This window comes from Flavobacterium sp. SP2, from assembly GCF_057626655.1.
In genome coordinates, this window is sequence record NZ_JBVHBT010000001.1 from 805,622 (window position 1) to 863,292 (window position 57,671).

A 57,671-nucleotide genomic window follows, 5' to 3' on the forward strand; every position below is an offset into this window, starting at 1 on the left:
TTTACGTTCATTCTATAATTGATTACGCCTATTTTCAAGACAAAACGTCGAATCTCCAAGACAACTTACTCGGTCTTGGATTTGGATTTGGATTGCTAACTAAAAACGGACTTTTTAATATTGTTTACGCCAACGGAAGCACCAACGATCAAGCTATTAAGTTATCCAATTCTATTGTTCATATCAGCTTGAAAGCAACCTTTTAAATAATTAAAAATTACGAATTAAAATTTAAGATGCTTTTCTCAATTTTTAATTTTCAATTTTTAATTCCTAATTGATTACCTTTGCGCCATGGAAAAAGAAAACCAAATTTTCGGAATTAGAGCGATTATTGAAGCAATCAACGCAGGAAAAGAAATCGATAAAGTCTTTGTTCAAAGCGATGCGCAAAGCGAATTGATGCAGGAATTGATGAAAGCGATGAAAAAAAATAGCATCAATTTCTCGTACGTGCCAGTAGAAAAATTAAACCGATTAACTCCAAATAACCATCAAGGTGCAGTGGCAACCATTGCTCCTATTTCGTTTGTTAAACTAGAAACTTTAGTTGACAGCGTTGTAGAAAGCGGAAAAATGCCGTTGTTCTTAATCCTTGATCAATTGAGTGATGCTAGAAACTTTGGCGCCATCATTAGAACTGCCGAATGTACAGGCGTTGACGGAATTATAGTTCAAAAAACAGGTTCAGCACCAGTCAATGGCGATACAGTAAAAACTTCGGCTGGAGCCGTATTTAATGTGCCAATTTGCAAAGTAGATCACATCAAAGACGCTATTTTCTACCTTCAAGGAAGCGGAATCAAAACTGTTGCTGCAACTGAAAAAACCGAAGATAACATTTATGATATTGCGCTAAACGAACCAATTGCCATCATCATGGGAAGCGAAGACCGCGGAATCAATCCATCAGTTTTGAAGATTGTTGATGCAAAAGCCAAGTTACCAATGTTTGGAACTATCGGTTCGCTCAATGTTTCTGTGGCTTGCGGAGCGTTTTTGTATGAAACCGTTAGACAACGACAATAAATGTAAATATTAAAAATGAAAAAAATCGTCTTTATTGTCATATTATTGAGTTTCAAAATGTATTCACAAAATTTTTCAGGTACTTGGAATGTGATATCTTATGAAGATGAAATCACGTATTACAATAAAATTAAAGATTCCATTTCTTATAAAGATCTTTCTAGACAAAATGAAGCTAATAACTTCCGAAAAAAATCAGATCTATTGATATTTCCAATTACATACAAATTTGACAATAACAATAACTTTTCTATGAATCATTCAATAATGGGTGAAATTGGAAAAGGAAAATTTGAATTAGACAAATTAAATAAGAAAATTGTTCTTCTAGATAAAGATGGAAAAAAAGATGAAATTTTATATAATTACGAAAATGGAATTTTATTCATAGAAATTGAATTAGAAAATAGTACAATTAAAATTGGATTAATTAAAAGTACTTCATAATTTATTCCTCTTCCTTATTTTCCCTAAAAACATAAACATATTTTATTGGTTCACTTTGTATTTGTTCTTCTAAAACTTCCAAAATTTCTTCAGGTTTTGGTGGATTAACGAAGTTGCCGTTCTCATCAAATCGTTTCATAAAAGCATCTTCTTCTGGATTGAAATCGGGTTTTTCCCAATCGTATTGAATGTCTTTCACATAATCTGGTGTTTTAAATTGCATCGCAAATACAAATCCTGTTACCAAACCAGCCAAATGCCCTTCCCACGAAATAGAACTTTCACCTACAATTTCAGGTTGTGGGAAAACATACCAAAGCATGCCGCCGTACAATAAAACTACTGCAAATGACAATGCCATCAATCGGTAATATTGTGTTCGCAACCCTTTGAAGAAAATAAATGAAACCAAAACATAAATCAAACTGCTCGCGCCAATATGATAGGATGCTCTTCCAATTATCCATGTAATAATTCCTGAAAGTACTATTCCATAAACCAAAACTTTTAAGGAAACATCTCGATAAAAATAAATTAATGCGGTGGTCAAAATGAATAATGGCAATGTGTTACTTGCAATGTGATTCAAATCACCATGTAAAAATGGACTGAACAAAACACCTTGTAATCCTGAAAAAGTTCTTGGAAGAATTCCGTGATTGTTTAGATTCAGGTTGAACGAATTGTCTATGTAAAATACAAACCAAATCACAATCAACAAAAACGTTGGAATAATCCAAGTTGCTGGTGAAAATTTAAAATGGTTTAATTCGTTATTGTGTCTCATAGTGACAATTGATTTATCAAAAATACAACCAATAATTATTTAGTGCTATTTTGTCATATCAATTTGAAAATTTGAAAATTAGATAATTTGAAAATTACTTTAAAAATGATTTATAATAATTAAATTTGTAAAGTGCCTGTTTGAATTGAAATACCTTATCCAAATTCATTGTGCATTTTCAAATCTACAAATTATTACATTTTCAAATTAAAATGGAAGCACCTTTAGCCGAACGCATTCGTCCTCAAAAACTAGAAGATTACATCAGTCAGCTGCATTTGGTTGGACCAAATGGTTCGTTGACGCAACAGATTGCTCGTGGCGTAATTCCATCGATGATTTTTTGGGGTTCGCCTGGAACTGGCAAAACGACTTTGGCGCAAATTATTGCCAAGCAAAGTAATCGTCCGTTTTATGAATTGAGTGCGATAAACAGCGGTGTAAAAGACATTCGCGATGTAATTGAAAAAGCGAAACAAAGTGGCGGATTGTTCACAGCAAAAAACCCGATTTTGTTTATTGATGAAATTCATCGTTTTAGTAAATCGCAGCAAGATTCGCTTTTGGCAGCGGTTGAAAAAGGTTGGGTAACCTTGATTGGAGCCACGACTGAAAATCCGAGTTTTGAGGTCATTCCAGCGTTATTGTCACGTTGTCAGGTTTATGTTTTGAATCCGTTTTCGAAAGAAGATTTGTTGGCACTTTTGGAACGAGCGATGAAATTAGACACAACAATTTCATCTAAAAAAATAAAAATTAAAGAATCGGAAGCGTTGTTGCGACTTTCTGGAGGCGATGGACGCAAACTATTAAATATTTTTGAATTGGTTGTAAACGCAAGCCCTGAAGGTCAAATTACTATCACCAATGAAAAAGTTTTAGAATTAGTACAACAAAACACCGTTCTTTATGACAAAACTGGCGAGCAACATTATGATATTGTTTCGGCTTTTATAAAATCCATCCGTGGAAGCGATCCAAATGGTGCAGTTTACTGGTTAGCGAGAATGATTGAAGGTGGCGAAGATGTAAAATTTATTGCTCGAAGAATGCTGATTTTATCTAGTGAAGATATTGGAAATGCAAATCCTACGGCTTTTATCATGGCAAATAATACGTTTCAAGCGGTTGCAACTATTGGCTATCCTGAAAGCAGAATTATCTTAAGTCAATGTGCGGTTTATTTAGCAACCTCTCCAAAAAGTAATGCAAGTTATATGGCAATTGGCGAAGCGCAAGCGGTTGTAAAACAAACAGGCGATTTACCTGTTCCGATTCATTTGCGCAATGCACCAACCAAATTGATGAAAGAATTGGGTTATGGTGACGACTATCAATATTCTCACAACTACGCCAATAATTTTAGCGAACAAGAATATTTACCTGATGCCATTAAGGAAACAAAATTCTACGATCCAGGAAGTAATTCTAGAGAAAATGGAACAAGAGAATTTTTGAAAAATCGCTGGAAAGATAAGTATGGTTATTAGTTCTTAGTCCTTAGTTTTTTAGTCCTTAGTATACAATTTAAAACTTCACTTCTACTTTTTCCGAAACTAATTTATCGTTTTGATAGTATTCAAAAAACCATTCGTTGTTTCTTAAAAAGAAAACACCTTGAGTTGTTCCTTTGGTAGCGATAAAAAAATCTTTTGTAGTAGTTTTAAAGATTTTATAAATCACTTTTGGCTCGGTATTGATTAATTGAAAACCATTCGCAATAGGTTGAGCAAATAACGCTGCAATAGTTTCATTAGAATTAGCAACCTTAACATCCTCTTTAATCACAGCTACTTTTTCTTCCGTACGACTTTCTTTCGCTGGTTCACCTACCATTTCTAAACTTTTTTCGGAAGGTTGGTAGCTATAATTCAATTTGTCAAATGAAGCGAAAGCCTGTCTTAGCGCTTGCGTATAAGCCACTTTGTATTCCTTTTCTTTACTTCTTCCCTCTTCTGAGACAAATAACACCGTGTTTTTACAATCTTTTAAAACAACTTTTAATTTAGTTAAGAATAAAGAACTATTGTTTTCGATACTTACGAACACTTTATTACAATTAGTACTCGCAAAATCTGCAGGTAAAATTTCAGAATCTAAATAGGTTTCGAAACCATATTTTTGCATAAACATTTTAGTCAAAGTATTAAGTCCATACAAATCTTTGGATTTCAGAAAATCGTATTTTGCTGGAACTAATGCGTATTTGTAATCATTTATATTTTGTGAAAAAGAAACGGTTGTAATAAATAGTATGAGAATAAATCTTTTCATTTTAAAGATATTTTTTTAATTCTAGTAAATAATTAATTTGTTTAATATGATTCGGAATTTCAACTTTTTGTTCGTTAAAATGAATGGCATCCATTCCGAAATCTAATGCGCCTTTTACGTCTGCATCAATGCAATCGCCAATCATAATACAATTTTCCTTCGAAACGTTGGACAAAGATAACGCAAATTCGAATATTTTAGGATGCGGTTTTTTTACACCTGCCATTTCAGAATTGGTTACCGATGAAAAATAGGAAGAAATGCCTGAGTTTTCGAGTTTTTTATACTGAACAGCGGCGAAACCATTGGTAATAATATGCAGCTTGTAATTGGGTTTCAAATAATCTAAAATTTCTATAGCTCCATCAAACAACAAATTACTTTCTGGTAAATAACGGATATAATCGTCCGACATTTTATCTATATTGTCATCTGATATCGTAATTTTTAAAGCATCAAAAGAATATTTTAATCGCTTGTACCGAAGTTCTTCATGTGTAATTTTATCTACTTGATACAATTTCCAACATGCTTGATTTATCGGAGCATAAACTTCTATAAAAGAGGTCGTATCAATATGTGGAAAATCGTTTTTAAAAATTTTATCAAATGCTTGTTCTGAATTTTTATCAAAATCCCATAAGGTATGATCTAAATCAAAATAAACATGGGTTACTTCTTTAATTTTCATAGTTATAATTTACTTTCGTCGGCAAAACTGTAGTATCCAGCTTCAGTTACAATAAGATGATCTAAAACGCGTATATCTAAATTTTCGCCGGCTGCTTTTAATTTTTTAGTGATTAAAACATCTGCTTCACTAGGACTTAAAACACCCGACGGATGATGGTGTGCCAAAATGATAGCGGTTGCATTGTGCTCTAAAGCAATTTTAAAAACAATTCTGGTATCAACAACTGTTCCAGTAATTCCACCTTTGGATAGTTGGTTTTTATATACTACTTTGTTAGAATTATTTAAATAAAGAACCCAAAATTCTTCATGAGGCAAATCGCCAATTATAGGATGCATAATTTCAAAAGAGTTTTTACTAGAGGTAATTTTAACTAGTTCAACACGTTCTTCTTCCCGTCGTCTTTTCCCCAATTCAAGTGCAGCAATAATTGTAATCGCCTTGGCATCACCAATTCCTTTAAACTCCATCAATTGTTTTATTGAAAGTTTACCCAAAGCATTTAAATTATGATCAACACTTGATAAAATTCGTTTGCTCAATTCAACTGCAGTTTCGTTTCTACTTCCAGAACCAATTAAAATAGCCATCAATTCGGCATCCGTTAAAACTGATTTTCCTTTATTCATCAGTTTTTCTCTTGGCTTATCGTCTTCAGCCCAATTTTTGATTGAAAAATTAGTTTGTTCCATTGGCTTATAAAAAATTAAACTACAAATAACAATTTGATAAATAGTTCGTTATATCTTTAAAAGCTATAAAAGTATGAAACCAATTTATTTATTACTAATTGCTTTGTCATTTTTTACGTGTGCACAAAAGGAAAAGACAAAAAACACGGTACAAACATTTCAAGAAAAACTGTCTGATGAAGCAATTTCTATAATTGATTCGACTGTAGAATATGATCCTAATTACTACGCCATCCGATACCCAAACGGTGATGTACCAAAAAATAAAGGTGTTTGCACCGATGTGGTCATCCGTTCCTACAGAAAACTTAGAATTGATTTACAAAAAGAAGTTCACGAAGATTTAAAAGCTAATTTCTCTAAATATCCCAACCTTAAAAAATGGGGTTTAAAAAAACCTGATACTAATATTGACCATAGACGCGTTCCCAATTTGGAAGTATTTTTTGAACGAAAAGGAACCAAACTGCCTGTTTCAAAAAATCCAAATGATTATAAAACGGGTGAAATTGTAACTTGGATGATCAACGGAAAATTACCTCATATCGGAATCGTTACTAATCAAAAATCAAATGACGCCAAACGGCCATTAGTAGTTCATAATGTTGGAGGCGGACAAGTACTTGAGGATTGCCTATTTAGTTATGAAATTGTTGGTCATTACAGGTATGAAAAGTAATTTAAAATTAATTTACTAACTCCTTCACCTCATCAAAATTCAATCCTCCATAATTCCCGGAACTCATTAATAACAAAGCAGTATTAGCAAAATTTTGACTAAAAAGGAAATCTTTAAAATCGGCTGGATTGGTATAAATGATTAAATCTTCTCGTTCAAAAGATTGCGCAATTTGCTCATAAGTTACTTCTTCTAGTTGCTTAATTTTTACTGCATCTGGCGAATAGAAAACTACTGCAACGTCGGCTGCATCGAGTGCGCCTTGATATTCTTTTAGAAATTCAGCATTTAAACTACTGTAGGTATGCAATTCCAAACACGCAATTAACTTTCTATCTGGATACTGACTTTTTACTGCTGTAGTAGTTGCCGAAACTTTACTAGGTGAATGAGCAAAATCTTTATAAGCCACTTTTCCTATTCCTTCTGCAATTTTTTCTAAACGTTTGCTTGCGCCTTTAAAACTTGAAATAGCTTCATAAAAATCAGCTTCATCTACACCCATATTTTGGCAAATCCATTTAGCACCAGCCAAATTATTCAAATTGTGCGCACCAAAAACTTCAATTGGCATAGCACCTTCGGGTGTTTCTAACAATGTTATTCCGTTTTCTACAACATAGTCAGGTGTTGCATAAGGCATTTTTCTAATGGTGTTCGTAGTTGTTTCAGCTACTTTTTTTACCGTTGCGTCTTCTTCGTTGTACACAAGAATTCCGCCTTTTGTAATTTGATTTACGAAGATTTCGAATTGCTCGACATAGTTTTCAAAGGTTGGAAAAACATTAATGTGATCCCAAGCAATTCCAGAAAGCAATGCGATATTGGGTTGATACAAATGAAATTTTGGTCTTCTATCGATTGGTGACGAAAGATATTCATCGCCTTCAAGAACGATAAAATCATTATTTTCTGTAAGATGAACCATCGTGTCAAAACCCTCTAATTGAGCGCCAACCATATAATCGACTTCGATATTATGGTACTGCATTACGTGCAAAATCATCGAAGTTATGGTTGTTTTTCCATGAGAACCACCAATTACAACTCGAGTTTTATTTTTAGATTGCTCGTATAAAAATTCAGGATACGAATAAATTTTCAACCCCAATTCTTTAGCTTTTAATAATTCAGGATTGTCTGCTTTGGCATGCATTCCAAGAATTATTGCTTCAATGTCTTGCGATATTTTTTCAGGAAACCAACCAAATTCTTCAGGTAACAAACCCTTTTTTTCTAATCTTGATTTTGATGGTTCGAATATGGCATCATCGCTACCAGTAACTTTATATCCTTTATTGTGCAATGCTAAAGCTAGGTTGTGCATTGCCGCACCACCAATGGCTATAAAATGTGTTCTCATGTTTTTGGACTATTTGAAGCTCAATTTTAAATTTCTTGTTTATAAATCTCAGCTTTTTCAGGTTGATTTAATTTATTTTTATATAAATCATATAATTTTTGATACGTAACTTTTGATTTACCAACTTCATTGGCTTTCAAATATTGCTTTTCGGCTATTTTGTATCGCTTAAAATATTCTGCTATGTATCCGTTTGCCAAATAACCGTCTACGGCAGAAATAGCAATTAGCTCATTGGCATACTTTTGTGATTTGGTTTCACTACCACCAAGAATACCTGGAATTTCTAAATAATATACCACCAAAGCCCAACGCGCATCAATGTGTTTAGCATCTAATTTGGCAGCTGTGAGAAATGAATTTTCAATTTCGTCCAACATTCCCATTGCCTTAAACTTATTAACAGATTTGGCTTTCATGCCCATTGCACCACCATATTTATAATGATAATCGGCATTTTTAGGAAAAGCATTTTTTAGTATGCGGTACTGAGTAATAGCTTCGGACCATTTTTTTTGCTGACCAGCAATATCGCCGAGCATTTCTATCGTTTTATAGTCTTTAGGATGCATTTTTAAATACGATTCACACAGTTCTTTGGCTTCGTTGTATCTTTTTTGATTGTACAATTTTTCTGCTTTCTCATAATCGGATTGTGCCGAAACGGATAGCGTACAAAAAAACAGTAAAATATAAAGTAATTTCATTGTGATTTTAAAGTCCAAAAATAATAAAATGAATATTGGTAAAGCTAATAAAAAATGTAAATTGTGAAAAAAATTAACTTGCTTCCAACCTTTTAGTTCAAAAACTACTCTATAATAGAAATTCCAATTTATGAAAAAAATTATATTCTTACTATTCGTTAGTTTTTGCAGTAAAATAGCAGCTCAAAATTTTGATTCGGAGTGGAAAAAAGTAATTCAATTTGAGATTGATGGAAAAACTACATCGGCAAATAACGAAGTTTTAGAGATATATAAAAAGGCAAAAAAGAAAAACAACGAACCTCAGTTACTAAAATGTTTCTTCTATTTGTCAAAATTCGAACAAGTATTTAATGAAAATGCACAGTCAAAAATACTATTGGATTTAAGAAAAAAAATCACAGTTGGTTCACAAGAAAATAAGGCATTGTTAAATAGTGTCTATGCCAATTTACTTCAAAACTATTTAAACATAAATTCAAATTCTATCAATGCACGAACCAATTTGAAAAATCAAAAAAGTGACGATTTTTTAACTTGGACGTATGCAGATTTCACAAAAGAAATAGATAATGCGTACAGCAATTCGTTGAGAAATTCGGATGTACTACACAAAGTTTCTTTAGAAAAATACGAAGCGCTTTTTACCAACTCCTACAACGGCTATTCGAAAAAAACTACTTTGTTTGATTATCTATTTCAGATCAACATCGACTATTTACAAAATAAAATAAAAAATTGGAAACTACCGAATTTAAACCCTAACGAACTTTTTTATTTAAATACAAAAGAATTCAGCAAAACCGAGAGCAAACTAATTCAGGATAACTATTTGAAAAAAATCGTTGAATTATTTAAACAAAATGAAGCGTATTATTCGAACAATAAAAAAGAGGAATTAAATAAGCAAATTTTATATCGATATGAATTTATAAGAAAAATAAATGGTTATTCACAATCCTATTATAGTGCAATTAAAAATCTAGAAAACAATTCAAGCAATTCAGAATTACTACAACAATTGAAAGCGAATAGAGTTTCATATTGGTATGCAGTTTCCGAAAACAATGCAGCAAAATTCTATAAAAATGCGTTGGCACTAACCGATACCATTTTAAAAACCAACGTTAATTTGGATGCAATGGCACAAGCTAGTGCTGTTAAAATAGCTATTTTAAGTAAAAACTTAGTAGTCAATTTAAAAAATACCTATTATCCAAAAGAAAATATTAGGGCATTTGTAACCTATAAAAATGTAGATTCTATTGTAGTTAAATACTATAAAATCCCAGCTCATCACGAGTTTGAAAAATTTTACAATCAGTATGTTGAAGACACGTTGTTGAAATCATTCATGACTAAAAATCAGATTTTAAAAACAGTGATCAAAAAACTTCCCAATGCCAATGACCTGAATTCCCACACTACCGAAATACTATTAGAACCTGTAGAGGAAGGAAACTATTTGGTGTTTTTTGAGGCGTTAAATTCGAATAAATCGGTAGTTAAAACGTATCAAAAAATTACAGTAACATCACTTTTTCCGGTTGTGGATTCGGATAAAGAAAATGATTTGATTTATGTTTTAAACAGGAAAACTGGTGTACCAATTGACAACGTAACGCTTACACGAGACTCCAAAAACTATAAAAGTGACCGTGAAGGAAAAATTAAAATCCCAAAAGAAAAATATACTAAAGAGACGTCTAAAAACTATTTTTCAGAAAAAATAATTTTCTCAAAAGACAACGACACCTTAATTGATGTTTACCACAAAACCTATTTAGAAACTGAAAACGACCGTGATGAATACGACGATTACGAAGCTGAAACTATGGTCTTCTTTGATAGAGCAATTTACAGACCAGGTCAAAAAGTATTTTACAAAGCGGTTATGGTTCAACAAAAAGATGGTGTAAAAAGTGTAGTACCCAACTTAACTGTAGCCGTAGAAGTTGTCGATAATTTTTCGAAAACTATATTCGAAACAACCTTAAAAACCAATGAATTTGGATCGATAAATGGCGAATTTGATTTGCCCAAAAATGTACTCACAGGAACGTTACGACTCAATATTTCAGAACCTGAAACAAATGAAAATGACACCCAATATTATGATGCAAAAGAAAAAGTACATCAGTTTTGGGATCATGTTGAATACAATAAAATTGAATTCCCTTTTATGGTTGAAGAATACAAGCGACCAACTTTTCAAATAACTATGAATCCAATTCGAGAAAATTATTCTGTTGGAGATGTTGTTACGATTTCTGGAAATGCAAAAACCCTTGCAGGAAGCAATCTAAGCAATGCTACAGTAGCCTATGATGTTTTCAAACATATTACTATGAAGGGCAACACGTATTCAGAAAATGAAAACTACATTCAAAATGAAATGGTAACCGATGAAAATGGCAATTTTAAAATTCAGTTTACAACCGAACATCCTACAATTGCCAATGATTCGATTAAAAGTATTTACTTTAATACTATTATTAAAATAACTGATACTAATGGCGAGACCAAAACTACATCTCAGCAAATGTATGTAAGCCAAGAAACACTAAAGCTCAATTTAAGATATGGTCACGAAATTAATATTGATGAGAAAAATAACAAACTTAAAATCATCAGTACAACGCTGAATAATTTTCCAATAAATTCTAAAGGAACTATTGAATTTACATACACCAAAACTAAGAAATACATTAAACAACGAACTTTTTATGCTCCAGAAATCAATACCTTAACCCGAGAAGAATTTGAAAAATTATTTCCTCATGAACCTTATGATCAAACCGATTATGAGGCTAAAGATACTCTTGTTAAAATAGTAAATTTTGATACTGAAATAACAGATGAAGTAAATTTGGATTTTCTTCAAAACTACGAGCCAGGAACATTTAAAGTTAAAATAAAAGCACTAGACTCTAGAAAAAATGAAATAATTCATAACAATTATTTGAGTACCCTATCTAAAAAGAACCCCAATTATGATCAACAACTCTTCACCGTTTATAAAAAAGAAGAACGTAACTCGAGCCATTTCGAATTTGAATTACAATCAAAAATAAAAGATTTATTGATTATTGTAAGAACCTATTGTAACAACGAAATGATTCAATATTCTAAAGTTCAACTTGTTGATGGCAAAGGAAAACTTAGCGTTCAGAAAAATAGCACAACCGAAAAAACATTAACACACCACTTTTTTACAGTTTGGGATAACACGCCGTTTACTCATGAGATATTTTCAGAAAAAGAAGAGTTAGAACGAATTCTAAATATCGAATCCAGCTCGTATCGCAACAAAATTGAACCCGGTAGCAATGAGACTTGGTCTTTTAAAATACGTGACAACCAATTGGAAGCAGAAGTATTAGCGAGCATGTACGACATGTCTTTAGACCAGTTTAAAATAAAAAACTGGGAGAATGTATATTTTTATAATTATTCTAATCGTGTAAATTTTCCTGATTACAAAAATACCGAGATCACAACTGCAAAGATTAATACCTTTTACCAATTTAATCGTTACCAAATTCCTCTAAAACAAAAACCTAGACTGAATTGGTTTGGATTCAGTTTTGATAAACGTTATAGCAAAAACTACCAGACGAATTATTTGAATGAGATGAAAATCTTTTTAGAAGATACCACCGATGCTAAAATGATTTCTGGTTGTGTAATTGATAGTTCTGGTCCATTGCCTGGTGCAACAATACTAATTGTTGATTCAAATAGAAATACTTCGACCGATGTTGATGGAAATTTTAGTATTTTAATAAATAAAAATGAAACCTTAAAAATTACACTGTTAGGTTATCTAGATGAAGTAATTACAATTACTGATTTTAAATCATTAAATATTATATTAGAAGAAGCTTCTCCATTCCTAGACGAGGTGATTGTTGGCGCCATTGGAATGCGCAAAAAAAATTCCGCAATAACCTATGCATCACAGCAAGTGGTTGAAGAAATAACACAAGCAGGAAATCCTAATGTAGTGCAAGCGTTGATTGGAAAGGTTTCAGGTTTACAAATAAATACAACAAACAATTCTGTAAATCCAACTTCTAAAATTGTACTTAGAGGAAGTTCATCACTAAACGGAAGTAGTAGTGCTTTAATCATAATCGATGGCGTTATAAGTGATGAAAATAAACTTGCCACTATTCCGCTAGACGAAATCACAGATGTCAACACAATTGATGCAACGCAAGGATTAGCTCTTTATGGAACGCAAGCTGCCAATGGTGTACTAATTATTACTACCAAAAAGTTGCTACAAGAAATTAAGAACGTAAAAACTAGAACTAATTTTAATGAAACTGCTTTCTTTTATCCCAATATAAAAACAGATCAAGATGGAAAAATTGTGTTTAGTTTTACTACTCCAGAATCATTAACTAAATGGAAGTTGCGCTTGTTTGCTCATAATAAAAAAGCAGAAGTTGGTTATTTCCAATCGGAAATTGTTTCGCAAAAAGACGTCATGATTATGCCAAACATGCCACGATTTGTAAGAGAAAAAGATACCATTACAATTAGTGCCAAAGTGGTCAATATGACTACCGAAGGAAAATCGGGTACAGCTGTTTTATATTTGTTTGATGCCAGTACGATGAAATCTATCGATGCAATTGTATTGAATACCAACAACACCAAAAACTTTCTTTGTAAGCCAAAAGAAAGCGTTCCAGTAAGCTGGACAATTACGATTCCCGAAGGAATTCAAGGTTTACAATATAAAATTATAGCCAAAAGTGGGAATTTTACCGATGGTGAAGAAAATATTTTGCCTGTGTTAACCAACAAAATACTAATAACCGAAAGTATTCCGCTTTGGGTTCGAGAAAAAACTAAAAAAGAAGTGGTTTTTGAAAACTTGAAAAATGCATCGAGCACAGTAAAAAATCATCTATTTACTTTAGAGTATACATCCAATCCGGTTTGGATTGCCCTACAATCGTTGCCGTATTTAATGGAATACGAACACGAATGTTCTGAACAAACCTTTGCGAGATATTATGCGAATTGTATTGCTAAAGAAATAATTACTAGTAATCCTAAAGTTGCCGAAGTATTTGAAAAATGGAAAAAGCAAGGTGTCAAGTCGAAGTTGGAAATGAACGAAGAGCTGAAATCTGTTCTTATGGCAGAAACGCCTTGGCTTTTAGATGCTGATGAAACTTTTAGAAATAAACAACTTGCAACACTAATGGATTTGAAAACATTAGATGAATCTACCGATTTAACGTTCAGAAAATTAGAAAAGAAATTATTGCCCAGCGGTGGCTTTCCATGGTTTGATGGTGGAAAAGAGAACAGTTACATCAGTCAGCACGTTCTTTCTGGAATTGGTCATTTAATCAAAATGTTTCCCAATTCGGAGGCGAAATATGAAAACATAGTTGCAAAAGGAATTCCAAATTTAGACACACGTTTTTTAGAAAGAAACGACAGCAAGAATAAAAAAAGTTTTTATTACAATCCAATTGATTTACACTATTTGTATGCACGAAGTTTTTATTTGAAAAAATATCCGCTAGCACACAATTTGGATTCTATAGTATCAATACAACTTACGGAAGTTAAGAAAAATTGGTTGCAGTATTCGCTATATGAAAAAGGTATGTTAGCCTTGGTACTGCATCGATTTAAAGAAAATGAATTTGCAAAAAAAATTCTAACTAGTTTGAAAGAAACTGCTGCACATAATTCGGAAAGCGGAATGTATTGGATAGAAAACACTAACGGTTATTATTGGTATCAATCGGCAGTTGAAACACAAGCGCTACTTATCGAAGCTTTTTCTGAAATTGATAAGGATACAAAAACCATAAACGAATTGAAGGTTTGGCTGATCAAAAACAAACAGTCCAGCAGATGGTCTACGACAAAATCGACAACAGAAGCTATTTATGCCTTACTACTCGAAGGAAGTGATTGGACATCTATAAAAGACAACACCAAATTTGTAATTGGAAACGAGAAAATTTTATCTAAAAAACTTTCTGAAAAAGACAAAGAAGCAAGCACTGGATACATCAAAATGAATTGGAAGGCTGAAGAAATCACTAAAGAAATGGCGAGTGTAAAAATTACTAACAACTCGGAAATTCCTGGATATGGTGGCGTTTACTGGCAGTACTTTGAAGAGTTGGAAAATGTAAAAAGCAGCTCCAAATCGGGCTTATTGATTACAAAAGAGTTGTATAAAAAGGTTAAAACAAACGAAGGAAATAAGTTGGTTTCTTTAACTGATGAAAAACTAAAATTAGGCGATTTGATAACTATTCGACTTATACTAAAAACAGATACCGACTTAGAATTTGTACATTTAAAAGATTTACGAGCATCTTGTTTTGAACCAATAGATGTATTTTCTGGTTACAAATGGTCGACTTTAAATTATTATATGAGTACTAAAGATGTGGCAACTCACTTCTTTTTTGATACTGTAAACAAAGGGACCTATGTTCTAGAATATGATGTTCGGGTTACCAATTTAGGTACTTTTAATAACGGCATTGCTACGTTGCAAAGTATGTATGCACCTGAATTTACGGCTCATTCTGTTTCTAGCAAGGTGAAAGTTGGTGAGTAAAATCCACTGAGAACGTGTTTAGGTCTACCCTATCTGCTGCCTTTGCGATAGTAGAATGTTTGTAACTTCAACTAAATGTGATAGAAATGCAGTTAAACTTCTTTAATCTTACCTAGTCAATAATTCTGCAAGGTCGGGATACATGGCGAGCCCATACACAAAAAATTTTAGCGCCGTGAGGAACACTAGTCAGAGCTGGATTGGTGGAGCTTTCAGTACGTTGCAAGAACCAATCGGTCGCGGAGCGGACTTCAACATTTTCTCGTCAAGGCGTCAACATTTTCTCAACGTAGCCTCGACAGTTTGTTTTCTAAGTACGTGAACATTTTGTCCATAAGGCTTGAACATTTTGTCCACAAGGCTTGAACATTTTGTCCACAAGGCTTGAACATTTTGTTTATAAGGCTTGAACATTTTGTCTATAAGGCTTGAACATTTTGTCCACAAGGCTTGAACATTTTGTCCACAAGGCTTGAACATTTTGTCCATAAGGCTTGAACATTTTGTCCACAAGGCTTGAACATTTTGTCCACAAGGCTTGAACATTTTGTCCATAAGGCTTGAACATTTTGTCCACAAGGCTTGAACATTTTGTCCACAGTATTAGAAACAAATATGCCCGATCCTATAAGTTGGGATTTTCATCAACACAACTTTTTTTTAAAGGGATATCTGATTTATAATATGCCCGGCTCCGCTTCTACTTCAGCATGTGCAAAGCGCTGCAAATGTCTACTTATTGTGCGGACAGAAAAATGTTTGTAACTTCATAACTGACTGGAATGAAAACTTTGCTAAACTTATTTAATCTTATACCATGAAAAATTCCGCAAAGTTGGGAGATTTTGCGTAATACTACATAAAAGAGATTTTAGTATAGTGCGGGTATTTTTTAGGTGGATTGGTAGCGTTTTTAGGGCGTTGTAAGAATGAACGTGTTGTGGAGTTGTTAGCCATTTTTTTATGAGAAATATTTGTAACTAGGGAAAATTTGCAATTGAGAGAGATGGGTGTTAGTGGAGGTTTCCTCATTCCAACTTGCCGAAAAGCATTGGAAATCTTTTTCTTTAATGTAACCATATCCATCTACATAATAAACTTCATCATTACAGATTGCAACTCCAAATTTTGGAGAAGTTTCTATTTTTAAAATGTAAGTTCTTTTTAATTCATAGCTTGTTGCGCGACAAAGTTCTGAGATATGAAGCATTTGATTCTGATATTTACCATCTAATATTTTGACTAAACTTGTTGAGGCAAAGGGTATATTTCCACACCAATCTGGATTTGTTGAACAAGTTTCCAAGACTTCAACATGCGCAACTACAGTTTTTAAATCATTTTCCATATCATTTATCTGCTCCGCTGTTTTCAAAGAAAAACTATTACTTACATTTTTTTGGCAGTAACTAATATTGAAAAATGAAATAAAAAGTAAGACGTTAAGTATTCGCATAATTTAGATTTATATGAGGGTTTGAAAATCTTCGCTAACGTTTTGCAGATTTTCGATGGGCGGGCTTTTCTGCACAAATGTTCATTCGAAGAACTGAACTTTCGGCAACTACAAAACTATCTACGGAGCACGAAACCCCGACTATTGCAAAAATGATGTTATGCGTGGTTTTCATTGTCCGAATAGTTTGGCGAATTCTTGTCCATTAAGATAATCTGAGTCATTTGTCAACCTATACTTACTGTCATGTCCGTTTGATATTTCCCGTATTTGAAGAGTTTTGTTTTTTATATGTTCATTATACGAGTTTAGAAAATCCTTAAAACTGGCAGCCAACACAACAAAGTCGCACTCATTGATTAAAAATAGTACTTGACCTATTGTCCCGTTTGGTCCGGGATCAAAGTCAAGGAACAAATAATAACCATCTCTTCCAGCAATGGGAACTCTGGATTCACTCCAAACAGTGCCCCTTATCTTATCATTATATTGATATTTGTTATAAAACTCAATAGAGTCTTCAAAATAGTCAGCCAGTCCTTTGTATTCAGTAATTATCTCTTCACAAGAAAAAAGCAATGCTTCGTCAGGAAGAAGATATAATTTATCTGAGTGTTGCCCATTTATATTTTTAAGAAACAATGTGAAATCGTCAGGAAGTGTCCGTTTAATCAACTTTTCAACTTCATCAATTTGTTCGTCTGAAGCACCTTCTGAAAAATCAAAATCTGAAAGAGAGTGTCCAAAGCCTTCAATATTCTTTATAAACAGTTCTGTGTTTGTCATTACGTTTCGTCTGTTTTTATATTACGCATAACGTTCGCTCACTTCTCGTCAGTTGCGATGTTAGGAACCAATCATTTTCTGTTAAAGATAAAAATTCTTGCGAAACGCAAACGTGAACTTACGACAAAATTCTCAATTGCGAGAAACGGCTATTAGCGGCAAGCTTTACTTTGACCACAATTGTTTTAATTTTGAGAAAACATTTTCGGTTTTCTTGATGTCTAGTGTAGCTTTCCAATTCACGTCAAATTTTCCACTTTGATTTTCCCCAAACTTAGTTTCCACTACAGCTTTGAACGGACCAGTTCCTCTATCTAAATAATAAATTTCTTCATCATGCTTAAACTGTCGACTGAAATAAATTTTCACAACTGTTTTGTCTGAAGTTGATAAATAAATACTGCAGTCTGCCCATTTCGGAGTTTTTCCATTTTTATAAAGCAACTCAATGACTCTTTCAAAAGATAGTTCATTATCTTCTAATTCATTCCATGTTTTTAGATATTCATTTTCTTCCTCGCTTAGATGTTCGCTGCCATTTCTTTCACTTGGTTCTAAAATAAATATGTAATTTTCCGAAATTTCATTAATGCATAATTTTTCAGTTACTTCTCGAAGATGAATTAATAACAGCTTGAAGTTTTCGGTAAATTTTTCTTTTGTCATTTTTAGCAGAATTTTGTGAGCTTGCCAGTAATGTTCGCTCGCTTCTCGTCCGTTGCGATATATGGAACCAATCATTTTCCGTTAAAGATAAAAATTCTTGCGAAACGCAAACGTGAACTTACCACAAAATTCTCGATTGCGAGAGAAGAGGGTGTTGGCAGTAGTTTTTTTATTTTCCAATTCGGCTCCATTTTCCATTTCTATTTTCATAAATCGGAAGCGGATAAGTTTTTGTACAAGTAAATACTAAACTATAATCGAGAATTGCTTTTTGATACGTTTTGTCAAAAACTGGTTTATTAAAATTAATTATACCTTTTGGACACATCTTTAATATTTTTTCAACTTTTCCATTTTCATCTCTTTCTCCAAACTTTGGAATGTCTTTAATTTTTAATATTTTAATGTTGCTTTTTTTTAGCATTTCAACATTTAAAGAAAATTTTTTAGAAAGATTGATTAATTTAATTAGTTCTTGATCATTTTCAATTTTTAACTCATTTTTCAAGAAATTACGAATATCAAAACTTGGATTTTCTCCTTCACTGTTTTCGATTAAAGACTTGTTTGTAATTTCTAGTAAACAATTACAATTATTTTCTTTTAGTACTTGGAAAATTATTTCGTTTGCTGTTTCATTATAAACATTTTTGACTTCTTTCTTTTTTGAACAACTATTCATTGTAATAATTAGAAAAAGTCCATAAAACAGACAATTTAGTTTTTCCATAATTTATTTCTAAATAGTTTAGTTCTCTCGTTTTTCGGCAAAATTACTGCTAATATTCCGGCGCTTGACCAGGTTGCGAAGTTCGGAACCGATTATTTTCCGTTAAAGATAAAAATTCTTGCGAAACGCAAACGTGAACTTACCACAAATTTGCAATTGCGAGAAACGGCTGTTACCTGCTGGCGCTTTAGTTTTTGGGATAAATACTACTAGACCAAACAACTTTTCCTTCTGTTGAAATATAATCTGCACTCGGCATTTTCAATTCTTTTGTTTGAATTATTGACATTCCTATTTTAAAATCATCTTTTGTTCCTTTCGATCTTACCACATATATTTCAACTGTCTGACTTTCGCCAGGCTTCAATGTCAAAATTTGAGGAATATTTTTATCACATTCTTTTACTCTAATTGTCACATTTTCATTACTCGTCCTATAGAATTCTTGCCAAGAACAACTCATACATAAATAATTCAAAGTTTCTTTTGATTTATTCCACAATCGGACTTTCATTTTGGCGGTATTATTCTCGAAATAAATTGATTTTTCTGTTACTAAGCGTAAATCCTCGGTTTTAATTTTCTGGGCAATCAGATTTCCAGTTAGTAAAAAGATTAATATTAAAAAGTAATTTTTCATATATGTTGTGCGCTAGTTTCTTGAATTCTCCGAGTCTGCGTTGCGCTTGCAGGTAACGTCCCTTGGATTGCATTCAGTAGCTTTTTTGAACACTGACGCTAACAAATATACCGAAAACTTTTAAACAAAAAACCTAGATAAAAAGAAAAGAATTTGACCGATTAGTTTCCGGATAAGTCCCGAACCAAAGCATTGATGCAAACCATTGTTAACTGTAGTTATTACATAAACTTTGTTTCAAATATTTTAATTAAATCACTAGTCTCGATTGCTGTTTGGTCAAACAATCTTAAGGCTTCTCTAACTTTTGGATATTCATCAACAAACTCAATAGTGTCTATTTGTTTTAGATTAAAGTCATTCATGATTTGGATAAATGATTCTTCGTTAATTCCCCAAAACTTTACGTATTTAGATTCAGTAATAAAGATTTCAATTAGCTCATTTTCTGAGTGAAATATCAATCCAATTTCAATAAAAGTATCTGCGACAATCTCTTTATTATATTTACTTAAAAAACTCAAAGTTTTCTCTTTGTTTGAATATTCACCATAATTTAGTTCTGAGCCTTCGTGACCAAATAGTACTGCTATTGTTTCCGGCATTTCATTTGAAAGTGCTACTATCAAGTTCCAAAGATTAGAATTATTGATATTTATTTCTGAATAAAAGTTGAATCCTAAATCTGTATGATCTGGATTGTTGTCTTTTTGATGTACAATATAGCCTTCAACAATGTTTGCAGTTTTTCTTTTTTCAAGTCTTTCAGACACTCCCGAATTTGCGGGAACTTCGTCAAAATTTGGAGCTCGTAAAGTTATTGGTAATTCTAAATTTTCTTTCATTGTTTTTGTTTCGTCTTTCTGTCAAGCATCATTACAGTTAGCGTTTATAGGTTTTAAGAATTTGGGGATTTGTAAGCCTGAAACTTTCGATTAATCACCAAAAATCTAAAGTACAAAACAAACATTAAATTAATTCCTAAACCCCAATTTCTTAAAACGGCTGTTATGCACAGTTATTTTAATATGCTACTTCAATACATTTAGCACATTCATTTTCTAAGCTATCAAAACAATCGATTAAAATTGCGCACCCACTTTTTTCGATATTCTTTTTTACAATATTAAATGTTTCTCTTCTGCCTTGCTGATCTTGTCCGAACATGTCAAAAATGATATTGTTGTTTTTTGATAACGTGGTGTATAAACTCAATAACTTTCTAAGATTTCCAGGAAGCTTTCTCAATTTTGTTTTGCTATTAATCCATTCAATTTCATAAATCCGTTGCGGAATTGAGCTTTTTGAGTTTGCATTTAACTTTATATAATTTCCAACAGTTAATGGAAAAAAATGATATTGAAAGAATGATTCAATAATATTTTCAACTACCAGTATTTTTTTGAATAATATTATTTTTGAATTATTTTTTTTACCACTAAACAATTCTTTCAAACTGTTTTCGATTTCACTTACTAAATTGTCATTAGCTAATTTAATTAGGATTATTTCTCCTTCTTTTAATTCAAAAGGAGGAAGGTAAAATTGATCAGTTTTTATTCCGAGGCTTTCTATTACCATTCTGTTTTGTATAATTGTGCATAACGCCTATTGGCTCGCATTCAGTAGCTTTTTTGAACACTGACACTAACAAATATAACGAAAACTTTGAAAGAAAAAACGCTTTAAAAAAAGAAAAAAATTTGAGCGAGTAGTTTCCCGATAAGTCCCGAACCAAGTCATTGATGCAAATCATTGCTATAAGCCGTACTTAGAACTTTTTATTACCGTTATATAAATCTTTTGGTGTGTCTGATTTTATTTGAAAACCAAAATCTTTATCATCGATCTGAAATTCCTTAATTAGTTCTTCTTTACTTATAAATTTTATTGATTTGAAAACTTTATCATCAATAGAAGCTAAGTCACCCTCAAATCCAATAGTTAAAACTCTTTCATTTAAAATGTATTGAACATTATTGTCATTTTCTGGGTCATTAACTCGTTGTTTGTATTCAGAAGATTTGGACGCAAAGTATTTCCAATATCTATTTCTACAAAATTTTTTGGTTTCTATGTAAACCGCACCGTCTTTTCCATCTTCACCAAGTATCTCAATTGACTTTTTGTCTTTATAGACAGTTACAGAGCTGATATCATTCGGATCATATTTTTGTAAATCTTCTTGTAATACACTAACGCTATCAATAAAGAAAACAGGATTTTCTCCAAGTTTCTTCAATACTCTTTTCGGAGATTGAGCATAGGAAATAGACAAAGTAATAAAAGTAAATAATAGATATTTCATATTTTAAGGTTTATTTTTTTAGTATGGCTTATAACTCGTGGATATCCACTACTCTATAGCGCAGATACACCTAAATTTAGTATGCAAGTCGCTATTTTGACCAGCACTATTCAAATATACTATTATTTATGAAATTTTCTTAAGAATAGTATTTTTCTTCTTCCTGTTGAAAGTAATAAAAAAAAAATCTTTAGCCTTGATTACAAGAAATACTATACCAATTTTTATTGGGATTTACAGTAGGAAAGCAACAACCTGCCTGCCGACAGGCAAGATTGCACTGATTGATAGTTCCCAAGCCATTGTGCTTCAAGGAACTTTGATTAAATGAGAATCTGAAACACTGCAACCTAAAGTTCAAGAGAATCTGAAACAAGTTCAGTTTTAAAAAAAAATCCGACTCAGTAACGAGTCGGATAGATTCTTCCTTTGTCACAATGACAAATCAAGTTGAGTTCTTAAAGATGTACTCCTTAAACTTCACGAGAAACTGAAACAAGTTCAGTTTTGTATTATTTTTTAATCAAAGTCATTTCGTCAACAATGTGCTTGGCTCCTGAGAAGTTCTCGATTACCCAAAGTACATAACGAATGTCAACGTTGATGGTTCTTTGTAATTTACTGTCAAAGATTACGTCTCCTGCCATTGCTTCGATGTTTCCGTCGAAAGCTAAACCGATTAATTCTCCTTTTCCGTTCAATACTGGCGAACCTGAATTTCCTCCTGTAATATCATTATCCGTAAGGAAATTTACGTGCATTGAACCGTCTTTGTCAAGGAAACGACCGAATTCTTTGTTTTTGTTCATTTCTAACAAACGCACTGGTAAATCAAATTCTTGATCTCCTTTTTTGTATTTTTTAACTATACCATCAAATGTGGTGTAGTTGTTAATTGTAGCATCGTTACGCTTGTCTGCTGGCAACGAACGAACCTTTCCGTAAGTTAAACGCAATGTTGAATTCGCATCTGGATATTTAATAGTTCCAATTTTAGATTCTCTTAAACCTTCTACCAATAAACGGAAAGCTGCGCCGTAATCGTTTTGAGCTTTAGTAATTTCTTCAGATCGTGCTGAAAAATGAGCTACCATATCATTCGATAAAGTATACAAAGTGTCATTGTTTAAAGCTTCTTGACTTGGTGCTTGCAAAAATGCATTGATTTTTTCAACTGAAGTTAAAATGCTGCTATCAATTGCATCGTTTACATATTTTGTAAAATCGTTATTGTTAGCCTCACCAACTTTCTTAACCATTGGCGCAATTGCGTAACCTGTAGATTTCGTTGCATACACTTTTAATTGCGCAGCAAGTAAATCTTTTTCAGCTGGAACATGTAATTCTTTAAACATTTCAGTCGCCATTTCTGTAATTTGTGGCGCCATTGTTGCACGTTTTGTAGCATCTGCTTTCACATAATTTTCCAATTGTTTTCCTAACGATCTTCCGATAGTTCCGAAAGACGTAGTACGGAAAAGTTGTTGCAAGTAGTTATCGTGACGTGATTTTTCGTTCGTTAATGCATAGAAATTGTTGATTGTAGCAACTACATTTCCGTATTTCGCTTTATTCTCTGGCTTGTTAGCCCAAGTATTGAACTTTGTTTCTTGCGCAGCTTTCGATTTGGCTGTACCAAATTTAGTCAAAGCATCAATCATTCCTTGACGGTTTTTCCAATAATTCGCTGTTGAAGCAAATTTAGAAGCATAAATCAAACGAAGTGCATCGCTTTGATCCATATATTTTTTCATGTTGTCCATTCCAGTTTTAGCACCTTCAACCCAAGCAGGATAAGCAAACTTAACGTTTTGCTCAATTCCAGCAGCTGGCATCCAACGGTTGGTTCTTCCTGGGTAACCTAAGATCATCGCAAAATCGTTTTCTTTAACACCATTGATGTTTACTGGCAAGTAATGCTTTGGTTGCAACGGCACATTATCAGCAGAGTAATCAGCTGGATTTCCGTTTTTATCTGCATAAACTCTAAACATAGAGAAATCGGCAGTATGACGTGGCCATTCCCAGTTGTCGGTATCACCACCAAATTTCCCTAAACTTTCTGGCGGCGTTCCAACTAAACGAACGTCTTTGTAATCTTGGTAAACAAAATAGTAGTATTCATTTCCTTGAAAAAACGGACGAACAGAAACCGTATATTTTCCACCTTCGTTGTTTTCTTTTTCAATTTTAGCAATTTCTTGATTGATTGCTTTTTCTCTTTCTGCTTCAGTCATTGACGGATTTACAACGGCCAAGATTCTCTTAGAACAATCGTCCATACGAACAAAGAAACGAACGTATAAGCTTGATGGTTTCATTTCAGATTTTCTATCTGCTGCCCAATAACCGTCTTTTAAGTAATTTTTTTCGGCAGATGATAATTCAGCAATCGCATCATAACCGCAGTGGTGATTGGTTAAAACCAAACCATCTTTAGAGATAATTTCTGCTGTACAACCACCATTAAATTGTACAATCGCATCTTTTAAACTGTGGTTGTTGATGCTGTAAATTTCTTCGGCTGTTAATTGCAAGCCTAATTTTTGCATATCTCGGTGGTTCAAACGTTCAATGAACATTAAAAACCACATTCCTTCGTCTGCTTTTACACTTGTCGGAACAAGTAAAAAGGCTGCGATTATGGATAAAACAAGTTTCTTCATAATATTTTGAGTTAATTTTAGTGGTGCGAATATAATTCATTTAACAAATTTTTAAAAATTATATTGCGAAAAACTAAAACGTTGTAGCCTATTTTAACTTAAAATTTGGAATTTGATAATTATACCCATAAAAAAAGCCCCGAAAAATCGAGGCAATTTATATTTATTTAAAGAAGTTTATAAACCGTGGCTGTTTTCTGGCTTATCGGTTTCTACATTCAGCATTTCCCAAAGTTTGTCTTTCAATTCTGTCAATCCTTGTTGGGCTACAGAAGAAATAAACATAAAAGGAACGCCCTTAATTTCTTTTTTTAATTGAACGTTCAACTCCGCTTTGAGTTCATCGTCCAGCATATCGCATTTTGAGATTACCAATAAACGGTCTTTATCCAACATTTCTGGATTGTAACGACGTAGTTCATCAAGCAAAATTTCATATTCTTTTTTGATGTCTTTGGCATCTGCTGGAACTAGAAAAAGTAACGTTGAATTTCGTTCGATGTGACGTAAGAAATAATGCCCTAATCCTTTTCCTTCTGCTGCGCCTTCGATAATCCCAGGAATATCTGCTATTACAAACGATTGAAATTCGCGATACGCAACAATTCCTAAATTGGGTTTTAAGGTTGTAAACGCATAATCTGCAATTTTTGGTTTCGCCGAGGTTAATACCGAAAGTAACGTTGATTTTCCAGCATTTGGAAAACCTACCAAACCTACGTCTGCCAAAACCTTCAACTCTAAGATGACATCAATTTCTGTAGATGGCATTCCGGGTTGCGAATACCGTGGCGTTTGATTGGTTGAACTTCTAAAATGCCAGTTTCCTAATCCGCCTTTTCCTCCTTGTGCTAGAATTTTTTGCTCGCCGTGTTCGGTAATTTCGAAAAGAATTTCTCCTGTTTCTATATCTTTAACAACAGTTCCCAAAGGTACTTCTACAATTTTATCTTCTCCATCGTGACCTGTACTTCGAGAGCTTCCGCCATCGCCACCATGACCACCACGCATGTGTTTTACAAATTTTAAATGGAAAAGTGTCCAAAGACTCTTGTTTCCTCTTATGTAAACGTGTCCGCCACGACCACCATCACCACCATCTGGACCACCTTTTTCTATGAATTTCTCGCGGTGTAAATGCGTAGAACCTTTACCTCCTTTTCCGGAAGTAACATATATTTTTACGTAGTCTACAAAATTTCCCTCTGTCATTTTAATTTTAGATTTAAGATTTTAGATATTAGATTTTTTGAAAAATCGTGTTCTAAATCTTGGTATTTTATTCTTATGAAAAATAGCTTAGCCCTGATGTTAGGGAAAAGCCTCGCATTTTTTTTGCGAGCTTTGGAAAGGCAGCAGGAAAATGGACTGCTAAAATGCCCGAGCCATTTGCTCCTATAAATTTTTAATATTTGAGACTAAAACTTTGTCAATCTTGACGCCATCCATGTCTATTACTTCAAATTCTAGTTTATTCCAGATTAATTTTTGTCCTTGCTTTGGAATAATTCCCAATTCGGTTACGATTAATCCGCTTACGGTTGTTACTTCGTAATCACCTATTAAATCGTCCATATCAAAATAGGTTAGGAAATCGTGTAGCGAATAATGTCCGTCAACCAACCAGCTTCCGTCTTCACGAGCTATGATTTTGAATTCGTCTTCGTAGAAATCGGCTGCATCACCAACCAAGGCTTCTAGGATGTCGTTTAGTGTAATTATTCCTTGAAAAACTCCGTGTTCATCAGTCACTAAAGCGTAATGCACTTTGGACAATTTAAAGTTTTCAAGCGCTTTATACGCTGATGTATGTTCAATAAAATATACCGGTTCTTTGGTGATTTTCTTTAAATCGAAATCGCCTTTTTCGAAACTAACGAACAAATCTTTTAAAAGAACAATTCCTTCAACATCGTCTAAATTATCGCCACAAACTGGGTAAAAGGAGTGCAACTCGTTAATTACTTTATCTTTAATTTCTTGATATGAATCTTCGTAGGACAAGTAAACAATAGAGTTTCTGTGTGTCATTAACGAATTTACTTTTCTGTCGCCAATGTGAAAAACGCGTTCTACAATATCGTGTTCAATTTCTTGAATTTCACCACCTTCGGTTCCTTCTTTAATAATTGCTTTAATTTCTTCTTCGGTTACTTTACCATCGGCAGTTGGTTTTATTTGCAACACTTTAAGCAAAAATTCGGTAGACGTTGTGAGTAACCAAATGAATGGCATGGTAACTTTAGAAACCACTTTCATAGGCAATGCTACGGCTTTCGCAATTCCTTCGGGATAATTTAAACCAATTCTTTTCGGTAATAATTCACCTAAAACTAAAGAGAAAAAAGTAAGCGTTACCACCACTATTCCAACTGCGATACTGTCGGCATAAGGTTTTAGAGTTGCAAAACTTTCTACAAATAATTTTACATCGGTTGTGATTTTATCTCCTGAATAAATACCGGTAAGAATTCCGATTAAGGTAATTCCGATTTGAACTGTCGATAAAAATTCGTTGGGTGAGTTGGCTAAATCTAATGCTGCTTTAGCATTTTTGTTTCCTTTTTTTGCGGCTGTCTCTAATCGGTTTTTTCGGGCAGAAATCAGAGCAATCTCCGACATTGAAAAAACACCGTTTAAAATGATTAAAAAAAGAATTATTAAAATTTCCATAGTTTAAAATTACAAAAAAAGAGCATAAATCCATCTTATCGGAAATAGCTCCTTTTCTGTTTGCAAATATCTGAAAAAAAATTGAATGCTCGAAATATATATTCGATGCAAATTTTAAGTCTATAATTTATCGAAAATTTCGTTCAATCGTTCGTTAACTTCTAAAATTGTTCCGATACCATTTACAGCATGAAATTTACCTTGAGCTTCATAATAATTCATTAACGGCGCAGTTTTTTGGTTGTATTCGTCGTAACGATTTCTAATTTTTTCTTCGTCTTGATCGTCTGGCCTTCCTGACGTTTTTCCTCTTTCTAGAAGACGTGCTACCAAGATATTATCGTCTGCTTCCAGCGCAACAGTTGCCGTAATACTTTGATCTTTTGATTCTAAAAACTTGTCTAAAGCTTCTGCCTGAGCCAATGTTCTTGGGAAACCATCAAATAAAAATCCTGCCGAATGTGGGTTTTTATCCACTTCACTTTGTAACATTTGAATGGTAACTTCGTCTGGAACCAAATCGCCTTTGTCCATGAACGTTTTAGCTAATCGACCCAATTCGGTGTCGTTTTTAATGTTAAATCTAAAAATATCTCCGGTTGAAAGATGTGTTAAATTGTATTTTTCTTTTAAAAATTCAGCTTGTGTGCCTTTACCTGCGCCAGGTTTTCCGAAAAGAACGATGTTAATCATTTTAATTAGATTGTTAGATTGTTGGATTATTAGATAGTTAGATTGTTGGATAGCTAGAGTGTTGGATTATTAGATAGCTAGATTATTGGATTATTGGATAGTTAGATTATTAGATAGTTAGATTATTGGATTATTAGATAGTTAGATTATTGGATTATTAGATAGTTAGATTATTGGATTATTAGATAGTTAGATTATTGGATTATTAGATAGTTAGATTGATGTATTGCCTAAATCTGATTTTTAATGTGGTCGACTTTATGACTTTCGACTTTATGACTTTCAACTTTCGACTTTATGACTTTATGACTTTCGACTTTATGACTTTCGACTTTATGACTGCTCTGCTAATTGATAAACGTCTTGTAAATTTCTTCCTAAACCATCGTAGTCTAAACCATAACCAACAATGAATTTATTTGGAATTCTAATTCCTATGTAATCAATTTTGATGTCTTTTTTGTATGCTTCTGGTTTAAAGAATAAGGTTGCAATTTTTAAATGCTTCACTCCTTTTTCTTTAAAAATCGCTTTTAATTCCTCAATTGTATTTCCTGTATCAACGATATCTTCGACTATTACAACTGTTCTTCCTTCCAGATTTTCGTTAATTCCGATAAGTTGCTTTACATCGTTTGTAGATTGTGTTCCTTCATACGAAGCCATTTTTACAAAACTTACTTCGCACATGCCACGATATTGTTTCATCAAATCGCCCATTACCATGAAAGATCCATTTAAAACTCCGATAAAAACTGGTACTTCATCAAAGAAATCATCGTCCATTTGTTTTGCCATATTTTTAATAGCAAATTTTATTTCTTTATAGGAAATAAATGGCTCGAAAGTTTTGTCGTGAAGATGTATCATTATTTTTCGGTTTAGGATAAGGTGCAAATTTAAAGAAGTAAAAACTATTACGTCGCAAGTATTTAGACTTTTTTGCAAATTTGATATATTTACCAAATGAATGCAAATTTTTACAATCAGATAGCTAACAGTACAGCACATAGGAAAAGTAGAGATAACAATAAAAATTTCATCTTTAACAATCCTGAATGTTTAACGTATTTATTGGAAATTGCATTCAATACTAAGGATAAAAACCATCACAAAGCCTGTTGGATTTTAGAATTGATTTGTGAGGAAAAAATGGAGTTGTTTTTACCTCATTTAGATGAATTTTGTGAAGCGTTACACCTCTTTAAATCCGATTCTGCTATCCGTTCGATTTCAAAGATTTGTTTGTTTTTATCCAATGCCAAGAAGTATTCTTTGACCGAAAATCAAGAAGAAAAAATCATTGAAACCTGTTTGGATTGGTTAATTGAATCGGATAAAGCTGCAAATGCTGCCTATGCCATGAGAACTTTATACAATCTTGGAAAAAAACACAATTGGGTAAATGCTGAATTAAAAGCTTTACTAACTCGAGATTTTAGTAATCAAACTCCAGGTTATTGTTTTGCAGTGAAAGATATTTTGAAGCGTTTAAAATAATTTTCAAATGTTTATCTTTGCGCAAATCTACCTGTCGGCAGACAGTCAACTACAACAATACAATGACACGAGCGAAGTGACTGCATTTGACAATTAAAAAAATAACTACGACAAATGAATTATTTCTCATCCAATTTTAAATTAGGAATTCTCGGCGGCGGACAGTTGGGCAAAATGCTCCTTTCCGAAACTAGAAAATTCGACATTCAAACCTATGTTCTTGATCCAAGTGATGAAGCACCATGCAAAATTGCCTGCAATAAATTTTTTCAAGGAAGTTTAATGGATTTTGAAACCGTTTACAACTTTGGAAAACAAGTAGACGTTTTAACTTTCGAAATCGAATTGGTAAATCTTGATGCGCTGGAAAAATTAGAAAGCGAAGGTGTAAAAGTTTTTCCATCGCCAAAAACATTAAAATTAATTCAGAATAAAGGAATTCAGAAAGAATTTTACGAGGCAAACGGAATTCCAACTGCGAATTTCAAAAAATTTGCCAGCAAAAAAGAATTACTTGTAGCGTTTATAGAAACCAAACTTCCGCTTCCATTTGTATGGAAATGTACTGAATTTGGATATGATGGAAATGGTGTGAAAATCGTTCGTTCAGCAACAGATATCGAAAATCTTCCAGATGTAGAATGTATTGCTGAAGAAATTATTCCGTTTAAAAACGAACTTGCCGTTATTGTCGTCAGAAATGTTTCGGGCGAAATAAAAACCTATCCTGTTGTAGAAATGGAATTTCATCCCGAAGCCAATCAGGTAGAATATGTAATTTGTCCCGCACGAATTGATAATAAAGTGGCACAAAAAGCACAAGAAGTAGCTTTAAAAGTTTCTGAAAAATTCAATCACGTTGGTTTGTTGGCTGTAGAAATGTTTCAAACAAATTCAGATGAAATATTAGTAAATGAAGTTGCGCCAAGGCCACACAATTCAGGACATCACACGATTGAAGCAAGTTACACATCGCAATTTGAAAACCATTTACGCGCCATTTTAAATCTTCCGTTAGGAAATTGTGACAGTAAAGTTGCCGGAATTATGGTAAATTTGGTTGGCGAAGAAGGTTTTTCGGGACAAGTAGTTTACCAAAACATCGAAAAAATAATGGCAATTGGCGGAGTAACTCCACACATTTACGGTAAAAAAGAAACAAGACCTTTCCGAAAAATGGGTCATGTTACCATCGTAAATGAAGACATGGAAATCGCTAGAAAAATCGCTGAAGAAGTTAAGAATAGTATTAGAGTGATTAGTGTTCAGTAATCAGTCGCATTTTACGGCGTAAAAAATAAACATTTTTTTAATTAAATTTGTAAAAAATCAATAAATGAAAATTTCAAAATTACACATAGAACAATTCAGACATTTAGAAAATCTAGATTTTGATTTTACCTATCCTGATGATTTTCATATTAAAGAAAAACGAGGTAAACCTTTAGATAAAATATGTTTTATTGGACAAAGTGCAACCGGGAAAACTAGTTTATTGGAATTGATTGAGCAATATCATTCAAACTTAAATAATCTCATAGTTACCGGAGAATTCTTTTCATACAAAGACAAAAACTTACTAAATGGAAGTGTTAGTTTTGACGCAAAAAAATATGTAATAAAGATAACTAATGAGACACTTGTCTATCAAGATAATGTTCATGAATATTTATACTCGTATGTAGAAACTGGAAATTTCGATAATTTTCTAAAAACAGAAGAAAAAAAATTTTTATTTTATTTTAAAGCAAATTTAATTTCAGAAAAAAATATTGAAATTTTTACTAAAAATCCTATAGATATTTTTTCAAAACATCCAGGTTTGGATAGTAGGTACAATATTAACAATATCTATTCTAAAGAAGTTGCAATTATATTTAATGAACTTGTAGAGCCAGACTTGTGGTTAATTTTATTGATGGAAATATTACATTACAGAAAAAAGTTCAATCAAAAAATGTCGGATTTAATTCATAAAGGTTTATTAGGCAATCAAAAAAAGCTAACTTCTGAATTTGAAAAATGGCAAAAAGACAATCCAAATACATTAGAACTATTTGCTGAAAAATTCAATCCAATTTTAGAGAAATTAAATTTGGAAGTCGATGTTTTTAACACCGAATATTCAATACCGATAAAAAACAAAAGAAATGATGAAATAATACCTATTCAAAACACAAGTACTGGAACTAAAGGATTATTATTATCATTTTTACCATTATACAAATTAGATACAAAAGAATCGATTATCCTAATAGATGAACCCGAGCGTTCCCTATATCCAGATATGCAAATGGATTTGATGGAATATTATAAAAATTTGGCTCCAGAAGCTCAATTTATTGTTGCCACACATTCTCCATTTATTGCTGCTTCATTTGAACCTGAAGAGCGTTTTATTTTGTATTTTGATGAAGAAGGAAAAGTTGCAGTTAGAAGAGGAATTTCTCCAATTGGTGATGATCCAAATGATATGCTTAAAAATGATTTTAATTTAGAATCTTTAATGAATGAAAAAGGCGTTGAGGCTTTTGAGAGATTTAGAAAATTAAAAAAACTTTTGGGTTCTGAAAAGAACGAAAATAAAAAAGATAAATTGCTAGAAGAAATTCTAGAATTAGCAAATGCCTATAAATTTTAATGAGAAAGCAAACCAAGCACATCGACTCGTTAGCAAGAAATACAGAATATATTAAGGATGGAGACAACTCAATTCTACGCCAAATTTTATTCAATGAGCAAAAAGGATTTTGTTCTTATACAGAAACATATTTAGGAAGAACAGACCAAAAAGATATTGATCATTTTAATCCTTCTCAAGATTATAATGAGCGTAATAATTATTTAAATCTCTTTCTTTGCAAATCGCAATGGAATAAGGAGAAATCAAATAAATGGAAAGAATTTCAACCTGTTTTATCTCCTCTAAATGATGATTTTAACGTTAGAATATCATACAATAATGAGTTGAAACTTTTTGAAGCAACAGATGAAAACGATGTTGATGCAAAACATTTAGTCAAATTATTAAAATTAGATGATTATGATTTATCAACTGAAAGAAAAAGATATATTGAACTTTGTCATGAATTGATAAAGCATTATGAAAGTCCAACAGTTTATTTTCAAAAAGTAACTCAAAAGAATATAACAGAACTAAAATTCATCAGAAGTTTAGAAAAAGAATTTGGAATTGATATTTGGAATATGATTCCACAACCTCAATAAATAAAAAAATGAGCAAAGTAGCCATAATAATGGGAAGCATTTCCGATATGCCCGTAATGCAAGAAGCCATCGACATCCTAAAATCATTTGAAATTGAAACCGAAGTCGATATTGTTTCGGCTCACAGAACGCCAGAAAAATTATTTGATTTCAGTAAAAACGCGCACAATCGTGGCATTTCAGTTATTATTGCTGGTGCTGGTGGCGCAGCGCATTTACCTGGAATGGTCGCTTCCATGTCGCCATTGCCAATCATTGGCGTTCCAGTAAAATCAAGTAATTCCATTGATGGTTGGGATTCGGTTTTATCGATTCTGCAAATGCCTGGTGGCGTTCCGGTTGCAACTGTCGCTTTAAATGGAGCCAAAAATGCTGGAATTCTAGCAGCTCAAATCATAGGTTCTTCAGATAAAAATGTTTTGGATAAAATTATTTCCTATAAAGAAAGTCTGAAAGAAGCAGTAAATAAATCGTCAGAAAATTTAAAAAAATAAAAATCACACAAAGTAACACGAAGAATTAGCACAGAGATACACAAAACCTTTGTGAAACTTTGCGAATTTCTTCGCGAAACTTTGCGAAAAAAAATGAAATGATTTCAACTACTATTTGGGCTCAAAATCTGAATAAAAATAAAATATATTTTACAAAATCATGAAGGATTCTCAATCATCAGTACGGACAAGTAGCAACTTGTCCCTAACTCAAAAATTCAACACAAAATACGATACTGCGCCATTCTCCCAAATCAAAATGGAAGATTACAAACCGGCTTTTATAGAAAATATAGCGGCTGCAAAAGCAGAAATCGACACCATAATCAACAATCCCGAAACTCCAACTTTCGAAAATACCATCGAAGCGTTAGACTTTTCAGGAAATGCTTTAGACAGATTATCGTCTATTTTCTTCAATTTGAATTCGGCAGAAACTTCTGAAGAAATGCAGAAAATTGCTCAAGAAGTAACGCCATTATTGACGGAATTTAGCAATGACATAACTTTAAACGAAGACTTATTCAAAAGAATAAAAGCGGTTTACGAACAAAAAGACACTTTAAATCTTACTACAGAACAAGTAACTTTATTGGATAAAAAATTCAAAAGTTTTTCTAGAAACGGCGCATTATTATCGGAAGAAAAAAAATCAAAACTTCGTGAAATTGACACCGAATTGGCAAAACTAAAACTGACTTTCAGCGAGAATGTTTTAGCAGAAACCAACAATTATCAATTGCATATTACTAACGAAGCTGATTTAAAAGGTTTGCCAGAAGGAACAATTGAAGCCGCAAAAGCATTGAGATCCCAAACTCTTGGGATGACAGATAAGGACGGTTGGATTTTTACATTAGATCATCCAAGTTATTTACCATTTGTAACGTATGCCGAAAATCGTGAGTTGCGAAGAGAAATTACCATCGCAGCCGGAAAAAAAGCATTCCAAAATAACGAATTCGACAATCAAGAAATCACTTTAAAGATTGCGAAATTACGTTTTGAACGTGCCAATTTATTAGGATATGAAACCCATTCGCATTTTGTTTTAGAAGAACGAATGGCACAAAATCCAGACAAAGTAAAATCATTTTTAAATGATTTATTGGTCAAAGCAAAACCTGCAGCAGAAAGAGAATTTGCTGAACTAGCTGCCTTTGCCAAAGAATTAGACGGAATTGATCACCTTGAAAAATGGGACGGTTCGTATTATTCAGAAAAATTGAAACAGAAATTATTCAATTTGGATGATGAGAAATTAAAGCCCTATTTTCAGTTGGAAAATGTTCTAAATGGCGCATTTACAATTGCTGGAAAATTATATGGATTAACGTTTACCGAAGTTTTTGACATCGATAAATACCACGAAGAAGTTACAACCTACGAAGTAAAAGACGAATTCGGAGAACTGGTTTCGATTATCTACGCCGATTTCTTCCCAAGAAAAGGAAAACGAAATGGCGCTTGGATGACGAGTTTTAAATCGCAATATATTAAGGATGGAAAAAATGAACGACCACATATTTCTAACGTTTGTAATTTCACAAAACCAACCGAAACAAAACCGTCGCTTCTAACATTTAATGAAGTTACGACTTTGTTCCACGAATTCGGACACGGATTACACGGAATGTTGGCCAACACTGTGTATCCAAGTTTATCTGGAACCTCAGTATATTGGGATTTTGTAGAATTGCCAAGTCAAGTTATGGAAAACTGGTGTTACGAACCAGAAGCGTTGGCATTGTTTGCAAAACATTACGAAACCGGAGAAATTATTCCGCAAGAATATGTCAATAAAATCAAGGAGAGCGCAAGTTTTCAAGAAGGAATGGCAACGTTGCGTCAATTGAGTTTTGGATTATTGGACATGGCTTTTCACAGCAACAATCCAACCGAAATTACTAACATCAAAGCATTCGAAAAAACAGCATTTGAAGGCACAACTTTATATCCAGACGTTGAAGAAAACTGTATGAGCGTTTCGTTTTCGCACATTTTTGCTGGCGGATATTCTTCTGGATATTACAGTTATAAATGGGCAGAAGTTTTGGATGCTGATGCGTTTGCCTATTTTCAAGAAAAAGGAATTTTCAATAAAGAAGTGGCGAAAAAATTCAAGGACAACGTGCTTTCCAAAGGCGGAACGGAATTGCCAATGGAATTGTACAAACGATTTAGAGGTCAAGAACCGAAGGCTGATGCTTTGTTGAAACGTGCTGGGCTTTTATAGAAATAAAAAAAATATGAGAAAATTCTTTTTTTCTTTTATCATTACTTTACTCCTTTTTAGTTGTCAAAAAGAGCTAAAGATTAATAATTTCGATGAAATTGTTCATTATGCAATTGACGATGAAATTGCTAATAAAAATGATTCTATAAAAAGATTCAATGAAATTTATACTAGCGTTTATGCGCATAAAATAAATTTTCGAACTTTCGAGAAGGAGCTTATTTCATATGACTATGTAAAAAATATAATTCCTAAAGAAAAAGTTCGAAATATAGATGAATTTATATCAAATGAAATATATTACGAAAGCCATTTAACGGCTTGTATCCCATCGTATAGAGATATTTTGATTTTAAAAAAAGACAATAAAATCGTCGGTGTTTTAAAACTATGTTTTGAATGTAGCATGATTGATAAGTATGGTATTATTGAATCAAATTGTGATGAAGACATTGATTTTGATAAGTATTTTATGAATTTCGAGAATTTTCACAAAACTCTTCATGGAAAAAACTATAAACGATAATAGTAACACTGCAAAGAAATAAAGGAATGCTAAAATAAACTTAACGACCGTAATTTATTAATGGTTTTAAAATGATTTTACTTCAAAAATTCCCTAAAATTATCCTTATCCAAAACTAAAAAAATAGGATTGTAAGCATCTTGGAACGACTTTGGCAATTTAGCTTTTTTAGAGTTTGTCCATTTAAATTCAAATGCACTTACAGCATCGGCATTGGTTTCTACATAATCGATTTCTTGCTGGGTTGTAGTTCTCCAAAAATAAGGTTTTGCAACACTTTGAGAATAAGACCGCATTTTCATTCGTTCTGAAACCAAAAAATTTTCCCACAACGCACCTTTATCTTGCCGCAAATTCAGCGTATTGAAATTACCAATGACCATATTTCTAACGCCATTGTCATAAAAATAGATTTTTTTGTTGGCTTTAATTTCATTGCGAATGTTTTTAGAAAAGCTATTTAATCTAAAAACTACAAAACTTTTTTCTAACAAATCAATATAATAATTTACCGTATTTTTATCAACGCCAACTAGTTGAGCAATTTCATTATAACTCACTTCACTTCCAACTTGCAATGCCAAAGCTTGTAGAATTTTTTCTAAAACATTGGATTTTCTAATTCCTGCCAAAGCCAAAATATCTTTGTACAAATAACTCGAAACTAAGTTTTTAAGGATTTCATACTCGTTTCCGAAGTTATTAATTACATCAGGATACATTCCGTAAAGCAATCGCAATTCAAGTTGCTGTTGGGCTTTCATATAACCCACATTTTGCTCAAATTCATTCCACGAAATCGGAAACATTTGAAACTCAAATTTCCTACCTGTCAATGGTTCTTGCGTTTCATTATTAATATCAAAAGCCGATGAACCCGAAACTATAACTTGAACATCTTTTATTTGATCGACCATAATTTTCAACTTCAAACCAATATTTGGAATGCGTTGCACTTCGTCAATAAAAACGTATTTATAATTTCCAATGATACTTTTAAGGTTTTCAGTATTGGCATTCGACAACGTTTCTACTACAGTATTATCATCACCATCCAAAAACAAATACTCACTTTTGTTCAAAATAGAATTTATCAAGGTAGTTTTTCCAACTTGCCTTGGACCAATAAGCACAATAACTTTACCTTTGTGAAGTTTTGCCACTACATTTGACGCTAAATCTCTAATTATCATCGTTATATTTTTTTTTACAAATGTACTAATTTATTTCTATTCACCAATATTATATATAATTCAGTGATTGTATTCACCAATATTATATATAATTCAGTGATTATATTCACCAAAATTAGTATTTTAAATAAATTACAAGACAGAATAAAATAAACTTTCATTTTTTATTGAAAGTTCAAAAACATTGTTTATCTTTGTTTCATGGAATTCAAAGAAGCAAAAAATAAATTCGTTCAAACTTGGGGTGCATTGGGAAGTCAATGGGGAATCAACAAGACTATGGCGCAAATTCATGCACTATTGATGGTTTCTCACGAAGCCGTTTCAATGGAAGACATTATGGAAGAATTACAAATTTCAAGAGGAAATGCTTCGATGAATTTACGGGCTTTGATGGATTGGGGAATTGTTTACAAAGAATACAAAGCCGGCGAACGACGCGAATTTTTTACGGCCGAAAAAGATTTGGATGAATTAGCAGTGAAAATTTCTAGAGAACGAAGCAAACGCGAAATCAAACCTGCATTGAAAGTTTTAAAAGAAGTTTCATCCATAACCTCAGACAATACTGCAGAAGAAAAACATTTTGTTGATCAAACCACAAAGTTGTATGATTTTGTTTTAAAAGCGGATAATATGCTGGACAAAATGACCGAATTCAAAGACAATTGGTTGGCAAAATTGGTTGTGAAAATAATGAAATAGTTTTTGAACATCTTAAAAATAACATTATCAAAAACTATACGATGAGACCATTAAAAAACAATAACGAAGAACGAATTAATAAGTAAAAAAATTTAACTAAAACTTTCATTTTTTTCTGAAAGTTTAAAATATATAATAATTATGAAAAACTTATTTAAACTAAATTTATTCTTTGTTGGAATACCTATTATACTATGTTTATTTGGTTTAATCAATGAAAACTATTACTATTTGGGCCTAATTTCAACTATACTAACTGGAATATTTCAAGTTGTAATTAGTATTAAAATGATACAAGACGAACCAAATGACAAAAACATTAAAATTTATTTGGCAGGAGTTATTCTATTCTTTTTTACATTGTTTATAGTTTCAAAAATAGACTTTAGTGATTCGCTAAAATATATTCTACTGCTCATGCCTCCAATTTTAGCAATTTATCTTTCTATAATAATTTACAAAAAACAATAACATGAGCTTTTTAACCGCAGAATGGAATGACTTAGCCTTAATAAACTACGAAATCAATCCAAAAATTTTAGATAATTATATCCCTAAAGGAACAGAAATCGATTTATGGAACGGCAAATGTTACATCAGTTTAATAGGATTTATGTTTGAAAACGTGAAAGTTTTAGGAATTAAAATTCCGTTTCATGTCAATTTTGAAGAAGTCAATTTACGGTTTTATGTGAAAAGATTGGAAAATGGAGTTTGGAAACGCGGCGTTGTGTTTGTGAAAGAAATTGTTCCAAAACACGCCATTACAATTGTTGCGAATACGTTATACAACGAACATTATCAAACTTTGAAAATGCGCCATTCAAGAACAGAAAATGAAAACTCAAAAATATTTCAATACGAATGGAAAAAAGACAACAAATGGAATTCCATTTTGCTGAAAACCAATAAAAATCCAATTCCGATTGAAGTAAATTCAGAAGCCGAATTCATCACCGAACATTATTTTGGCTATACCAATTATAACAAAGAAAAATCAATTGAATATGAGGTAACGCATCCAAGATGGGAACAATTGGAAGTGCTAGACTATAAAGGTGACGTTGATTTTGAAAACATTTACGGTAAAGATTTTAAGTTTCTTCAAGAAGTAAAACCAATTTCGATCTTTTTAGCATTGGGTTCAAAAATCACTATCGAAGGTAAAAAAACAATCCGATGAAAACTTTAAGAAAAATAAACAATATCGCTTTTTATACCACATTGATACTATTCATCACCGTATATCTTGGTATGTTAGCACAAATTCCACTTGGAATTATTCAAGTAACTTCTGCAATTATAATAACCTGTATGATGTTTCGAAAATCAGATTATGCGAAAAAACATCTTACGATATATTGGATTTTAGCTCTCACAGAATTGTTTTTATTCTATTTGGAACACTATCATTATCAGTCAAGTAATGATTTTATTGAACTACCATTGATGGTATTCTTTCCAATGGCAATTGCTATCTATTTTAAAATAATTATGAATCATATCACAAAAGAATATGAAAACGCTAGAAAATCAAACCTTATTATATGACGAAGATTGTCCGCTTTGTCGCGTGTATACTTCTGGTTTTATAAAAGCTGGAATGTTAGACGAAAATGGCAAGAAACCTTATTGCCAACTATCTGTTGAAGAGCAAAATTTTATTGATGTCAAACGTGCCTCAAACGAAATTGCATTAGTAGACAACGAAAACAAAACCGTAATTTATGGAATTGACAGTTTGTTAAAAGTTATCGGGTTTTCATTTCCATGGATGGAGAAAATCGGAAATTTAAAACCTATAAAATTCTTACTCAAAAAATTATATTCTTTCATTTCTTACAATAGAAAAGTAATCATTCCGAGTAAAATTAAAAAAGAAATCAAGTTGCAATGTGTTCCTGATTTTAATTATAAATATCGAATACTGTACATTTTATTTGCAGCAATTATAACAACAGTGGTCTTATATAAATTTTCAGATTCAATAAGCATTTTACCAAAATCAACTATTCTTAGAGAACTAATTCTTGCTTTAGGTCAGGTCGGTTTTCAAGGACTATTTCTACTACAATTTGACAAAAAAATAATTTTAAATTATATCGGAAACTTAATGACGGTTTCGCTGATGGGTTCATTATTATTACTTCCGATATTGATTTTAAATTTGGTTTTTAATGTCCCACAACTAGTCACTTTAGGATGGTTTGGAATAACCGTTTTACTAATGTTACTAGAACATTCACGAAGAATTAAAGTATTGGAATTACCTTTTTACTTATCAATAACTTGGGTAATTTATCGAATAATCGCCTTGACAATCATCTTAAATTTAAACTAATGAAAAAGCTAATAATTGCAGCAGGAACAGGATTTTTAGGTCAGGTTTTAGTAGCACATTTTAAAGATAAATTTGATCAAATTATAATTCTGACGCGAGGAAAATCTAAAATTAGTGATTCCATAAAATATGTGAATTGGGATGCCAAAACGCTTTCTGGTTGGGAGAATGAATTAGAAAACGCTTCAGTTTTGATAAATCTTGCAGGAAAATCTGTTGATTGTAGATATACCGAAAGCAATAAAAAAGAGATTTACGATTCTAGAATTGACAGTACAAAAATTTTAAATGAGGCAGTTTTAAATTGCAAAAATCCACCAAAACACTGGCTGAATTCATCAACATCTACAATTTATAGATTTTCATTAGACAAACAAATGGATGAAATTAATGGCGAAATTGGCGATGATTTCTCAATGAATATTGCAAAAAGTTGGGAGAAAGCCTTCTTTGAAACTGAAACTCAGCAAACATTGAAAACTGCATTACGAACTTCAATAGTTTTAGGAAAAAATGGCGGCGCTTTTGTTCCAATAAAAATGCTTGCAAAATTGGGACTTGGCGGAAAACAAGGAAAAGGCAATCAATTTATAAGTTGGATTCACGAAAAAGATTTTGCACGCGCAATTGAATTTATAATAGAAAAACAACTGACAGACATTGTAAATATTGTTGCTCCAAAACCTGTTTCAAATGATGATTTCATGAAAACACTTAGAGCAGCAATCGGAATTCCGTTTGGACTTTCTACAAGTAAATTTTTACTCGAAATTGGCTCCTTTTTCATCCGAACTGAAACCGAATTAGTATTGAAAAGTCGAAATGTAATTCCGAAAAAGTTACAAGAAAACGGATTTACATTTGAATATGAAACGTTGGAAAAAGCATTTAAAAATCTTACTAAAACAAAATGAACCTCAACATCCTTGGTTATATAATTTACTTGTTAATAACCTCAATTATTATTATCAAAGTTGGCAAAATTTGTTTTCAAAACGGAAATATTTACGTCGCACAACTCATTCCAAATCAACTAGATTTGTGTCAAAAAACCAATCAAATATTACTAATTGGGTATTATCTTTTAAACATCGGCTATTGCTGCATGACCTTAATTGCTTGGAGCAAAATTGTTACAATCACACAGTTAGTTGAAGTCATTTCGGTAAAATCAGCCATCATAATTTGTACAATTGCACTAATGCATTATTTCAACATTTTTATAATTACTAAATACATTCAAAAATTAATTTAAATACTTTTAACATGGAAACTACAAAAATTTTAATCGGTTATGCAATTTATTTACCAATCGCTTTGTTCCTTACCTATTACGTTTCTAAAACTCTTTTTAAAAACAGTAAAGTATATATGATGGACATTTTTAAAGGCAGAGAAGAAATTGCAATTGCAACCAACAAACTTTTTGAAACCGGATTTTATTTACTCAATTTAGGATTTGCTTTAATGATTTTACAAATGAATCTTTACAATAATAGTTATCAATTGTTAATCGAAAAATTGAGTTATAAGATCGGAGGATTCTCAATCTATTTGGGAATCATGCTTTTCTTAAATCTTTATTTCTTTTTTAGAGGAAAACGCAAAGCTAGTGAAAGAGGAATTCCGGCAGAAAAAATAATTATTAACTCTTAACTAACAAACCTGACAGAGTTTTAAACTCTGTCAGGATTAAGTACCTAACTAATGACAACAATAAACCTACTCACAAAAATAAACGCACCAAAAAAAGTAGTTTTTGATTTATCAAGAAACATTGATATTCATCAAAACGCTGCAAGTCAAACCCATGAAAAAGCAATTGACGGAGTAACATCGGGCTTGATAAATTACAATGAAACGGTTACTTGGCGTGGCAAACAATTTGGATTTTATCTCACGCACAAAAGCCGAATGACCGTAATGGATTTTTACGATTATTTTGTAGATGAAATGGAAGAAGGAAAATTCAAATCGTTTAAGCACGAACATTCATTTGTGGAAAAAGATGGGAAAACGGTTATGATTGATAACATCAATTATGAAACGCCGTTTGGAGTTTTTGGAAAACTATTTGACAAATTGATTTTGAAGAAACATTTGATTACTTTTATAAAGAAAAGAAATCAGTACATAAAAAATTTAGCAGAATATGAAAATCATTAAGTTCATAAATACCTTTGCAATTGGAATTCCAATAGTATTGATTCTATTGATTTTAGTTGATAGTGAAATGCAGCTTTATGCAATGTTTTCAATGGTTTTAACTGGTGTAATCCAGACTATTCTTGCCATTGCGCTTTGGATAAAAAAAAGAGAAAATGTACTAATTGGATTTTATTTTTTGTTATCCATTTCGTTCTTGTTGGTATTTTTCGCTTTTAATAACTTTAAACTTGACGACGTCTTTTCATTTAAATTTTGGGCTTTACCACTATTTTTAGCAATTTATCTTTCAATTTTAATTTACAAATCCAATGACGTTGCAACTGAAAACCAAAACTAATAACCACCAAAAAACAGGAATACTTTCCACCCAAAAAGAAGTATAATACTTGGATTTTCTTTCGTTTGAAAAAAATAAAAAAACTGCAACAATAATGGCAATGACACTTGCAAAAATCAATTTCAATGGAAAAATTTGAAAATTGCTATTTTGATTATAATTGACATTGAATATCTCTAAGAAGCAAAACACAAACAACAAAACATAGCCCAAAACCTTGGTTTGCCTTACTCCTATTTGCTGCGGAACAGTTTGTAAATGTAGATCATCGGTTTTTAAATCAATAATTTCAAAAATCAAAATCAGAACAAAAATCAATAGAAATCGCTGTAAACACTTGAAAAAAAGATCAGAAGTTAGGGCAATTTCAGCATCAATAATTGGCAAAACAACGGTCACGCCAACCCAACACAAAGCCACAATATAAATTTTAATTCCAGCCCAATTTCGTGCATTTTTTCTATTTGGAAAAAAAGGCAACGTATATAATAAGGTCAAGATTAAGAAAATAAATCCAATGAATTGGGTGGATTTCTGCAACTGAAAAAAATAATAAGAAGTTGCAAAAAATGACACAAAACTTACAATTGCAATCAACTTTAATTCGTTTCGCATCTTACTTTTTTTAACTCGAGCCAAAGCATCGTATTTTACAAAATTATACCCAACAATTGTCCCGAAAAAAGCAAAACAAGAAACCGAATTATCGGTAGAAATCTTAAACATAAACTGCGTCAATTTTACTAACGCAAAACACGAGAAAGCCACGTGAATACTACAATTTATGTAAAAATCGAAAATTTTCTTTAGCACTTGCATGTTACAAAATTAGTTAATCTGTTAATAAGACGTGTTTTTAGTTAACAATTTCTCAAAATATTACACCTTGTTTAACTAAAAATTAGAAGTTTAATAATTACTTTTGTTCTCGCAAAACATTTTCAGTTTACATACTGAAACTAACACAACTAAACACCTTTTTATTTTTATTTTAATGAAAACAGACGCATTTGCATTACGCCACATAGGTCCAAGTGAAAACGACCTACAACATATGTTCAAAACTATTGGAGTTGAAAATTTTGAACAATTAGTTTATGAAACTTTACCAGACGATATCCGTTTACAAGCAGATTTGGATTTGGAACCTGCAATGACAGAATATGAATTTGCAAACCATATTAAAAAATTAGGCGATAAAAATAAAATGTTCCAGTCGTACATCGGTTTGGGATACAATCAGGCGATAATTCCTGCGGTGATTCAAAGAAATGTTTTTGAAAATCCAGGTTGGTATACCGCTTACACACCTTATCAGGCAGAAATTGCTCAAGGTCGTTTGGAAGCCATTTTGAATTTCCAAACCATGGTAATCGAATTATCTGGAATGCAAATTGCAAATGCTTCACTTCTTGATGAAGGAACGGCTGCTGCCGAAGCAATGGCGTTACTTTTTGACGTTCGTTCTAGAGATCAAAAGAAAAACAATGTAAATAAATTCTTCGTTTCTGAAGAAATTTTACCTCAAACATTATCGGTTTTGCAAACACGTTCTACTCCAATAGGTGTGGAATTAGTAATAGGAAATCACGAAGAATTCAATTTTTCTTCTGAATTTTTTGGAGCTGTATTGCAATATCCAGGAAAATTTGGTCAAGTTCATGACTACGCCGGATTTATCGCTAAAGCAAAAACTAACGAAATTAAAGTTGCCGTTGGAGCCGATATTCTATCGTTGGTAAAATTGACTTCTCCTGGAGAAATGGGTGCTGATGTGGTTTTTGGAACAACACAACGTTTCGGAATTCCATTAGGATATGGCGGTCCGCATGCTGCTTATTTTGCAACAAAAGAAGAATACAAACGTTCAATGCCGGGAAGAATTATCGGTGTAACGATCGATACGAATGGAAACCGTGCACTTCGTATGGCATTGCAAACTCGTGAGCAACACATTAAACGTGATAAAGCTACTTCAAATATTTGTACAGCGCAGGTTTTGTTATCTGTTATGGCCGGAATGTATGCTGTATATCACGGTCCAAAAGGTTTAAAATATATTGCTGATAAAGTTCATGCTTCGGCTATAACTTTGGCAAACGAATTGGAAAAATTAGGTTTATACCAAATAAATACAGCTTATTTTGATACTATTGTAATCAAAACCGATGCTAAGAAAGTTCGTGAAATCGCTGAATTAAACGAAGTTAATTTCTATTACATCGATGAAAATACAGTTTCAATTTCGTTAAACGAAACTACAAGTATTGCTGATTTGAATAAAATCGTTTCCATATTTGCAGAAGCGACTGGAAAACAAGCAACTGAATTTACTACTTTATTAAAAACAGAATTACTGTCGTCAAATTTAGAAAGAACTACAACTTTCTTACAACATGATGTTTTCAACAAATACCACTCGGAAACTGCTTTGATGCGTTACATCAAAATGTTGGAGCGTAAAGATTTAGCTTTGAATCACTCGATGATTTCTCTTGGATCTTGCACCATGAAATTGAATGCTGCTTCAGAAATGTTGCCTTTGAGTATGGCACAATGGAACAACATTCACCCATTTGCACCATTAGATCAAGCGCAAGGTTATCAAGAAATGTTGACTAAATTAGAGCAACAATTGAACGTAATTACAGGTTTTGCAGGAACAACTTTACAGCCAAATTCTGGTGCGCAAGGAGAATATGCAGGATTGATGGTTATTCGTGCTTATCACCAATCCCGTGGCGATCACCATAGAAATATTGCTTTGATTCCATCATCGGCTCACGGAACAAATCCGGCTTCAGCTGCAATGGCCGGAATGCAAGTTGTAGTTACCAAAACATTAGAAAACGGAAACATCGATGTTGATGATTTACGTGAAAAAGCAATTTTACACAAAGATAATTTATCGTGTTTAATGATAACTTATCCTTCAACACACGGAGTTTTTGAAAGCGCAATTAGAGAAATTACACAACTTATCCACGACAATGGCGGACAGGTTTATATGGACGGTGCCAACATGAACGCGCAAGTTGGATTAACAAATCCAGCAACAATTGGCGCTGACGTTTGTCACTTAAATTTACATAAAACATTTGCAATTCCTCATGGTGGTGGTGGTCCAGGAGTTGGTCCAATATGTGTAGCACCACAATTAGTTCCGTTTTTACCAACTAATCCTGTAATTCCAACTGGTGGCGAAAATGCCATTACAGCAATTTCTGCTGCACCTTGGGGTTCGGCTTTGGTTTGCTTGATATCATATGGATATATCTGTATGCTTGGCGCAGAAGGTTTGAAAAGTTCTACTGAGCATGCCATTTTAAATGCCAATTATATCAAAGAAAAATTAAATGGTCATTACGACACGTTATATTCTGGAGAAATGGGTCGTGCGGCACACGAAATGATTTTGGAATGCCGTCCATTTAAAGAAAAAGGAATTGAAGTAACTGATATCGCAAAACGATTGATGGATTACGGATTTCACGCGCCAACAGTATCATTTCCAGTAGCTGGAACCTTGATGATTGAGCCAACAGAAAGTGAAAACTTGGAAGAATTAGACCGTTTTTGTGATGCGATGATTTCTATCAGAAAAGAAATTGAAACAGCAACAGCAGAAGATTCTAATAATGTCTTGAAAAATGCACCTCATACATTAGCAATGGTTACGACGGACAATTGGATTTACCCATACACTCGTGAACAAGCAGCATTCCCATTGGATTATATTGCAGAAAATAAATTCTGGCCAACAGTTCGTCGTGTAGATGAAGCGTATGGCGACAGAAATTTAAACTGTAGTTGTGCTCCAATTGAGGCATATATGTAAATAGTAATTAGTCCTCAGTGGATTAGTAAAAAGTAAAGGTTTCAAGTTTTTATAATTTGAAACCTTTTTCTTTTAAACTGATTTTTATCAGTAAATTTAAAATTGAATTGGACTACTTTTGAAATTTAAATTAAAATAATGAAAGACATAGAAAATCAAGACGATTTATTTTTATTGGTAGATAATTTTTATCAAAAACTACTTTCAGACCAATCTATAGCTTACATATTTACTGATATTGTAAAAATTCATTTGGAAGAACATTTGCCAATTCTGGTGACTTTTTGGTCACAAGCTATTTTAGGAACAGGAGGTTATTCTAAAAATCTAACTCAAATTCATTTAGATATAAACGACAAAGAATATCTTTCACCAGAATTATTCAAAATTTGGTTACAGCATTTTTTTTCAACTGTAGATGAAAACTTTAAAGGTTCAAATTCAGAAAAAATAAAAACTCAAGCACTAGATATTGCAACCGTTATGCAAATAAAAATTGCACAAAAAAAGCAGTAACATTATATTATTAATAAAAATATCAGTTTATTTTGATAATTTCATAATAGTATGCGTGCATAATAATTTTTCTGCGATAAATTGATTTTTTATCTTTAAATTTACATTAGAATCAATCATTAACAACCACAATGAATATAAAAATAACTGGTTCTGGAAGTTATATTCCAACCGAAATAGTATGCAATACTGATTTTTCAAATCATGAATTTTTGAATGAAGATGGAACACCTTTTCCACAATCCAATGACATTATTACCCAAAAATTTAAAGGCATAACCGGAATTGAAGAACGCAGGTATGTTACTAATGATTTATTGACTTCTGATATTGCGTTTATTGCTGCTAAAAAAGCTATCGATAATGCTTCTATTGATCCTGAAACTTTAGATTACATCATATTTGCACACAATTTTGGAAATGTAAAACAAGGCGCAATTCAAGCCGACTTACTACCAAGTTTAGCCACAAGAGTTAAACATGATTTACGCATTAAAAATCCAAAATGTGTTGCGTACGACATGCTTTTTGGATGTCCAGGATGGGTTGAAGGTGTAATTCAGGCTACTGCATTTATAAAAGCTGGAATGGCTAAAAAATGTTTGGTGATTGGAGCCGAAACTTTATCACGAGTTGTTGATCCGCACGATAGAGATTCTATGATTTATTCTGATGGTGCAGGAGCAACAATTATCGAAGCGCAAGAAGGCGAAAAAGATGGAATTCTTGCTCATGAATCAGCAACATTTGCTTACGAAGAAGCAAATTATTTGTTTTTTGGAAATTCATTCAATAAAACGCACGATGCCAATGTGCGTTACATAAAAATGCATGGAAGAAAAATATACGAATTTGCATTAATCAATGTTCCGAATGCCATGAAAGAATGTCTTGATAATAGCGGCATCGATATTAGCCAATTAAAAAAAATATTGATTCATCAAGCCAATGAAAAAATGGATGAAGCAATAATTCAACGTTTCTACAAACTTTATGGACAAACTCCTCCAGAAGGAATTATGCCTATGAGCATACACAAGCTTGGAAATTCAAGTGTTGCTACAGTTCCTACACTATACGACTCTTTAATAAAAGGAGAAATTGAAAACCAAGAATTGAACAAAGGAGACGTAATTATGTTTGCTTCTGTTGGTGCCGGAATGAATGTAAATGCAATTGTTTATAAAATGTAAAAACTGCAATTTCATAATAAACCGCAAATTCTCAAATTACTATTTAATTGAGAATTTGCGGTTCTTTTTTGAACTAAATCTAGCGTATAAAAGTCAAAACTTTATTTATCTTTGCGACTTAGTGCTTAAGCAACAAAATGAACCAACATGTACGAAAAAACATTTCCAAATAAACGCTTCAAACACACCTTAGAATTTTTACAAAAGCACGTTGCAACCTCTGAAACTATTTTTGACCTAGGTGTATCAAATCCGTTTTCCAAAATCATGGAAGAAAATGGCTATACTGTAAAAAATAGTAAAGGTGAAGATTTAGACAACGACCAAACTGCACTAAAGAATGAAACCTATTCGGTTTTTACAGCATTTGAAATATTTGAACATTTATTGAATCCGTATACTGTTTTGCAAAATGTGAAGTGCGACAAATTGTTGATTTCAATTCCGTTACGCTTATGGTTTTCGCCTGCTTACCGAAGTAAAACCGATATGTGGGATCGACATTACCACGAATTTGAAGATTGGCAATTGGATTGGCTATTAGAAAAAACGGGATGGAAAATTACAGCTCGTGAAAAATTTACACATCCTGTAAAAAAATTAGGGTTTAGACCTTTACTAAGATATTTCACTCCGAGATATTATATTGTTTTTGCAGAAAAAATAAAATAATGAAATATTACATTGTTATACCGGCACACAATGAGCAGGATTTTATTGCACTTACATTGGAATCTCTTGTAAATCAAACTGTTTTGCCATCAAAAATTGTTATTGTAAATGACAATTCGAGCGACGAAACTGCCACTATTGTTTTGGAATATGCAAAAAAATATCCATTTGTAGATTTAATCGAAAAGACTTCACAACTGATTCACCTTCCGGGAAGTAAAGTTATTCAAGCATTTCAAACTGGATTTGAAAGCCTAGATGACGAGTATGATTTTGTTGTAAAAGCCGATGCTGATTTAATTTTTCCTCTCAATTACTTTGAAACCATTATCAAACATTTCAAATCTGATGACCGCATTGGAATGGCTGGCGGATTTTGTTACATTGAGAAAAATGGCAATTGGGTTATAGAAAATCTTACGGATAAAGACCATATTCGCGGCGCTTTAAAAGCTTACAGAAAAGAAACTTTCAAACAAATTGGCGGTTTAAAACCTGCCATGGGTTGGGATACGGTTGATGAATTATTATGCAAATTTTATAATTGGAAAGTAATTACTGACGCAAGTTTACATGTAAAACATTTAAAACCTACTGGCGCTAACTATAACAAAACAGCTCGTTACAAACAAGGAGAAGCATTTTATACTTTAGGTTACGGATTTTGGATAACTTCTATTGCTTCGGCTAAACTGGCTTTGATGAAGAAAAAACCATTATTATTTCTCGATTATATTCAAGGTTTTTGGAAAGCAAAATCAGAAAAAAAATCACTTTTAGTTTCTGAAGAACAAGCTAAATTTATTAGAAATTACAGGCTTGACAAGATGAAAAAGAAGTTGTTTTAATAAGAACATTTCAATTTTTAAAATTTTGCGTTAGGGATAGCAGTGAAAATCCTTTTATTTTTTTCTTTTTAAAAAATAAAAGATTGCAACGAATAGCCCGACCTGAAAGGTAACGCCCAAAAAAAAGTATTTGATACCGCAAAACTACTTCGCCAATTCGAAAAAATAAAACTCTTTATTTTTCCTCGGGTCACAACTTATAACTATTTTTGAACTTATTTTAAAATTATGATGTTAGTTCGGTATTTATCGCAAATAGGTCGGTATTTTTTAATGCTTAAAGAAGTATTTAACAAGCCAACAAAATGGTCTGTGATGCGAGGATTAATTTTTAAAGAAATTGATGATTTAATTATTGATTCGCTTGGTATTGTGGCATTTATATCTTTTTTTGTTGGAGGTGTTGTGGCAATTCAAACGGCGTTGAACTTAACCAATCCATTAATTCCGAAATACCTTATTGGTTTTGCCACGAGGCAATCGGTGATTTTAGAGTTTGCTCCTACTTTTATTTCCATAATTATGGCGGGTAAAATGGGCTCGTTTATAACCTCAAGTATTGGAACCATGCGAGTTACTGAACAAATTGATGCCTTGGAAGTAATGGGTTTGAATTCTTTAAACTATCTAGTATTTCCCAAAATTATAGCTTCGTTTTTGTATCCGTTTGTAATTGGAATTAGTATGTTTTTAGGAATTCTTGGAGGTTGGATGGCTGGTGTATATGGCGGATTTACCTCATCGGACGAATTTATTCAAGGTCTTCAAACCGATTTTATTCCGTTTCACATTGCCTATGCGTTTATAAAAACTATACTTTTTGCTTTTTTATTGGCGACAATTCCTTCTTTTCATGGCTATTATATGAAAGGTGGCGCACTAGAAGTTGGTAAGGCAAGTACGGTGGCATTTGTGTGGACGAGTGTAATGATTATTTTGGTGAATTATATTTTAACACAATTACTTTTAAGCAAATGATAGAAGTTAAAAACATAGAGAAATCGTTTGGGGAATCTAAAGTTTTAAAAGGTGTTTCGACTGTTTTTGAAACTGGAAAAACCAATTTGATTATTGGACAAAGTGGTTCGGGAAAAACAGTTTTGCTAAAAAGTTTACTTGGTATTTTCACTCCAGATGTAGGCACAATTTCGTTTGACGGTAGAATTTATTCTGAATTATCAGATGATGATAAACGTGAGTTACGAACAGAAATAGGAATGGTTTTTCAAGGAAGTGCTTTATTCGACAGCATGACGGTTGAAGAAAATATTGGATTTCCATTAAAAATGTTTACTGATAAAAGTGCTGCCGAAATTAAGGAACGCGCCAACTTTGTAATTGACAGAGTAAAGCTAATAAATGCCAATCATAAAAAACCTAGTGAAATTTCGGGCGGAATGCAAAAGCGTGTTGCCATTGCAAGAGCAATTGTAAATAATCCGAAATATTTGTTTTGTGACGAACCCAACTCTGGTCTAGACCCAAAAACTGCTACGGTTATTGACAACCTAATTCAGGAAATTACTGAAGAATATAATATTACAACTGTAATTAATACCCATGATATGAACTCGGTAATGGAGATTGGGGAACGCATCATCTTCTTAAAAGAAGGTGTTCTTGCATGGGAAGGAACTAAAAAAGAGATATTTAAAACCAACAATGAAGCTATTGTTGATTTTGTTTATTCTTCAAACCTATTTAAAAAAATCAGAAAAGCCCAGAATAAAGAAGATCTTTAATCGCGTGCAACGTAAACCCAACCTGTTTTTGCTTCGCCAGATTCGAGCGTTACCAAATAATAATAGGTTGCACTTGGTAGTAAATGTCCGTTATAATCTTGTCCGTACCATTCGTTCTCATAATTTGCTTTTTCATACATTACCATACCGTATCGGTTGAAAATTTTAAGATTGGAGACGTCAAATCCAGATAAATTAAACGTGTCATTTTCGCCATCGTTATTAGCCGAAACTCCTTTTGGAATTGAACACAATGTAGTTACAACATCTATAAATTGAGAAGTACTGCAACCTAAAGATGACGTAACAACTACTGTATAAACGCCACGCTCTTGGCCAGTTAAATTCAAAGGATTTGAAGTGCTTGAAAAACCATTTGGACCATTCCATTGGTAACTTACCTCATTGGCAGTAAAAGATTGATTTTCTGGAACGACCTCAACAAGATATTGATTTAAATTACAATTGGCTGTTATCGAAAATTCTGGTACGCTTTCAACTTGAACAGAAATAGATTGAGAAACACTGCAACCATCTGAAGAAGTAGCTGTTACAGTATAATCGCCATTGTTTGCAATTGTGCTATTTTGAATAATTGGATTTTGTAAATTAGATTGAAAATTATTTGGTCCAGTCCAATTGTATGTTGCACTGATACTGCTTGTAACCTCTAACTCGATTGTATCACCTTCACATAGTATCGGATTTGTTGTTAGTGAAGTTAGAACCGGATTTTCATTTAGAGTTACGGTAACTATCGCTTCGTCTACCAGTGTACATGTTCCTGACACTGAATATTTAAATGTGTAAACTCCATATCCTACTCCTTGCGGATTCCAATTGGAACCCGTTAATGCAGATCCACTATTTGTAACTTCCTGCCAAATTCCAGTTGCATCATAAGGACCTTGCAACACAGTATTCAAATTGATTACTGAATTGGAATTACCACACAATGCGATTGCACCGTCATTTCCTGCGTTTGGAATAACCGTTGGCGGAATTGTGAAAGAAATTATTTTATCTACACATGAAACAGAATTCGGCGCAAAAATTCTTACATAATAGGTGCCTGGCGACGTAGTATCTGAAAAAGGATTGAAAGTTAAAGTATTGGTAGTACTCAATATAGTTGTTGTTGCTGTACCTTTCCACCATTGATAACTAAAAAACGGAAACGAGTCAACCGTTAGTTGTCCAATTTGTCCAGCACAAAGATTTTGTGGAGTAATTATTGGTTCTGGTAAAGATGTAATATCCAAAAGTGAATTTACAATATTGCCACACAAATCACTAACTTGAAAATTATAAATTCCTGGTTGTAGTCCTGAAAAAACATTGTTTTGCCCATTATTAACTACAAATGGTAATCCATCTTTTGTTGTAATTTGAAATGTTAATGGCGCAATACCATTTGCATTAATCAAAACCTCTGTTCCTGTTGTAGAACATGGAATTGCATACACAGATGCGATAGCAAGATCTCCAGTAAATTGAAATTCTTTTATTGTAGTAACACAATTTGACAAAGCCGCTGAACCATTTCCATATTCAAAGTACGATTTTAAAATTCTAAAATTCCCTAAAGAGGCAATGTTGAGTTGCGTAGCAAGATTATTCAACTGTAATGCATTTGTTCCATCAGGGATAGAACCATTTGTGTAAACTGCTCCTGTAATTGGATGCTGCCATTGACCAGTAACTGTATTTAACTTTTGCAACCAAAACTCAGCTGAATTATTTAAATTAGAAACATACTCTAAACCTAAATTAAATGACCCACAATTTCCTTGAACTACAGCAGAATTAATAGAAACTGATAGACCAACAACTGATAAATTAGTCGTTCTAGCAACTCCACAGATATCTAAACTTGTTAATGTATACGAACCTTCTGGTAAAGAGTTCATATAAAATCGACCATTACTTGCAATATTTGTAGATACATTAAAGGGTAGTGTCTGTCCAAATGTTGTTGGTGCTGCCGTTATTATCATATTTTGAAGTGGCCCATTTGGACTGTATAATGTTAGCGATGTAAACCCATCTGAACATCCTCTTCTATAATCTACCAAAAGTGGTCCTTGTGAAATAAATTGGCCTACATTAGCGGTGACAACATGTACAAAACCACAGAAATCGGTTACATTAAAAGTATATCCACCAGGAGCAAGTGAAGTAACCGAAGCAGTTACAGCATTATTTGAAGTAATGGAACTGCTGACATCATATGGCAAAGTTTGATTGTAAGCCAGCGGAGCTTGAGTTATAACAATCGATGCTAAAAAACTTCCTGAAATCGATATATTTACAAATCCACTGGTAAGACTGCAACCTGGCGAATTTCCTCCTAAAGCAGTAACTGCAGTAGTATTTCTTGGTGGAATAATTAAGGTTGAAGTATTGGTATTTCCGCAAACATCTGTTATCAAAAAAGTATAAGTACCGGCAGGTAAATTCATAGAAAATCCACCATTATTGATATTTGAAGAAACATCATGAGGTAAAGTAAAACCATACGTTGAAGGCGCAACTGTTATTATCACGGAAGCAATATTTGGACCACCAACATTATCAATAACATTAGTTAAAGGAGTACATTGCGGTTGGGTAGCATTTATTTCTATCTGATGGCCAAAGTCAGAAACAGCTACTGTACCCTGTACTGTTCTATTACAAGCATCGGTAACGCTTATTGTATAAGTACCATTTGGCAATGCATTAAGCGAGTTTGCAGCATAAAAAACCTCCGTTGTAGTAAATGGTCCCGGATGATTTAGATTGTGTACTGCTGGATTAAAACCTGCTGGAGCACTTACAAAATTTACTGTATATGGTGGTAAGAAATCGCATAAACTTAGCACTATTTGTTTATTGCACGAAGGATTTGTATTTGAAGCAAGTGACAATGACATCTGCATTGAAAAAGAGTTGCCAGTATTTGTAAAACTATTTCCACAAGAATCGGTAACGGTTATAGCATAAGATACTTGACCTTGATAATAGGGAAAATTAACACTTATAGATTGTTGTGTTAGACCACCAGAAGTTACGACTTGATTAATTATAACAGGAGTTCCACCACCAGGAGGAGTCAAAGAAAAGGCAACTGTTAACGGATAACTGATTGAATAACCAGTGGCAGCACTAACTGTAAAATCTCCTGACGATGTAGTACAATTCACTAAAGTACAGTTTTTATCAAAATTCCCCACAACTAAATAGGGAACTTGCGGCACTTGCGGCACAGTATAGGTTTGAACTAGTCCATCGCCACAAGCATCATTAACTCTGATATTATAAGTACCAGATGGCAATCCTGTAAAGAAACTAGACGATTGCGGCGGAACAATAACTGGTCCAGAAATAATCTGATAGGAGACTGGATTTCCTTGTGTTACATTTACCTGAATAGTTCCATCGTTACACGTTTCTGGTTGACCAGTAACTTGATAAGCTAACGGTGTAACAAAATTTTGTATTACTTGATTCTGCTGCTGCGAATTGCTTAAAATACCCAAAGTTTGGGTTGCAACTACGCTATAAACACCTGAATTTAAACCTGAAAAACTTGAGTTGTTTGTAACTGCCAAAGGAGTAGCTAAATTGGGCAATAAATAAATAGCATAAGAAACGGTTGCTCCAGCTGTGGTTCCTGAGGTAGAAAATTGAAAGCCTCCATTTCCTGTACATGTTTCATTAGTAACTGCCACATTTAAAGTAAAACTGGACAACTGCGCAAAACTAGTTGGAATGAAAAAAAATAAAAAAATTATAAAACTTACTATTCTAAAAGTATTTTTTTTCATGTTTTGAGGGATTTACTGTTAGCTAAAGATGCAATAAAAACAACAAGGTTGCGTGAAATTTAGTTTTACAAGTCATTGGCTAAGGTAGTTATTCTTTTGATATCTTGTTCTTTACTTTTTGGGTAAATAAGAAGCACATTTTCATTATCTACTATTATGTAATCGTCTAACCCATCAATAATGACCAGTTTTTTAGCTTCAGATCTAATGATATTATTCGATGCATTTTCTAAAATAACAGTTGCATTGACAACTGTATTATTGTTAGAATCTTTATTCAATTTTTCATGTAATGAACCCCATGTTCCCAAATCGTTCCAATCAAAAGTAGCAGGTAAAACGAAAACATTATTGGCTTTCTCCAAAATAGCGTAATCTATAGAGATATTTTCTGAATCGGCATAATTGTCGATGATAAATTGTTTTTCAGAACTGGTATTGTACGTTTCATATCCTTTACTAAACAATTCGTTCATTTGAGGTTGAAATTTTTCAAATGCAGTAGTAATTGAGTTCACACTCCAAATAAAAATACCTCCATTCCATAGGAAATTGCCTGCATCTAGAAACGATTTAGCCGTCTCATAATTGGGCTTCTCTCTAAATTGACTTACTTTTTTTATAGAACTGATATCTTCTTTATCGTATTCAATATATCCAAATCCTGTGTTGGGAAATGTTGGCGTAATTCCTAATGTCATCAAAGCATCATGATTTGAACTGTAATCAAAACAAGTTTTAAGATCTTGAGCAAAAGCAGTTTCATCTTCAATCCAATGATCGCTTGGAGCTACAACCATAACTGCATCGGGATTTTGCTTTTTTATTTTCAAAGAAGCATACAAAATGCAAGGTGCGGTATTTCGCATGGCAGGTTCTAACAAAATTTGCTCTTGTTTTACCAAAGGCAATTGTTGCAAAACCAAATCATTATAACGTTCGTTGGTTAAAACTAAAATATTTTCGACTGGGACCAATTTTGACAATCGGCTGAAGGTTTTTTGGATTAAAGTTTCTCCTGAACCTAACATATCATGGAATTGCTTTGGAAAATCAGATGTTGATACAGGCCAAAACCTAGAACCGACTCCACCAGCCATTATAATTGCGTAATAATTTTTATTCATTTGATTTTGATTCTATTTATAAAGAATTCTTATTAAAGAATCGCTTTGTCAGAATTACAAATATATTTATAATAAATAGGATTTGAAGCAATAATATTCCCAAAATAAATAATATTGGTTCGTGAAAAAATATCGAATTATAATTAGAAATTACATAATAAGTCTTTTGCAACTCTAAATTATATAAATAATATTGATTTAAAATCAATACAAAAATCAATAAAATAGTCGCATAAACGTGAATTCTCTTGAAAATTAAATTCATTCTTAATCCTAATAAATCTATTGAAAGATAAATTGCACTTAAAATCAAAGTTAAAAGAAAAGAAAAAACATAAAGATTTACTTCAGTAAATACATAGTAAGTATCATAAATTGAAATATCAAATACTTTTTCGCGATCAATTAAGATACTAATTAAGTAAAATAATAATGATACAAAAAACAATAAATAGTAAACTTTAAATTTCTTCATTCTATCCCGGAATTATCTCAACCTCAGCATTGGCATTAAACAAAAATAATCGTCCAGTTTGCACTTCAACACATTCGTATCGTTTGGTTCGAAGACCCTTTTTCTGAAAAACACGTCCGTTTTTTATTCTGAATAAACTCCCACTTGGTACTTCATGAATAAAATGTATATCGGCTTTTCTCTCATCAAATTGTTTTAATGCAAATGCTAATTTGGCATCAGTATCACTACTTGCAGTTGGATTTCTAAAATGATTGGCCACCAATGGCAAAACCGAATACGGAAAAATCTCTGGACGAATAAAAGGAACCATCAATCGTTGAAACGTCATTTTCCATTCGTTTCCATGTGGTTTAATATTCCTACCAAATTTTTCAAAAGCTACCAAATGAGCAATTTCATGAACCAACGTAATCAAAAATCGGTATTTATTTAAATTGGCGTTTACTGTAATTTCGTGTTTTCCAGAAAGTCCTTTTCTATAATCACCATGACGCGTTTGTCGCTCATTAACGATTTTTAAATGCACCGAGTTGGCTTTGATTAACTCAAAACAACTTTGAACTGCATGTTCAGGCAAATATTTGGCTAAAACCTCACTCAAATTTAGGGTGTTGTTGAGGAAACTTCTAGTACTTTTCCGTTATAATATTTATTTCCAGTAAGAGCAAAATTAAAGATATAATCAGCCATTTCCTTTGCCGAAAGTGGCGCTTCATAACCTGGAAAAGCTTCTTGCAACATTTCAGTATTAACCGAACCTAGCGCCAAAACATTAAACGCTATTCCTTGTTCCTTATATTCTTCGGCTAACAACTCTGA

The 57,671-nt window shown here is 32.6% G+C and carries 54 protein-coding genes and 1 pseudogene (2 of these 55 running past the window's edge); 30 read left to right on the forward strand and 25 right to left on the reverse strand.

All coding sequences use genetic code 11. The features are described 5' to 3' along the window. The 3 genes from ACZ098_RS03965 to ACZ098_RS03975 form a co-directional block, all read left to right on the forward strand. Window positions 1-206: the 3' end of a BamA/TamA family outer membrane protein gene (locus ACZ098_RS03965; RefSeq protein WP_487310430.1), read on the forward strand. Its footprint begins 1,450 nt before the window's first position; 206 of the gene's 1,656 nt are visible here — the last part of the coding sequence; the start codon falls outside the window, past its left edge; the stop codon is at window positions 204-206. Window positions 207-294: 88 nt separating this feature from the next. After that, a complete protein-coding gene (rlmB, locus tag ACZ098_RS03970) occupies window positions 295-1,029 on the forward strand; it encodes a 23S rRNA (guanosine(2251)-2'-O)-methyltransferase RlmB (RefSeq protein WP_487310431.1) in 735 nt (244 codons plus the stop codon). 15 nt (window positions 1,030-1,044) lie between these two features. Next, entirely contained in the window at window positions 1,045-1,476 is a 432-nt protein-coding gene (locus ACZ098_RS03975; protein ID WP_487310432.1) for a hypothetical protein, read from the forward strand. 1 nt (window position 1,477) lies between these two features. On the opposite strand, the gene ACZ098_RS03980 is transcribed toward ACZ098_RS03975, so the two are convergent. Next, window positions 1,478-2,263 carry a rhomboid family intramembrane serine protease gene (locus ACZ098_RS03980; RefSeq protein WP_487310433.1) on the reverse strand — a complete coding sequence of 262 codons (786 nt, stop codon included), beginning with the start codon at window positions 2,261-2,263 and terminating at the stop codon, window positions 1,478-1,480. A 212-nt stretch (window positions 2,264-2,475) separates the two neighbouring features. Here ACZ098_RS03980 and ACZ098_RS03985 point away from each other — a divergent pair, with 212 nt between their 5' ends. Continuing rightward, window positions 2,476-3,753 carry a replication-associated recombination protein A gene (locus ACZ098_RS03985; RefSeq protein WP_487310434.1) on the forward strand — a complete coding sequence of 426 codons (1,278 nt, stop codon included), beginning with the start codon at window positions 2,476-2,478 and terminating at the stop codon, window positions 3,751-3,753. 37 nt (window positions 3,754-3,790) lie between these two features. Here ACZ098_RS03985 and ACZ098_RS03990 read toward each other — a convergent pair whose 3' ends face one another. Genes ACZ098_RS03990 through radC form a run of 3 tightly spaced genes read right to left on the reverse strand, consistent with a single transcriptional unit; the run spans window position 3,791 to window position 5,923 of the window. Beyond that, on the reverse strand, window positions 3,791-4,537 hold the full coding sequence (locus tag ACZ098_RS03990; protein ID WP_487310435.1) for a hypothetical protein: 747 nt from the start codon (window positions 4,535-4,537) through the stop codon (window positions 3,791-3,793). 1 nt (window position 4,538) lies between these two features. Next, window positions 4,539-5,228, reverse strand: coding sequence for a YjjG family noncanonical pyrimidine nucleotidase (locus ACZ098_RS03995; protein ID WP_487310436.1), 690 nt, complete (start codon window positions 5,226-5,228; stop codon window positions 4,539-4,541). A gap of 2 nt (window positions 5,229-5,230) precedes the next feature. Further along, complete coding sequence (gene radC, locus ACZ098_RS04000) at window positions 5,231-5,923, reverse strand: RadC family protein (protein ID WP_487310437.1); 693 nt, start codon at window positions 5,921-5,923, stop codon at window positions 5,231-5,233. A 73-nt stretch (window positions 5,924-5,996) separates the two neighbouring features. Here radC and ACZ098_RS04005 point away from each other — a divergent pair, with 73 nt between their 5' ends. After that, entirely contained in the window at window positions 5,997-6,602 is a 606-nt protein-coding gene (locus tag ACZ098_RS04005) for a DUF1287 domain-containing protein (RefSeq protein ID WP_487310438.1), read from the forward strand. A gap of 7 nt (window positions 6,603-6,609) precedes the next feature. Here ACZ098_RS04005 and ACZ098_RS04010 read toward each other — a convergent pair whose 3' ends face one another. Beyond that, window positions 6,610-7,965, reverse strand: a complete 1,356-nt coding sequence (locus tag ACZ098_RS04010; protein ID WP_487310439.1) for a UDP-N-acetylmuramate--L-alanine ligase — start codon at window positions 7,963-7,965, stop codon at window positions 6,610-6,612. 26 nt (window positions 7,966-7,991) lie between these two features. Beyond that, the gene (locus ACZ098_RS04015) at window positions 7,992-8,672 is read right to left on the reverse strand and encodes a tetratricopeptide repeat protein (RefSeq protein WP_487310440.1); all 681 of its coding nucleotides are present in this window, start codon (window positions 8,670-8,672) and stop codon (window positions 7,992-7,994) included. A 130-nt stretch (window positions 8,673-8,802) separates the two neighbouring features. Between ACZ098_RS04015 and ACZ098_RS04020 the strand changes: the two genes are divergently transcribed. Then, window positions 8,803-15,282, forward strand: a complete 6,480-nt coding sequence (locus ACZ098_RS04020; RefSeq protein ID WP_487310441.1) for an alpha-2-macroglobulin family protein — start codon at window positions 8,803-8,805, stop codon at window positions 15,280-15,282. Window positions 15,283-16,243: 961 nt separating this feature from the next. Here ACZ098_RS04020 and ACZ098_RS04025 read toward each other — a convergent pair. The 13 genes and pseudogenes from ACZ098_RS04025 to hpt form a co-directional block, all read right to left on the reverse strand. Further along, a complete protein-coding gene (locus ACZ098_RS04025; protein ID WP_487310442.1) occupies window positions 16,244-16,738 on the reverse strand; it encodes a hypothetical protein in 495 nt (164 codons plus the stop codon). A 171-nt stretch (window positions 16,739-16,909) separates the two neighbouring features. Beyond that, window positions 16,910-17,524, reverse strand: coding sequence for an SMI1/KNR4 family protein (locus tag ACZ098_RS04030; RefSeq protein WP_487310443.1), 615 nt, complete (start codon window positions 17,522-17,524; stop codon window positions 16,910-16,912). A 165-nt stretch (window positions 17,525-17,689) separates the two neighbouring features. Then, window positions 17,690-18,190, reverse strand: coding sequence for a hypothetical protein (locus ACZ098_RS04035; protein WP_487310444.1), 501 nt, complete (start codon window positions 18,188-18,190; stop codon window positions 17,690-17,692). A gap of 169 nt (window positions 18,191-18,359) precedes the next feature. Next, a complete protein-coding gene (locus ACZ098_RS04040) occupies window positions 18,360-18,920 on the reverse strand; it encodes a hypothetical protein (RefSeq protein ID WP_487310445.1) in 561 nt (186 codons plus the stop codon). 187 nt (window positions 18,921-19,107) lie between these two features. Next, window positions 19,108-19,560, reverse strand: coding sequence for a hypothetical protein (locus tag ACZ098_RS04045; RefSeq protein ID WP_487310446.1), 453 nt, complete (start codon window positions 19,558-19,560; stop codon window positions 19,108-19,110). A 221-nt stretch (window positions 19,561-19,781) separates the two neighbouring features. Continuing rightward, window positions 19,782-20,405, reverse strand: coding sequence for a hypothetical protein (locus tag ACZ098_RS04050; protein ID WP_487310447.1), 624 nt, complete (start codon window positions 20,403-20,405; stop codon window positions 19,782-19,784). Window positions 20,406-20,583: 178 nt separating this feature from the next. Next, entirely contained in the window at window positions 20,584-21,141 is a 558-nt protein-coding gene (locus ACZ098_RS04055) for a hypothetical protein (RefSeq protein WP_487310448.1), read from the reverse strand. Window positions 21,142-21,331: 190 nt separating this feature from the next. Continuing rightward, the gene (locus tag ACZ098_RS04060; RefSeq protein ID WP_487310449.1) at window positions 21,332-21,868 is read right to left on the reverse strand and encodes a hypothetical protein; all 537 of its coding nucleotides are present in this window, start codon (window positions 21,866-21,868) and stop codon (window positions 21,332-21,334) included. Window positions 21,869-22,380: 512 nt separating this feature from the next. After that, window positions 22,381-24,534, reverse strand: coding sequence for a S46 family peptidase (locus ACZ098_RS04065; protein ID WP_487310450.1), 2,154 nt, complete (start codon window positions 24,532-24,534; stop codon window positions 22,381-22,383). 177 nt (window positions 24,535-24,711) lie between these two features. Then, window positions 24,712-25,746, reverse strand: a complete 1,035-nt coding sequence (gene obgE / locus ACZ098_RS04070) for a GTPase ObgE (RefSeq protein ID WP_487310451.1) — start codon at window positions 25,744-25,746, stop codon at window positions 24,712-24,714. A 183-nt stretch (window positions 25,747-25,929) separates the two neighbouring features. Further along, entirely contained in the window at window positions 25,930-27,156 is a 1,227-nt protein-coding gene (locus tag ACZ098_RS04075) for a hemolysin family protein (protein WP_487310533.1), read from the reverse strand. A gap of 171 nt (window positions 27,157-27,327) precedes the next feature. After that, window positions 27,328-27,900, reverse strand: a pseudogene (locus ACZ098_RS04080) (adenylate kinase); the annotation flags it as partial. Between the two features lie 333 nt (window positions 27,901-28,233). Continuing rightward, a complete protein-coding gene (gene hpt, locus ACZ098_RS04085) occupies window positions 28,234-28,770 on the reverse strand; it encodes a hypoxanthine phosphoribosyltransferase (protein WP_487310452.1) in 537 nt (178 codons plus the stop codon). Window positions 28,771-28,866: 96 nt separating this feature from the next. Between hpt and ACZ098_RS04090 the strand changes: the two genes are divergently transcribed. The 7 genes from ACZ098_RS04090 (at window position 28,867) to ACZ098_RS04120 (ending at window position 35,884) form a co-directional block, all read left to right on the forward strand. Then, complete coding sequence (locus ACZ098_RS04090; RefSeq protein ID WP_487310453.1) at window positions 28,867-29,400, forward strand: hypothetical protein; 534 nt, start codon at window positions 28,867-28,869, stop codon at window positions 29,398-29,400. A 114-nt stretch (window positions 29,401-29,514) separates the two neighbouring features. After that, window positions 29,515-30,672 (forward strand): 5-(carboxyamino)imidazole ribonucleotide synthase, encoded by a 1,158-nt coding sequence (locus ACZ098_RS04095; protein ID WP_487310454.1) that lies wholly within the window; start codon window positions 29,515-29,517, stop codon window positions 30,670-30,672. Window positions 30,673-30,736: 64 nt separating this feature from the next. Continuing rightward, a complete protein-coding gene (locus tag ACZ098_RS04100) occupies window positions 30,737-32,041 on the forward strand; it encodes an AAA family ATPase (protein ID WP_487310455.1) in 1,305 nt (434 codons plus the stop codon). Beyond that, a complete protein-coding gene (locus ACZ098_RS04105) occupies window positions 32,041-32,628 on the forward strand; it encodes a hypothetical protein (protein WP_487310456.1) in 588 nt (195 codons plus the stop codon). Before ACZ098_RS04100 ends, ACZ098_RS04105 begins: the two co-directional genes overlap by 1 nt. 8 nt (window positions 32,629-32,636) lie before the next feature. Beyond that, window positions 32,637-33,122, forward strand: coding sequence for a 5-(carboxyamino)imidazole ribonucleotide mutase (purE, locus tag ACZ098_RS04110; RefSeq protein ID WP_487310457.1), 486 nt, complete (start codon window positions 32,637-32,639; stop codon window positions 33,120-33,122). 160 nt (window positions 33,123-33,282) lie between these two features. Then, window positions 33,283-35,358 carry a M3 family metallopeptidase gene (locus ACZ098_RS04115; RefSeq protein WP_487310458.1) on the forward strand — a complete coding sequence of 692 codons (2,076 nt, stop codon included), beginning with the start codon at window positions 33,283-33,285 and terminating at the stop codon, window positions 35,356-35,358. Window positions 35,359-35,371: 13 nt separating this feature from the next. Further along, window positions 35,372-35,884, forward strand: a complete 513-nt coding sequence (locus tag ACZ098_RS04120) for a hypothetical protein (RefSeq protein WP_487310459.1) — start codon at window positions 35,372-35,374, stop codon at window positions 35,882-35,884. Window positions 35,885-35,961: 77 nt separating this feature from the next. On the opposite strand, the gene ACZ098_RS04125 is transcribed toward ACZ098_RS04120, so the two are convergent. After that, on the reverse strand, window positions 35,962-37,077 hold the full coding sequence (locus ACZ098_RS04125; RefSeq protein WP_487310460.1) for an ATP-binding protein: 1,116 nt from the start codon (window positions 37,075-37,077) through the stop codon (window positions 35,962-35,964). Between the two features lie 201 nt (window positions 37,078-37,278). Here ACZ098_RS04125 and ACZ098_RS04130 point away from each other — a divergent pair, with 201 nt between their 5' ends. From ACZ098_RS04130 to ACZ098_RS04175, 10 genes are all read left to right on the forward strand, one after another. After that, window positions 37,279-37,782, forward strand: a complete 504-nt coding sequence (locus ACZ098_RS04130) for a GbsR/MarR family transcriptional regulator (protein ID WP_487310461.1) — start codon at window positions 37,279-37,281, stop codon at window positions 37,780-37,782. Between the two features lie 141 nt (window positions 37,783-37,923). After that, window positions 37,924-38,253: a hypothetical protein gene (locus tag ACZ098_RS04135; protein ID WP_487310462.1), complete on the forward strand. Its 330-nt coding sequence runs from the start codon at window positions 37,924-37,926 to the stop codon at window positions 38,251-38,253. A gap of 1 nt (window position 38,254) precedes the next feature. Next, window positions 38,255-38,965 carry a YqjF family protein gene (locus tag ACZ098_RS04140; RefSeq protein WP_487310463.1) on the forward strand — a complete coding sequence of 237 codons (711 nt, stop codon included), beginning with the start codon at window positions 38,255-38,257 and terminating at the stop codon, window positions 38,963-38,965. After that, window positions 38,962-39,333 (forward strand): hypothetical protein, encoded by a 372-nt coding sequence (locus ACZ098_RS04145; protein ID WP_487310464.1) that lies wholly within the window; start codon window positions 38,962-38,964, stop codon window positions 39,331-39,333. Before ACZ098_RS04140 ends, ACZ098_RS04145 begins: the two co-directional genes overlap by 4 nt. Continuing rightward, the gene (locus ACZ098_RS04150; protein WP_487310465.1) at window positions 39,299-40,123 is read left to right on the forward strand and encodes a thiol-disulfide oxidoreductase DCC family protein; all 825 of its coding nucleotides are present in this window, start codon (window positions 39,299-39,301) and stop codon (window positions 40,121-40,123) included. The genes ACZ098_RS04145 and ACZ098_RS04150 overlap by 35 nt, the downstream gene beginning before the upstream one ends. Then, window positions 40,123-41,037 (forward strand): TIGR01777 family oxidoreductase, encoded by a 915-nt coding sequence (locus tag ACZ098_RS04155; protein WP_487310466.1) that lies wholly within the window; start codon window positions 40,123-40,125, stop codon window positions 41,035-41,037. The genes ACZ098_RS04150 and ACZ098_RS04155 overlap by 1 nt, the downstream gene beginning before the upstream one ends. Next, window positions 41,034-41,378, forward strand: coding sequence for a hypothetical protein (locus ACZ098_RS04160; protein ID WP_487310467.1), 345 nt, complete (start codon window positions 41,034-41,036; stop codon window positions 41,376-41,378). The genes ACZ098_RS04155 and ACZ098_RS04160 overlap by 4 nt, the downstream gene beginning before the upstream one ends. 11 nt (window positions 41,379-41,389) lie before the next feature. Further along, window positions 41,390-41,779 carry a hypothetical protein gene (locus tag ACZ098_RS04165; protein WP_487310468.1) on the forward strand — a complete coding sequence of 130 codons (390 nt, stop codon included), beginning with the start codon at window positions 41,390-41,392 and terminating at the stop codon, window positions 41,777-41,779. A gap of 51 nt (window positions 41,780-41,830) precedes the next feature. Continuing rightward, window positions 41,831-42,289, forward strand: coding sequence for an SRPBCC family protein (locus tag ACZ098_RS04170; RefSeq protein ID WP_487310469.1), 459 nt, complete (start codon window positions 41,831-41,833; stop codon window positions 42,287-42,289). Further along, window positions 42,276-42,629, forward strand: coding sequence for a hypothetical protein (locus ACZ098_RS04175; RefSeq protein ID WP_487310470.1), 354 nt, complete (start codon window positions 42,276-42,278; stop codon window positions 42,627-42,629). The genes ACZ098_RS04170 and ACZ098_RS04175 overlap by 14 nt, the downstream gene beginning before the upstream one ends. Here the strand turns inward: ACZ098_RS04175 and ACZ098_RS04180 are convergent. After that, on the reverse strand, window positions 42,585-43,355 hold the full coding sequence (locus ACZ098_RS04180) for a UbiA prenyltransferase family protein (RefSeq protein ID WP_487310471.1): 771 nt from the start codon (window positions 43,353-43,355) through the stop codon (window positions 42,585-42,587). The genes ACZ098_RS04175 and ACZ098_RS04180 overlap by 45 nt on opposite strands. Window positions 43,356-43,623: 268 nt before the next feature. Here ACZ098_RS04180 and gcvP point away from each other — a divergent pair, with 268 nt between their 5' ends. The 7 genes from gcvP to ACZ098_RS04215 all read left to right on the forward strand — a co-directional run bounded on the left by gcvP (window position 43,624) and on the right by ACZ098_RS04215 (window position 51,438). Next, complete coding sequence (gene gcvP, locus ACZ098_RS04185; RefSeq protein WP_487310472.1) at window positions 43,624-46,467, forward strand: aminomethyl-transferring glycine dehydrogenase; 2,844 nt, start codon at window positions 43,624-43,626, stop codon at window positions 46,465-46,467. 138 nt (window positions 46,468-46,605) lie between these two features. Continuing rightward, window positions 46,606-46,983 (forward strand): group III truncated hemoglobin, encoded by a 378-nt coding sequence (locus ACZ098_RS04190; protein WP_487310473.1) that lies wholly within the window; start codon window positions 46,606-46,608, stop codon window positions 46,981-46,983. Window positions 46,984-47,114: 131 nt separating this feature from the next. After that, window positions 47,115-48,176 (forward strand): 3-oxoacyl-ACP synthase III family protein, encoded by a 1,062-nt coding sequence (locus ACZ098_RS04195; protein ID WP_487310474.1) that lies wholly within the window; start codon window positions 47,115-47,117, stop codon window positions 48,174-48,176. Window positions 48,177-48,323: 147 nt separating this feature from the next. Continuing rightward, entirely contained in the window at window positions 48,324-48,848 is a 525-nt protein-coding gene (locus ACZ098_RS04200; RefSeq protein WP_487310475.1) for a methyltransferase, read from the forward strand. Continuing rightward, window positions 48,848-49,696, forward strand: coding sequence for a glycosyltransferase family 2 protein (locus ACZ098_RS04205; protein ID WP_487310476.1), 849 nt, complete (start codon window positions 48,848-48,850; stop codon window positions 49,694-49,696). The genes ACZ098_RS04200 and ACZ098_RS04205 overlap by 1 nt, the downstream gene beginning before the upstream one ends. A gap of 228 nt (window positions 49,697-49,924) precedes the next feature. After that, window positions 49,925-50,674, forward strand: a complete 750-nt coding sequence (locus tag ACZ098_RS04210; RefSeq protein ID WP_487310477.1) for an MlaE family ABC transporter permease — start codon at window positions 49,925-49,927, stop codon at window positions 50,672-50,674. Beyond that, on the forward strand, window positions 50,671-51,438 hold the full coding sequence (locus tag ACZ098_RS04215; RefSeq protein ID WP_487310478.1) for an ABC transporter ATP-binding protein: 768 nt from the start codon (window positions 50,671-50,673) through the stop codon (window positions 51,436-51,438). The genes ACZ098_RS04210 and ACZ098_RS04215 overlap by 4 nt, the downstream gene beginning before the upstream one ends. Here ACZ098_RS04215 and ACZ098_RS04220 read toward each other — a convergent pair. The 4 genes from ACZ098_RS04220 to ACZ098_RS04235 all read right to left on the reverse strand — a co-directional run. Further along, entirely contained in the window at window positions 51,435-55,247 is a 3,813-nt protein-coding gene (locus tag ACZ098_RS04220; protein ID WP_487310479.1) for a T9SS type B sorting domain-containing protein, read from the reverse strand. The genes ACZ098_RS04215 and ACZ098_RS04220 overlap by 4 nt on opposite strands. A 65-nt stretch (window positions 55,248-55,312) precedes the next feature. Next, a complete protein-coding gene (locus ACZ098_RS04225; protein ID WP_487310480.1) occupies window positions 55,313-56,374 on the reverse strand; it encodes a mannose-1-phosphate guanylyltransferase in 1,062 nt (353 codons plus the stop codon). 476 nt (window positions 56,375-56,850) lie between these two features. After that, window positions 56,851-57,453, reverse strand: a complete 603-nt coding sequence (locus ACZ098_RS04230) for a SprT-like domain-containing protein (RefSeq protein ID WP_487310481.1) — start codon at window positions 57,451-57,453, stop codon at window positions 56,851-56,853. 2 nt (window positions 57,454-57,455) lie between these two features. Next, window positions 57,456-57,671, reverse strand: the 3' end of a protein-coding gene (locus tag ACZ098_RS04235) for an SDR family NAD(P)-dependent oxidoreductase (RefSeq protein ID WP_487310482.1). 462 nt of this gene lie beyond the right edge of the window; 216 of the gene's 678 nt are visible here — the last part of the coding sequence; its start codon lies off the right edge, out of view; its stop codon occupies window positions 57,456-57,458.

What these genes read in the sequence shown, in the direction of transcription:
- rlmB (WP_487310431.1), top strand. Translation starts at nt 295, where the DNA reads ATGGAAAAAGAAAACCAAATTTTCGGAATTAGAGCGATTATTGAAGCA.
- ACZ098_RS03975 (WP_487310432.1), top strand. Translation starts at nt 1,045, where the DNA reads ATGAAAAAAATCGTCTTTATTGTCATATTATTGAGTTTCAAAATGTAT.
- ACZ098_RS03980 (WP_487310433.1), bottom strand. Translation starts at nt 2,263, where the DNA reads ATGAGACACAATAACGAATTAAACCATTTTAAATTTTCACCAGCAACT.
- ACZ098_RS03985 (WP_487310434.1), top strand. Translation starts at nt 2,476, where the DNA reads ATGGAAGCACCTTTAGCCGAACGCATTCGTCCTCAAAAACTAGAAGAT.
- ACZ098_RS03990 (WP_487310435.1), bottom strand. Translation starts at nt 4,537, where the DNA reads ATGAAAAGATTTATTCTCATACTATTTATTACAACCGTTTCTTTTTCA.
- ACZ098_RS03995 (WP_487310436.1), bottom strand. Translation starts at nt 5,228, where the DNA reads ATGAAAATTAAAGAAGTAACCCATGTTTATTTTGATTTAGATCATACC.
- radC (WP_487310437.1), bottom strand. Translation starts at nt 5,923, where the DNA reads ATGGAACAAACTAATTTTTCAATCAAAAATTGGGCTGAAGACGATAAG.
- ACZ098_RS04005 (WP_487310438.1), top strand. Translation starts at nt 5,997, where the DNA reads ATGAAACCAATTTATTTATTACTAATTGCTTTGTCATTTTTTACGTGT.
- ACZ098_RS04010 (WP_487310439.1), bottom strand. Translation starts at nt 7,965, where the DNA reads ATGAGAACACATTTTATAGCCATTGGTGGTGCGGCAATGCACAACCTA.
- ACZ098_RS04015 (WP_487310440.1), bottom strand. Translation starts at nt 8,672, where the DNA reads ATGAAATTACTTTATATTTTACTGTTTTTTTGTACGCTATCCGTTTCG.
- ACZ098_RS04020 (WP_487310441.1), top strand. Translation starts at nt 8,803, where the DNA reads ATGAAAAAAATTATATTCTTACTATTCGTTAGTTTTTGCAGTAAAATA.
- ACZ098_RS04025 (WP_487310442.1), bottom strand. Translation starts at nt 16,738, where the DNA reads ATGCGAATACTTAACGTCTTACTTTTTATTTCATTTTTCAATATTAGT.
- ACZ098_RS04030 (WP_487310443.1), bottom strand. Translation starts at nt 17,524, where the DNA reads ATGACAAACACAGAACTGTTTATAAAGAATATTGAAGGCTTTGGACAC.
- ACZ098_RS04035 (WP_487310444.1), bottom strand. Translation starts at nt 18,190, where the DNA reads ATGACAAAAGAAAAATTTACCGAAAACTTCAAGCTGTTATTAATTCAT.
- ACZ098_RS04040 (WP_487310445.1), bottom strand. Translation starts at nt 18,920, where the DNA reads ATGGAAAAACTAAATTGTCTGTTTTATGGACTTTTTCTAATTATTACA.
- ACZ098_RS04045 (WP_487310446.1), bottom strand. Translation starts at nt 19,560, where the DNA reads ATGAAAAATTACTTTTTAATATTAATCTTTTTACTAACTGGAAATCTG.
- ACZ098_RS04050 (WP_487310447.1), bottom strand. Translation starts at nt 20,405, where the DNA reads ATGAAAGAAAATTTAGAATTACCAATAACTTTACGAGCTCCAAATTTT.
- ACZ098_RS04055 (WP_487310448.1), bottom strand. Translation starts at nt 21,141, where the DNA reads ATGGTAATAGAAAGCCTCGGAATAAAAACTGATCAATTTTACCTTCCT.
- ACZ098_RS04060 (WP_487310449.1), bottom strand. Translation starts at nt 21,868, where the DNA reads ATGAAATATCTATTATTTACTTTTATTACTTTGTCTATTTCCTATGCT.
- ACZ098_RS04065 (WP_487310450.1), bottom strand. Translation starts at nt 24,534, where the DNA reads ATGAAGAAACTTGTTTTATCCATAATCGCAGCCTTTTTACTTGTTCCG.
- obgE (WP_487310451.1), bottom strand. Translation starts at nt 25,746, where the DNA reads ATGACAGAGGGAAATTTTGTAGACTACGTAAAAATATATGTTACTTCC.
- ACZ098_RS04075 (WP_487310533.1), bottom strand. Translation starts at nt 27,156, where the DNA reads ATGTCGGAGATTGCTCTGATTTCTGCCCGAAAAAACCGATTAGAGACA.
- hpt (WP_487310452.1), bottom strand. Translation starts at nt 28,770, where the DNA reads ATGATACATCTTCACGACAAAACTTTCGAGCCATTTATTTCCTATAAA.
- ACZ098_RS04090 (WP_487310453.1), top strand. Translation starts at nt 28,867, where the DNA reads ATGAATGCAAATTTTTACAATCAGATAGCTAACAGTACAGCACATAGG.
- ACZ098_RS04095 (WP_487310454.1), top strand. Translation starts at nt 29,515, where the DNA reads ATGAATTATTTCTCATCCAATTTTAAATTAGGAATTCTCGGCGGCGGA.
- ACZ098_RS04100 (WP_487310455.1), top strand. Translation starts at nt 30,737, where the DNA reads ATGAAAATTTCAAAATTACACATAGAACAATTCAGACATTTAGAAAAT.
- ACZ098_RS04105 (WP_487310456.1), top strand. Translation starts at nt 32,041, where the DNA reads ATGAGAAAGCAAACCAAGCACATCGACTCGTTAGCAAGAAATACAGAA.
- purE (WP_487310457.1), top strand. Translation starts at nt 32,637, where the DNA reads ATGAGCAAAGTAGCCATAATAATGGGAAGCATTTCCGATATGCCCGTA.
- ACZ098_RS04115 (WP_487310458.1), top strand. Translation starts at nt 33,283, where the DNA reads ATGAAGGATTCTCAATCATCAGTACGGACAAGTAGCAACTTGTCCCTA.
- ACZ098_RS04120 (WP_487310459.1), top strand. Translation starts at nt 35,372, where the DNA reads ATGAGAAAATTCTTTTTTTCTTTTATCATTACTTTACTCCTTTTTAGT.
- ACZ098_RS04125 (WP_487310460.1), bottom strand. Translation starts at nt 37,077, where the DNA reads ATGATAATTAGAGATTTAGCGTCAAATGTAGTGGCAAAACTTCACAAA.
- ACZ098_RS04130 (WP_487310461.1), top strand. Translation starts at nt 37,279, where the DNA reads ATGGAATTCAAAGAAGCAAAAAATAAATTCGTTCAAACTTGGGGTGCA.
- ACZ098_RS04135 (WP_487310462.1), top strand. Translation starts at nt 37,924, where the DNA reads ATGAAAAACTTATTTAAACTAAATTTATTCTTTGTTGGAATACCTATT.
- ACZ098_RS04140 (WP_487310463.1), top strand. Translation starts at nt 38,255, where the DNA reads ATGAGCTTTTTAACCGCAGAATGGAATGACTTAGCCTTAATAAACTAC.
- ACZ098_RS04145 (WP_487310464.1), top strand. Translation starts at nt 38,962, where the DNA reads ATGAAAACTTTAAGAAAAATAAACAATATCGCTTTTTATACCACATTG.
- ACZ098_RS04150 (WP_487310465.1), top strand. Translation starts at nt 39,299, where the DNA reads ATGAAAACGCTAGAAAATCAAACCTTATTATATGACGAAGATTGTCCG.
- ACZ098_RS04155 (WP_487310466.1), top strand. Translation starts at nt 40,123, where the DNA reads ATGAAAAAGCTAATAATTGCAGCAGGAACAGGATTTTTAGGTCAGGTT.
- ACZ098_RS04160 (WP_487310467.1), top strand. Translation starts at nt 41,034, where the DNA reads ATGAACCTCAACATCCTTGGTTATATAATTTACTTGTTAATAACCTCA.
- ACZ098_RS04165 (WP_487310468.1), top strand. Translation starts at nt 41,390, where the DNA reads ATGGAAACTACAAAAATTTTAATCGGTTATGCAATTTATTTACCAATC.
- ACZ098_RS04170 (WP_487310469.1), top strand. Translation starts at nt 41,831, where the DNA reads ATGACAACAATAAACCTACTCACAAAAATAAACGCACCAAAAAAAGTA.
- ACZ098_RS04175 (WP_487310470.1), top strand. Translation starts at nt 42,276, where the DNA reads ATGAAAATCATTAAGTTCATAAATACCTTTGCAATTGGAATTCCAATA.
- ACZ098_RS04180 (WP_487310471.1), bottom strand. Translation starts at nt 43,355, where the DNA reads ATGTTTAAGATTTCTACCGATAATTCGGTTTCTTGTTTTGCTTTTTTC.
- gcvP (WP_487310472.1), top strand. Translation starts at nt 43,624, where the DNA reads ATGAAAACAGACGCATTTGCATTACGCCACATAGGTCCAAGTGAAAAC.
- ACZ098_RS04190 (WP_487310473.1), top strand. Translation starts at nt 46,606, where the DNA reads ATGAAAGACATAGAAAATCAAGACGATTTATTTTTATTGGTAGATAAT.
- ACZ098_RS04195 (WP_487310474.1), top strand. Translation starts at nt 47,115, where the DNA reads ATGAATATAAAAATAACTGGTTCTGGAAGTTATATTCCAACCGAAATA.
- ACZ098_RS04200 (WP_487310475.1), top strand. Translation starts at nt 48,324, where the DNA reads ATGTACGAAAAAACATTTCCAAATAAACGCTTCAAACACACCTTAGAA.
- ACZ098_RS04205 (WP_487310476.1), top strand. Translation starts at nt 48,848, where the DNA reads ATGAAATATTACATTGTTATACCGGCACACAATGAGCAGGATTTTATT.
- ACZ098_RS04210 (WP_487310477.1), top strand. Translation starts at nt 49,925, where the DNA reads ATGATGTTAGTTCGGTATTTATCGCAAATAGGTCGGTATTTTTTAATG.
- ACZ098_RS04215 (WP_487310478.1), top strand. Translation starts at nt 50,671, where the DNA reads ATGATAGAAGTTAAAAACATAGAGAAATCGTTTGGGGAATCTAAAGTT.
- ACZ098_RS04220 (WP_487310479.1), bottom strand. Translation starts at nt 55,247, where the DNA reads ATGAAAAAAAATACTTTTAGAATAGTAAGTTTTATAATTTTTTTATTT.
- ACZ098_RS04225 (WP_487310480.1), bottom strand. Translation starts at nt 56,374, where the DNA reads ATGAATAAAAATTATTACGCAATTATAATGGCTGGTGGAGTCGGTTCT.